The following is a 52,085-nucleotide window of genomic DNA, read 5'->3' as shown; positions in this document are numbered from 1 at the left end:
GAAAAATATAGTATTTATGCTATTATATATATTAATATTAAAAATCAAATTGTATATTAAGTTTAAATATATAAAAATATGAATGGAGATGATTATCTAAATGGGATTTTTTAAAAGATTAAAAAATGTTGTGGAAGCTAAGGCAAACAAAGCTATTGAGAAGCATGAAGATCCAATAGAAATGTTAGATTTATCAATAACTAAAAAAGAAAAATTACTTCAAGATGCAAAAACAATGCGCAAACTTTATAGCATCAGTAGATAATATAAGAAATGAGAAAAAATCATTAGAAGAGAAAATAGAAAAATACGAGCAAGCTACAAAGGCTGCATTATTAAAAGAAGATAATGAGAAAGCTCAAGGTTTTGTAAAACAAAAACTAGAAATGCAAGATAAATTAAATCTAACTATAGTTAGAATAGAAGGTCAAGATAAAAAAATACAAGAAATCAAATTTAAAATTGAAGAACTAGAGCTTGAAATATCTAAAATGAAATCTAAAAAACAAGAATTAGCTACTAGACTTGATGTAGCAGAAATAAACAATGAGATTAATGAAACTTTATCAGGATTAAGTGATGATCATGGTATAAATTTAGATGAACTTGAAAAGAAAGTTCAAGAAAAAGAAAGTTATGGTAAAGCACTAGAGACTATGAAAACAAAGAGTGAAGATGATATGCTTGATGAATATATAAATGATTCACCAGTGGTTGATTCTAAAGTTGAAGATGAGCTAGAAAGAATAAAAAGAGAAATGAATAAATAGATATACTACTAAAGGTAGATGGTTAAAAGCTATCTACCTTATTTTTACGCTTAAAGAAATTATATTTAGCTAATATTTGTGGATAACTTATATAATATAGTGATATAAATGTTTTGGTGAAAGTAAAAAATGATATTTTGAGCAACGGACGAAGTCGTCTGAGTAACGGGACACGAGTTTACCGAGTGGGCGTTGACGACATGAAGTGGTTCGCAGACGCAGTCGCTCAGGCGAAGCGAATTTTTATTATTTAATTTGTTAAGTTTTTTTAGGAGGTATAGTATGGACGAAAGAATTTTAAATGAAAAGAAAAAATACGATAAAATGTACACGGATTTAGTATTTGCAGCAAATGATTTAAAGCAAATGTTAAGTAGTGAAGAATTAAGAAAAAGAGTTTTTATAAGAAAGTTAGATGATTTGTCAGGGTATATAGCTTTTTTAAATGATCTAGAAAAGAAGAAAAATGAAGATAAGAATATATTTTCTAAACTATTTAAAAAGAAAAATAATATAGAAGATGAAATACAATCTTACTTAACTAGAGATAAAAGAGAGTCTATAAATAAGTTAGATAAATGTAAAACGTGTAAGTGTATTAATTGCGTAAAGGAGTGTAATTTTAATAGATGTATAAACTGTAGGGAATCAGAATACACGTATGATTGTGATAAGGAAAAATTTGTATTTACAAAATCTACAGATATAGTAACTTTATATAATGGAGATGAAGAATTCAAGTTTGATGTTAAGGGATACTTAATAGAAATACAAGATCAATCATTAAGTAGATATGTATATTTGGTAGATAGTAAAGATAAAGACAATCAACAACTATTAGAGTATTTTAAGTTTAAAGGGGAAGAAAGCTATGATTCAGTAATAGATGGAGAAGATACATCAAATTTAGATAGATTATATAATAAGTTCATAGAAATGGGGTTAAATGTATAATGAACAAATTAAAAAGGAATATAACTCTTTTTTTAACTGTATTTATATTTGCTATAACTTGTGCATTTACTTTTTCAATAGAAAAGTCATATGCAACTTCAAATAAAAATGAAACTTCAAATGTTGAATACCAAGTGGCGAAAGGAAGATCCTCACATAGCTCAAGTCGATCAAGTAGCAGTTTTAAATCGAGCTCAAGTAGCTTTAAGCCGAGTTCAAGTAGCTTTAAACCAAGTTCTAGCACTAGCAAACCAAGCAGTAGTTATACAAAGCCAAAATCAAGTACAACAAAACCAGATTCAGGAAGTTTTAGCACTAAACCAAAGCCTGATACAACAATAAATGAAGGAAGTACTGGAAATAATTCAAATAATAATACGACAAATCCAAAATCAAGCACAACAAAGCCTGATTCGGGAAGTTTTAGTACTAAACCAAATACAAATTCAAAATCAAATGCTAATGACAATACAAATTCTAAAAATAAAAAGAATGATTATGATGATGACTATGGAGGTAGCTCTAGTAGAAGAACATATATACCACAAGCATATGGGCGAGGCTTTTTTGGTTTTGGAGGATATAATCCATTTAGATATATGGGTTATAGAATGGGAATTAGCCCTATGATAATGGATATAGTTATGATTGTAACTGTATTAATTGTATTATACATTATAATAGACTTTATAAGAAGTAGAAAAAATAGATAGAAATTTTATTTTACCAAATTAGAAAATATATAATGAACATTGTTTTATATTGTTGTATAATGGATTATATAACAATTAAATAGTAAGTATTAGGTGTCAATAGACTTAATAGGGAATTAGATGAAAATTCTAAGCTACCCCAGTAACCGTAAAGCTGACGAAATCTAAGTATCCACTGAGAAATTGGGAAGGATTGAGAGTAGAATGAAGCTGAGCCGGGATACCTGCCAATGCTTAAAGGCTAATTATCTTCTGAGGGTTGGATAAAGGCGATTATACACGAATAGATTAAGGCATACTCTCTGAGTATGTCTTTTTAAATTGAAAAACTATGAGTGTAAAATTGTATAAGACGTATACTTTAATTAAGCTTTTATAATTAATTTATTGAAAATTATTTATTTTACAAATAAATCTCAATAAAAGGAATTAGATAAAAAAATAGAATTATATCATTGTTATGTAAAATCAACACGAAAGGAATGAAAAAATGTCAAAATATTTAGCGTATCCATTTTTATATGATAAATCAGATGATTTAAGATGCGATTATGAAATATTTACAGATGAGATATCAAGTACAATAGGACTATTAAGGGCTTTTGTTCAAGATGAAAATTTAAAAAAAGAATTAAGTAAGATAAATGAACTTGTATATCACATGAATGCATCGCTTAGAACATTTGTAAGCTTAACAAATGATGAGTTAAAATGGTTAGAATCTAGAACCGTATTCTATCAAGATGAAATAAAAGGTATTTTTGAGAAGTTTGTTTTGCCTCAAGGCGGAGTCTGTGGTAGTTATGCACATATTATAAGGACAAAATGCAAAGCATTAGTAAGATTATTACATAGATATAAAGAAAATGGAAATGATGTAGATGAATTATTATTTGATTTTGCGAATCTATTGTCTGGGTATTTTTTTGTTCTAGCTATAAAGCTTAATAAAGATGAAGGAATACAAGAAACTGAATTTATAAGTAAAAATTATAAGTAAGGAGAATGAAAATGAAAAAAAGAATTTTAACATTAATAACTACTATTTTAGTGGTTATGCTTGCAGTCGCTGGATGCGGTCAAAAAGAAACAGTAGTAAAAGATAGAGAAGGAAATGATTTTACAGTTCCTAAAAAATTAGAAAGAATAATATCAACAGCTCCATCTAATACAGAAGTGTTAGTTGAATTAGGACTTGCAGATAAATTAGTAGCTGTTGATAAATATTCAGCTGACATACCTGGATTACCTAAAGATATAAAATTAATAGATTTTGCAAATCCGGATGCAGAGGCTATAGTATCTTTAGAGCCAGATATGATTATAGCATCAGGACACAATAAAACTGGAAATAGTGAAGATCCATTTAAAGTAGCTAAAGAGTCTGGTATAAGTGTTGCATATATACCAAGTAGTGATAGTATACAAGGTATATACGATGATATCATGTTTATAGCTGATATAACTGGTACGAAAGAAAAAGGACAAGAGATTGTAGACAATATGAAATCTCAAGTTAATGAAATAGCTAAAATAGGAAAAACAATAAAGGATAAAAAGAAAGTTTACTTTGAAATTGGGCCAGCACCAAATCTATATAGCTTTGGAAATGGAACATTTTTAAATGAGATGATAGAGTTAGTAGGTGGAGAAAATATATTCGCTGATCAAAAAGCTTGGATATCACCTAGTGAGGAATCAGTTATAGAAAAAAATCCAGATGTAATATTAACTAATGTAAATTACGTTCAAGATGCAGTAAAAGATATAAAAGGACGCGAAGGTTGGAAAAATGTAAATGCAGTGAAAAACGGACAAGTATACTTAATTGATACAAACGCGTCATCAAGACCATCTCAAAATGTAGTAAAAGCGCTAAAACAAATGGCAGAGTATATAAATCCAGATGCGTACGCAAAACAAAAATAAAACTTTAGCGATTTTATCAATACCGCTAGTATTTTTTATAATTAGTATTGGAACTTCCATAGGAAGTTCCAATATTCATATATTGGATACTATGAATATAATTTTAAATAAGGTTATAAATTTACCATTAAGAGAAGGGATAGATCCAAAAGATATATCTATAATATGGGCCCTTAGGATACCGAGAGTATTATTAGCTTTTATGGTTGGAGGATGTTTGGCGGTTAGTGGATCGGTAGTCCAGTCAATACTTAAAAATGAATTGGCATCCCCGTACACGCTAGGAGTATCATCAGGAGCCTCTTTAGGAGCTGGATTAGTTATCGTTCTTGGAATATCTATACCATTTCTCGGGCAATTGACATTGCCATTAATAGGTTTTTTATTTGGGTTAATAACTGTATATGGAGTGATAGTTTTTTCTTCTAGAATAGATAAAACTATGGCGAATAATACAATTATACTAGCAGGTATGGTTTTTTCACTTTTTGTAAACGCACTACTTACAACACTTACAGCGCTTTTTAGTGAAGATATAAAAAGTATAAGTCTTTGGCAAATGGGTAGCTTCTCTATGAAGGGATGGTCATATGTGAGAGTTTTAATTCCATTTTTAATTATAGGTATTATTGGAGTTTTAAGATACACAAAAGAAATGGATATATTAACATTTGGAGAAGAACAGGCAAAGGCAGTAGGTGTAGATACAAATAGAGTTAAAAAACATTTATTTATACACTCAGCCATTTTAACTGGAAGTGCAGTAGCATTAAGTGGAACAATCGGTTTTGTAGATTTAATAGCGCCACATATGGTCAGAAGGGTATTTGGATCAAAACATAAATATGTAATACCTATGTCTTTTGTATTTGGAGGATCACTTATGGTAATAACAGACTTAATTGCCAGAACTATTGTATCTCCAGCAGAGCTTCCGGTAGGAGCTATTACAGCAATTATAGGGGCACCATTCTTTGCATATGTGTATTTTAGCAAAGGAAAGAAGTGATGACATGTTAGAAGTAAAAAATCTTTATTGTGGTTATGAAGATATTGATATTATAAAAAATGTTAATTTTAAAGTTGAAAGAGGAAAAAATCTTTGTATAGTAGGTCCAAATGGATGTGGGAAAAGTACGCTTTTGAAATCTATAGCTAATATAATAAATTACAAAGGAAGTATAACTATAGATGGTATGGAAGTTTGTAATTTTTCAAGAAAAAATCTAGCAAAAAAAGTAGGACTTATGAGCCAGATAACTCAAATATATTTCCCGTATACAATATATGAAACTGTAGCACTTGGAAGATATGCACATTCAACAGGAGTATTTAATTCTTTAAGTAAAGAAGATAAAAAAATAGTATTAGATTGTATTGAAAAGGTAGGATTAAGTGATATAAAAGATAAAAGCATAAATGAATTAAGTGGTGGACAGTTACAAAGAGTATTTTTAGCACGAACAATTGCTCAAGATCCAGAAGTTATATTATTAGATGAACCTACTAATCATCTAGACTTAAAATACCAAATTGAGTTGTTAGAACATTTATCTATATGGGCAAAAAATAATAATAAAATTGTTATTGGAGTTTACATGATTTAAATTTAGTTCACTATTTTAGTGATGCAGTTTGCTTATTAAATCATGGGGAGATAGTTTGTTATGGAAGCTCAAGAGAAGTTTTTAATGGAGATTATTTAAAGGAAGTTTATAATATAGACATAAAGGAATTTATGTTAGAGGTTTGGAAAAATGGAAATAAAAAAGCTTTAGCAATTTTTATAAATTGCTAAAGCTTTTTTATTGGTATAGATATTTTTGTTATATAATCTTTTGAACTATAAGATGTTAAGCTATCTAAAATACCATATTCAAAAGAAGGTCCTATCATTTCATAACCATTTTTATTTATAGTATCTATTAGTGTTTCGTAAGTTTTTCCTATATCTTTGTATTCTCCCTTATGAAGAGCTATAGCATAAAGTCCTTCAGATTTTTTTAAAACATTAGGAGCGCTTAATTTATTATGTAGAGGGAAAAATACAGAATGCGCAGTAGTATAGTTTTTACTAAGCAAATCTTCTAAAGATATTATTGTACCTACTTGATAATTGTATGGATATTTATTTTTATTAACAATAGTTAAAAGTTTTTTAAATGCTATATCAGTTTGTAAAAGTTGAAAAGGTTTTTCTACTTTTTGTGTAATAATAAATTCAGATGTTACTTCTTGAAAGTAGACTTTATCATCATATTCATTTAAACTTTCTATTGTTTCTATTTTATTCTCAAGTCTTGCTATACTTTTTTCAAATTTTTAAGTTGAGATTGCAACTTTATTTTTTGTTCTTTTAGAAGAATTAATGCTTTGTTATCATCTCTTTTAATTAAAAAATCTTTAATTTCTTTTATAGGAATTCCAAGTTCCCTTAAAACTAGTATACTATCCAACACTTCTAATTGGTCAGACGTGTAGTACCTATATCCGTTATTTTCATCAACAACTTTAGGTTTAAATAAATCTATATTATCATAATATATTAGTGTTTGTTTGCTCATTCCATTTAACTTTGCTAATTCACCTACAGTAAAGTTCAAACATATCACCTCAAATTTTATTTTAAAAATTTCATTGACAATATAGTTACTATATCCTTCACAATTAATAATGTCAAGTAATATCAATTATTTAAAAATTTAGAGGTGAAAAAATGGAAGAAGTATTTATGAAAAAACAAAATTACAAGGAGTTTTTAAGATATGTATTTCCATCTATCATAACAATGATATTTCTATCATTTTATACTACTATAGATGGATTTTTCGTATCGAGATATGTAAACTCAGATGCACTGGCATCAATAAATATTATAATACCTATAACTTGTGTAGTATTTGGTATTGCAGTTATGCTAGCTACGGGATCTGGAGCTTTAGTTGGTATAAAGCTTGGGGAAAAAAACATAAAAGGAGCTAATGAGTTATTTTCATTTGTAACAGTAGTTTTAATTTCTATAGGAGTAGTACTTACTATTTTGGGAGTAATATTTTTAGATCCTATACTTAGATTCTTAGGAACAACTGATATATTATATCCATATGCAAAATCATATGGGGTTGTAACTGTACTTATGACTATTCCGATGATGTTAAAGTTATACTTTGAATACTATGCTAGGGTAGATGGTAGCCCTAAAGTGTCTCTTTTAATGTCTTCACTAGGATTAGTTTTAAATATAGTTTTTGATTTTTTATTTATAGTAGTTTTTGATATGGGAATTTTAGGCGCTGGATTAGGAACATATATTGCTATAACTATTTCAGGAATAATAGGAATATTATATTTCAAAGGTGAAAATTCAAATTTAGAATTTACAAAACCAAAAGTTAATTTTAAAGAATTATTTAATTCTTGTTACAATGGTAGTTCAGAAATGTTTACAGAATTATCAACAGGAATAACTACTTTTTTATTTAACAAAAATATATTAACTTTTAGTGGAGAAAATGGAGTTGCTGCAATGTCGATAATAATATATATCTATTACTTTTTTATAGCTGTATATTTTGGAATTGCAGTTGGGATAGGACCTATGATTAGTTATAATTTTGGAGCTGAAAATAAAGAAAAAATAAAAGAAAGTTTAAAACATAGTTTTGTAACCATTGGATGGAGTTCTATAGTTATATTTTTAATTTCTATAATTGGAGGTAAGTATATAATATCTATATTTACTAATGATTTAGAAGTTTATACTATTGCTACATCAGGTATAAAATTATTTTCATATGGATTTTTAATAATAGGAACAAATATTTTTATGTCAGGTTACTTTACTGCTATAGGTGATGGTCAGATATCAGCAATAATATCTGTGCTTAGATCATTAGTATTTGTAGTGGTGACAATTACTATATTACCTAAATTTATAGGGTTAAATGGGATATGGTTAGCAATACCTATTGCTGAGTTATTAACTATATTTTTCTCTATTACTTTTTACTTTAGAAAAGGCACTAGGGCGTATAGAAATCAATAACTAAAATAAAATTACAATTTCGTTATTTGCTTAAATTTGAGTTTTTGTGTAAAATTTAGTTATATAAAAAAGACGCCAAGGAGAACTTATTATGAGTTTGAGAGAATTTGAATACATTGATGAAGCAGTAGAATTGTTAAATGATATAACACCGACGCTTAACATGTTATCAGAAGAACTAGTAAAATATTTTGAAGGCATATTAAATATTAACGAACAAGAATATTTAAATGTGAATTCAAGAGTAAAGAGTGAATATAGTTTAAGAGAGAAAATTATAAGAAATAAATATTTAAATAAATATAAAACACCTAAAATGTTAATACATAATTTATCAGATTTAATTGGAGTAAGATTAGAGTGTAGGTTCATAGAAGAAGAAAGAAATATATATAAACTTTTAAAATCATATTTCAATATAACTGAAGATCATATATATTACTATAACGAAGAAAATGAAAATATAAGAATTAGATTAGACAAAGACCAACCAAGAAAGCAAAAAAATGGGTTTGAAATATACAGAATAGATGGATTGTTTTTATATGGAGATAATAAAATAAATTTTGAAATCCAGATAAAATCTATGGTTAATATTTTTGGAGTGAAATAGAGCATAATGTTATTTATAAGAATAATGCATATGTTATGATGGATAAGTTTTTAAGTGATGTATTTGCATCTATAAAGACAAATTTAACACTTATAGATAACCAATTATTATCTGTTTATAAAAACTTCAGCGGAAATAATAAAGACAAAGATAGCAAAAGAAAGTCTATGGAAAAGTTTTTAGCGAAGATTGCTTACGATACATTTGCAGAAAAAATGGAAGCTGACATAGGTTTTATAGTAGATTTTAAAAAGCCATGTGAAACAATAATCAATTATTCTTTTAATAAAGAAAAAGATGGAATGGATATAAGTGAAGATACTACAATAAAAGGACTTAAAAGGATAAATGAAATTTCTAAAAAAGATATAGACTTCAATTCAAGAATTAGATTTGGAAAGCTACCAGAGTTTGAGGATGAGTTCTGTGAAAGACTAGGAAACTTCATTATATCAAAATTAAATTGCGAATTTATATGGAATTTATTCTTTAGAATTTTATTTGAAGTTGAGCCTCTTAACAATAAAAAGGATTTTGAAAACTTTATTTTATTTATAAAAGAAAAGGTAGTTCCTATAAAATATCAAGCAAAATTAGAATTAGCTTTTGAAAGTGACAGTAAACACGTATTAAAAGATATATATATGGAAGTTGTAGAAACTTTAATAGAAATAGATTCTATAGAAATTTTATATGAGGAAAATTTAGATAGTATAAATAATATAACTAAAAAAGTAATAAATGATATATGTAGAAATGTAGATTCATTTAAAGAGTATAAATATAAGAGTGGTAAGTATAGGGAAATTTTAAATAAAAAGATAAAAGATGTAATACGAGATTAAAACAATAAAACGGCTTGGTTTAACTACATAATTAGACCAAGTCGTTTTATTATAATAAACTATTGAAAGAATATTGAAAGAATATTGAAAAAATTTAAAAAAGAAATACACTTATAGTGAAAAGACAATAAGGTTATGAGAAGAGGGGATATAATGAAAAATAGTTGTAAGATAAAGCTAAGTAAGAATATAAAATTATTTCTTACTATAAATCTTATAGCTTCTTTTGCTATGGGAATTTTTAATATGTTTGTGGGTATATATTTAAAAGAAATTGGTTATAAAGAACAGTTTGTAGGAAGCGTACTTTCAATTAATACGTTTTCTATAGCGATAGGTTCTATTTTTAGTGCGTACTTAATTGAAAGAATAGGGAGGAAAAAAAGTTTTAATTTAGGTTTTATATGTATAGCAATAGGTTCTATTTTTATAGTTTTTTTTAATGATTCGAACTTAATATTAATTATGGCAATTATAAATGGTTTTGGGATGAGTATAAAAACTACTTCAGAAGGCATGTATATACTTGAAAATACATCTGAAGAAGAACGAGTATCAGTTTTTAGTACAAATTTTATAATGTCCAATATAGGCATGATGGGAGCTTCTTTTTTAGGAGGAATTATGTCATCTTATCTAGATAATTATTTTACATCAAGTGATTCTATAAAGTATATATTTATAATAACGTCTATATTGGTTATTTTGGCATTGATCCCTATATTTTTCATGAAAGAACCTGAATATGAAAAACATAGAAACTTAAAAGATTGTTTAAAAGGATATGCATCAATATTAAATAAAAAAGTTGTAAGTTTCATGGTTTATCAATTCCTAATAGGAATAGGGGCTGGAATAATTGTACCATTTTTCAGCGTATACTTAAAATATTCTATGGATATATCAGATAATATTGTTGGTACTATACTTTCAATATCACAATTTGGGTGTATAATAGGGGGAATGATTATACCGTTTATGTCAAATAAGTTTGGAAAAGTAAAATCAGTTATAATCTGTCAATTATTATCTATTCCATTTTTACTATCAATTGCTTTTCCACAAGGAATATTTATTATAACTATTGCATTTTTTATGAGAAATGGACTTATGAATATGGCTATGCCACTTATTCAAAATTTATCTATGGAAATTGTGCATGAAAGTGAAAGAACCAATATGAGTAGTTTAATAGCCTTATCTAGTAATATTAGTAGAGCTATAGGAATTGCAATTGGTGGTTTTCTGATGGAAACTATTTCTTACACGATTCCTTATTATTTTACAGTTGTATTTTATCTAGTAGCAGTCATTTTATTTAGCTATATATATAAGAATGAACTTAAAACAAAAAAGAATATACAATGCTTAAATATTACAAGTAATAAATAAAACTAGCTGGAAAGCTAGTTTTTTAAATTTTAAAAATTTAAAAATATTAAATAATGTAGAAAGATTTTAGAAAGGTTACAAGCTTAAGATTATATTATCAAATTAAATAAAGAGGTGATAAATATGAATGAAATTTTAAAAGTTGAAAACCTGACTAAAAAAAGAGGTGATAAGGTAGTTGTAGACAACTTAAGCTTTACTGTAAATCAAGGTGATATATTTGGATTTTTAGGTCCAAATGGAGCAGGTAAAAGCACTACAATGAAGATGATATTAAATTTAATTAAAAAAGATGGAGGAAAAGTTTATATTGATGGATATGATATAGATAAAAAGTTTAAAGATGCTATAAAAAATGTAGCTGCTATCATAGAAAGCCCAGCAATATACCTTGATTTAACTGCATATGAAAATTTAAAAATAGTAAAAAACTTTAGTGATACATACTCTGGTAGCTACGAAATTTATGAAGCATTAGAAATAGTAGGTCTTAAAGGCAGAGATAATGAAAAAGTTAAAAATTATTCTTTAGGAATGAAACAAAGGCTAGGTATTGCTATGGCACTTATAAAAAATCCTAAAATAATATTATTAGATGAGCCTACAAATGGATTGGATCCAAAAGGTGTTATAGAAATGAGAAAATTAATAAATGAGTTGGCGATTAAGCATAAAAAAACTATTATAATATCTTCACATGTTCTACATGAAATAGAGATGATTTGTAATAAAGTCATAATTATAAAAAATGGAAAGCAGATTTTAGAGTCTGATATAAAAAGTATAACTACTAAAAAAGATTTATTTTTCATAAAAACTACAGGTATAGGAGAAGCAGCTAAAGTTTTAAATGAAAAAAATATGTGAAAGTAAATAAAATAGAAAAAAATGGAATAATTGTTCAGGCGAATGAGTCTAGTATAGCATTAGTAATAAAAGAACTTGTAAACAAAAACATACCTATATATGAAGTATCAGTAAGCAATAAGTCTTTAGAGGATATATTTATAGAAGTGACAGGAGGGAATTAACGATGAGTAGTATAATAAAAAATGAATTTATAACTAATAAAAAATGGGCGTTGATATTGGCTAACATTTTAATACTAGCATCAACAGCAATTACTTATTTTGCAATTACAAAAATATATAAGGATGTATTTTTAAATGAATCAGAAATAATGTTAATGTTTTTTAAATCTACAATAAGCATAATACCTACATTTATTATAATTTTAATTTCTAAAATTATAACTGAAGAGTTTAACAATGGTGGAATGAAAATATATCTTATAAATCCTATAAGTAGAAATGAAGTTCTAATAAGTAAACTAATTTTTATATGTATAAACGTGTTGATTACTATAATAATTCAAATAATAATAAGTTTTATAGCTGCTTCGTTACTAACCCAAGTTCCAAAATTAGATATGATTATAGATATAATTTATAAATATTCAGTTACATTAATACCTATAATAGGATTAATTTCAATTTTATTTATACCAGCTCTTTTAATAAATAGTTCAAGACACACTATATCATTTGGTATTTTTATAATAATTGGATTTGATATATTATGTTCGTACTTTAGTAAATTGAAACCATACAGCATAACTTATATATTAAAAAATATTATAGATATGAATAGCAATATTGTTAATAATATTATAATAAGTTTAGTTTACTTTGTATTAGGAATGGTAATTTCAAGTTATATTTTCAAAATAAGGAGATAAGATAATCTATATATAAATTAAAAAATATAGTGTCATGACTTATATATTTCAGGAGGTCTTAATGTATAATATTTTAGTTGTGGATGATGAAAAAGAAATAGTAGAATTAATAGAACTTTATTTTAGAAATAATGATTACAAAATATTTAAGGCTTATGATGGCATTGAAGCTATTAATTTTATAGATAAAAATGATGTTAATTTAGCTATAGTGGATATAATGATGCCGAATTTAAATGGATATTCATTAATTCAAAATATAAGAACTAAGTTAAATATACCAATAATAGTTATTTCAGCAAAAGTTGAAGGATACGATAAAATATTAGCTTTAGATATGGGAGCGGACGATTATGTTACAAAACCATTTGATCCATTAGAATTATTAGCTAGAGTTAATGCACAAATAAGAAGAGTTTATGGATATTCGAATGCACCTGAAATTGAAGAAAAAGTAATAGAAATTGGAGATTTAAAATTAGATTTAGAAGCTTTCAAGTTAACAAAACATGATAAAGAAATACAACTTACATCAACAGAATTAAAAATAGTTGAATTATTCATGAAAAATCCAGGCAAAGTTTTTACAAAAAAAAATTTATTTGAATCTGTGTGGGATGAAGTTTACATAGCCGAGGATAATGCTATAATGGTTCAAATAAGTAAGATAAGGGATAAAATTGAAGATAGTAGCAAAGAACCTAAATATATAAAAACTATAAGAGGGATAGGATATAAATTTGAAAGTAAATAAAAATTAAAAATATTAACTGAAAATATGGAATTAGAATTGAAACCTTAGTAATAATAATTAAAAAACTTGAAAGGAAATATTGTTTTGAGAAAAGGAAAAAGTTTATATACTATATTTATAGTAAATTCAATATTAGCAACCTTTATATTTATAATTGGTATAATAATATTTCTTTATTTGCTTTTATTTGGAATAAGAACTGTTGCAAATAGTAAAGATTTAGAAGTTAAAAAAGTAATATAAACTATTTATTTAAGGAAAATTACAATGATATAAATATTAAAAAGGTATTGAATGAGGGGGGATGGATAGAAGAAGTTAAAAATGGGAAAGTAGTAAATGTAATAGGGGTAAAAAAAGATAAAACGAAGTTTTATTCAATTGAAGATTCTATAAACAAAAAAAATATAAACTATAAGTATGAAGCAAGAGCATATAAGCAAGACGATAAATTATATGTTGTAAAGATACCAGATTATAGTTATAAGCTTTTACATGAAATGTATGGAAGTAATAAAGCTAAAATATATATTTTTTTAAATTTGTTTTTAACAATACTTATAGTATTTTTAATGTTTGTAGTATTATCTATAATATCAATAAAAAAAATATCTAGACCACTTAAAATTTTGGAAAATGAAATAAAAAAAATGAGTGAAGGATATTCAAATGTAAGTGTTAAGTTCAATTCATATAGAGAATTTAATAAAATAAAAGAATCATTTAATAGCACTGTTGATAAGCTTGAAAAATCTGAGATAGAAAGAAAAATAGCTGAAGACAGTAAAAAGAAAATCATAAGGGATATATCTCATGATTTAAAAACACCTATAACTTCAATATTAGGATATTCTAAGGCAATATCAGAAGGATTAGTAATAAATGAAGATGAGAAAAATATATATCTAGATTATATTTACAATAAGACTAAAAGAATTAATTATTTAGTTGATGAATTGTTTATTTTTTCAAAATTAGATAGCCCAGGTTATAAGCTAAATTTAGAAAAACATGATATAAGTGAATTTTTAAGAGAATTGATAGCTTTATATTATATAGACATAGAAGAACAAGGTTTTTTAATTGAAGTAAATATACCTGAGGAAAGTATATATTCTATTATAGATACTAAAGCATTGGAAAGAGCTTTAGGAAATGTAATTATAAATGCAATAAAATATAATGAGTGTGGAACAACTATCACTGTAGATTTAATAAAGGGTGATAAATATGTAGATATAATTATAGCGGACAATGGATGTGGAATTTCAGAAGATGTCATAGAAAATATATTTGAAGAATTTGTAAGAGCTGACAAAGCGCGTAAAACAGATGGAGGAAGTGGATTGGGGCTTGCTATAACTAAAAAAATTATTGAACTTCATAATGGAGAATTAAAATTATATAGCGAGAAAGATATAGGAACAAAGTTTTCTATAAGGTTAGATAGAATATAAAAATATATTTATATATACCAAGATATTCTATTTTTTAGTGACGTATTAATATATAATATAATTAAATCAGTATAAAAAAAGGAGAGTTAATGATAGAAATTTGGAAAGTATTGGTAGGTTTAGTAGTTATATTGTTGGTTGGAATAACTTTTTCGATTGTTGAAAATAGAAAAAAATTAAAATATATAAAACTTAATATAATAAATAACTATGGAAAAACTATTAATTTAGACGAAGTTATGATAAAGATGAAAAATGTATCCAGTTACTTTAGAAACAAAAATGGAAAAAACGTAATTGATGATATAACTTGGAATGATTTAAATATGGATGATGTTTTTAAAAAAATAAATAATACACAATCTACAGCTGGACAAGAAGTATTATATGATATGTTAAGAACGCCATTATACAATCAAAAAATTCTAACAAAACGTGATAAAGTTATAGAATATTTCAAGAATAATGAAAAAGAAAGATACGAGATACAGTTTATTTTAGGAAAGCTAGGAAAAAGCAATGAAGTTTACATAACAAATTGCTTATTTAATAAAGAAGATAATAGTAAAAGCAAACTACTAAAATTTAGATTATTAGCATGGTTACCAGCAATTAGTTTATTACTATTATTTTTAAATCCAATATGTATAATACTAACTGTAGGCTTTGTAGTTTTAAATGTATTTATAAGTCAAAAAATAAGGTTAAAAACTACGATGCAGACGGATTTAAGTATATGATAAAATTGATTAATGCAGCAAATAAGATAAAAGAAAAAATATTTATGAAATAGATGAAAACATAAATTCTATAGACGCAAGTTTAAAGAAATTAAAAAATATTAAAAGAAAACGTGTAGGAATTCAAGAAAAAAGTATAATGAGTGATATGGATATATTTACAGAATACGCAAATTTAGTATTTTTAAGGGAATTAATAACTTATGAAAAAGTTAAAAATACAATAATAAAAAATAAAGAGGAATTAAAACATGTATATGAATATATAGGAACTATAGATGCATTGATTGCTACAGCTTCATTTAGGGAGAGTTTAGATTTCTATACAAAACCGTATTTAAAAATTTCAGAAAAAAAAGAAGATAATACTATAGAGTTTAAAGATATATATCATCCACTTGTAAAAAATCCAGTTTTGAACAATGGTAATTTTTCAAAAGGGGTACTAATCACTGGATCTAACGCTTCTGGAAAATCTACATTTATAAAAACTATAGCAATAAATGCTATAATGGCACAAACTATATATACTTGTTTTGCTAAAGAATATAAATCTTCATATTTTAATATATATACTTCTATGGCATTAAAAGATGATATACACAGTAGTGAAAGTTATTATATAGTGGAAATTAAATCTCTTAAGAGGATATTAGATCAAGTACATAATAGTATTCCATGCTTATGCTTTGTAGATGAGATTTTAAGGGGGACAAATACAGTTGAAAGAATAGCGTCTTCTTGTGAGGTTTTAAAAAACATAGGCAATGAAAATGCATTATGTTTTGCGGCTACACATGATGTAGAACTTACATATATGCTTGATGATATATTTGAAAACTATCATTTTGAAGAGTCTATAACTGATAATGATATAAAATTTGATTATAAGCTTCATGGTGGAAGGACACGAACTAGAAATGCTATAAAGTTATTAGAATTTATGGGTTACGATAAAAATTTAGTAGAAAACGCTAATTATAGAGCTAAAAAATTCTTGGATACTGGTAAATGGAAATAGCAAACACCTTATTAAATAATAAGGTGTTTTTTTTTATACAACAGATTAAATTTATATAAAAATTAAATTATATATTAGAATTGGGACGTTATATTCCATAGTATGTAGAAAATAATATTTAGGGGGAATTTTATGCACTCAAAGAGGGTAATATCTTTAGTTATGACATTAGGGTTATTAGCAGGTTCATTGACTTCAGTAAATGCATTAAATAATGAAAAACAAAATATACACATGTCACATAGAAGTATTAATGATAATAACGGAGGACCGGTAGATTTATCTATAGCTAATGAAGAAAAAATAATAGAAATGTTAAAAGAAGAAGGTAAAATAGATAAAAGTGCAAGCTTTGAAGAATCAAATAGAGCTTTTAGAACCTACATGAATGAATTAGCAAAAATAATAAAATTCAACATATAACTAAACAAGAAAATGAATTTAAATTAAAAGAAAAAAAGAATATAAAAAAACATAGCCAAAATCAGTACCAGGTAAAGAATAGTAATGAAGTTACAGAGGTAAATGTTTTGACTGTTTTGGTTGAATTCGATGATTATAAACATAGTGAGATAAAGCCAGATGAATCAAATATGTATTATGAAAACTATGGAAGAGATCATTTTGAAGATATGTTGTTTGGCGAAAATGGATATAAAGGACCTAATGGTGAAAATTTAGTGTCAATGAAGCAATATTATGAGCAACAATCAGGGGGGACTTTAAAAATAAATGGAGAAGTAACGGATTGGTATACTGTACCAGGAAGTGCAGCATCTTATGGAGCTCAGGAAGGTTCTAATAATGACATAAATGCAAGACAATTAATAAAAGATGGATTAATAGAGTTAGGTAAAGATAAAAACATAAATTTAAGTGATTTTGATAAAATAGATAGATATGATTTAGACGGAGATGGTAACTACAATGAACCAGATGGAATGATTGATTATTTGATGTTTATACATGCAGGTATGGGGCAAGAAGCTGGAGGAGGAAGTCTTGGAAGTGATGCAATATGGTCCCATAGATGGAATTTAGGAGGAATTTATCAAATAGAAGGAACACAAAGTGAAAATAGTTCAACAGGAAAATTTCTAGCGTATGACTATACTATAAATCCAGAAGATGGAGCTGGTGGAGTATTTTCTCATGAGTTTGGGCATGACTTAGGTATGCCAGATGAGTATGACACTCAGTATTCGAGTAGTTATAGTGAACCTATATCAAATTGGTCTTTGATGTCATCTGGAAGTTGGGCAGGAAAAGTACCAGGAACGGAGCCTACAGGGATAAGTCCATATAGCAAACAACTTATGCAAATTAAATACGGTGGAAATTGGCAAAAATCAACAGAGATAGATTATAAAGACTTAACACAAAAAGGTTTGACATTGGATTTGAAGCAAGCAAGTGAAACTGGTCAAACAGTAAAAGTAAATTTACCTGATTTAGAAACAGAAATAGTTAAACCATTTAGTGGTGAAAATGTGTATTGGGGTGGAAAAGGAAAAGATGGAGAGTCATTGAAAAGCTCCATGACAGCAGAAATTAATTTAAATAATACTAATAACCCACAGTTAAAATTTAAAACTTTATACGATATAGAAAAAGGATGGGATTTTGCAAGTATACAGGTTAGAGAAAAGGGCAGTCAAGATTGGAATTATATACAAGGTAATATAACTACTAAAGACCATGATCCAGGAGCGGAGATAGTCATTCCAAATGGAATAACAGGGAAATCTGATGGATGGGTAGATGCTATATTTGATTTAAGCCATTACAAAGGGAAAGATGTAGAAATAAAATTTGAATATCATACAGACAAATATACTTTTGGAAGTGGATTTTATGTAGATGATATAAGAATATTTGATGATAACAATGAATTATTCTTTGATAATGCAGAAGAAGTATCTAAATTCGAACTGAATGGATTTAACATTGATAAAGGTAAGATTTATTCTAAAAACTATTACTTAATAGAATGGAGAAATCATGAAGGCGTAGATAAAGGTTTAGCTGGAATAAACTCATTTGGGCAGATATATGGATATGACCCAGGTATGGTTGTATGGTATGTAAATGAATATTATACTGAAAACTGGACTGGAGTACATCCTGGAGGTGGATATTTATCAGTTGTAGATGCAGATCAAACAAATATACCTTGGCATTTTTATGATAAAGAAACTGAATCATCAATAGCTAGTAATAAATATCAAATGCATGATGCAGCATTTAGTTCTAAAAAAGGGAGTAAATTTTCTATAGATGCAGGAGCATCATATGGAAGAGTAGCTATAGACAAATATTCATCTTCAAATCCTAAGTTTAGCGATAATAAAGATTTTACTAATCAAGCAGCTCCAGAATTAGGTGTTAAGGTTCCGAAGTTAGGAATGGAGATAAAAATATTACATCAAGCAAAAGATAATAGTAGTGCTAAAATTAATATAAGTAAAAATAAAATAAATACCCCTTATATCAAGTACTGATATGCTCCCTTTATAGTAGACAGTTAAAATAATAAAAACTGTTTCTATGAGGGGGCATATTTTTATAGATAAAATTTAAAAATAAAGGTAAATTTATAAAGTTGAATTACTACATTTTGGGCAAATAAAGCAAGAAGTTTTATTTTTTCAACAGAATTATCACCTTCCGTTATAGCTCATCTGTGAAAATCATAGAAAAAATAAAAAAAATGAATGATTTTATAAAAACGTTGCGTGCGCAACTAATATATATTATAATGAGTTTAAAATAAATACATTGGCATATGGAGGAGTAGAAATGAAAAAATATGAACCTCTTGGAGATTTAATATATTTTATATCAAAAGAACTAAAATCAAGAATGGATGAATCTTTAAAAGATAGAAATTTAGGACAAGGACAGTTATTAACATTAATGACATTATTTAGACTAAAAGATAATGATGAAATTAATCAAGAAGAGCTAGCGAGGTTCATGGGAATCAACAAAGCTAATACAAGTAGAAATTTGAATAAATTAAAAGAAGGTGGATTTATAGTTATAAATCAAAGTAAAGAAGATCAAAGGAAAAAATATTGAACTTACAAACAAAGCTTTTGAAGAATTTTTATATTTAGAAATAATTATGAGAAAAATTCATAATGAAATGATATCTGGATTAGATTCATCTTCTTTGGATTGTACTCTATCTACATTGATGAAGATGAAAGAAAACTTATGCAATAAATAGGACTTAAATATTAGGAGGCAGATATGAAGATTAATATATTATATTTTCAGGAACAGGAAATACACAATATGTAGGAGAGTATTTAGCTAAAAACTAAAGAATGAAAAACATATAGTTAAAATTAATAGTATAGATGAAAACCCTACAGTTGATGCAGATGTAGATTTGCTTATAATTGGAGGACCAAATTATGCATCAAATGTACCTGAAAAACTTTTAAAATGGGTAGTTAAAAATGTACCTAAAAATAAATCTAATGCCATAGTTTACTGCACATCAGCAGGAACAGTTAATGCTCATGGAGTGGACTCATTAGAAATAAATTGAAAAAAAGGGATATAACATTGTTAGTAAAGAAACTTATACAATGCCTAGAAATTTTTATTTTGGAAAATATCCTCAAAATACAGACGATGAGATTCATCAAATATTAAATCAAACAAACTATCAGTTAGACCAGTTGTTAAATAATATAAAATTCAATAATTATAAGCATAAAAATAAACCAACAGATAGTATATTAAAACTAGATTTTTTTTGCTAAGTTATTCAACTTAATAGCAAAATTTATAGGTAAAAGTTTCTCAGTAGATGATAGTTGTATAAAATGTGGTAAATGCATAAATAATTGCCCTAAAGCAAATATAAGTTATGATAAAAATAAAAAAGTGAAATTTGGATATGATTGTATGGCTTGTATGAGGTGTATACACAACTGTCCTAAACACTCAATAAGTTATAATAATAAAAAGTACGACCAATATAATTTAAATCAATACATGAAAATTAAATAAAATTAAATAAAAATATATATAAATTATATAAATTTTATGTCGATAAATAAATTTAAGCATGTAATTAAACATATTTTCAAATAAAAAATCTATGTTGTTAATAATTACAGATAAGCTAAATTTATTACAATAGGGGTAATGTTTATGAAAAAAAAATTATTTTTAATTGGAATTATTACTGCTTTTATTATTTTGGGGATTGGGAACTCAAACATAGTTCAAGCAGCAACAAATGCAACAGGTATGTATGTCAATCCTGTAAATGAAAAGCCATCAGATATTATGACTAAGGATTGGAGTGCAATCAAAAATCCACCATATACATATTGGGCAGTTCATAATTGGAATTCAGGTGGAGAAGGAGGTGGATATGCTGGTTTCCAACAACAGGCTGATAGACGTACAGCCCATTTTGCAATTTGGGATCCAATATCTATTAGAAAACCAATCGAAGCAGAATATCTTTCTCCAAATTCGTCTGCATCACGTTTTGGTGGTGAAGGTGAAGGGATGAAAGTTGAAACAAGATATAATTGGCAACCAAATAGTTGGTATAAGATGACTATGCGTAATTGGCAAGAAGATGGACACACAAAATTTGGGCAATGGATAAGAGATGAATCTAGCAAACAATGGAAACAAATAGCTGTTTTAGATTTCCCAGTAGCAAATATTAACTTTAACTGGGGTACTGGAATGTTTCAAGAGGATTGGGCTGGAAATGGATATCAAGAAAGGGAAGCTAGATTAAAAATTTTTTAGTAGAAATATTTCGGATGGAGAATGGAACTCTTTAAATAAACAAAGAATAACTAGCCAGTATCCTAATATGAACTGGAATGGTGGGGGTAACTCTGATTACGTTTGGGTTAGTGCAGGGGGTAATGTGAAACCATCTATTAATAGTGGTCAAGTATTTACACTAAACCAGGCAAGCAAGCCGGATATTGGCGTTTTAGATTTTGATATTATAAACGGTAAATATGAAAATGGGAAATTAAATATTTCATGGAAACTAAAGAATGAAAGTACACCTCAATTTAAAGGCAAAATAGAAGTTTATAATAATTCTTATATGGAAGGCAAAGCAATAAAAACTATTGATAATATAAAATCATATAATTATGAAGTAAACGAATATATGTCACTAGATAGTTCAAATGGTCTTTATGCAAAATTAATAATAACAGATTTATTTGATAATATAGTTGTAAAGACAGTTAAGCTTAATAGTGATGATCAACCAGGTGAAGAAAAGGATACTGAAGCACCTACAGCACCTAAAAATGTTAAAGCTATTAATATAAAAGAGACATCAGCTCAAATACAATTTGAGCCATCAACTGACAATGTAGGAGTTTCTAAATACTGGGTTTGGGATGATATTAATAAAAAATATATAGGTTCTTCTTCTACAACAACAGTTGATTTAAATGATTTAATACCTAATACAAATTATTCTTTAATTGTTAGAGCATTTGATACATCAGGAAACTATTCATTACCATCGTATGTATCATTTAAGACAAAAGAGAAAAGTGAAGAAACAAAGGATACTTGGAATCAAAATATAAACTACTCGATTCCAGGAACAAAAGTAGTTTTTGAAGGAAACACTTATGAAAATAATTGGTGGATTAACGCTGGAGTTAAACCAGATCCAAAAGATCGACAAGGGCAATCTACAGGATGGAAATTAATCTCTGGTCCAGCTTTAAATGATAATAAATGGTATCCAGATGTAATTTATATTGAAGGTGATGAAGTGATTTATAATGGGAAATCATATATTGCAAACTATTGGACAAAAGGTGATAATCCTGAAAACTCACACGGGACAGGAAAACCATGGAGATTAAAATAATAAATATTTTATTAATATTTTTAAAAATAAAAAATAATATAACTGAGCTAAAACTTATCAATAATATTTAATACCAAAAATATAAAACAAGTAGCTCAGTTATATTATGATTAGTAGTAAAATATTAACTTTTTATGTTATTTTCATTATTATCTTGTTTAATTTCCCATTCTATAACAAAGGTCATAAGAACTCTAAGTAAAAATACAGCACCTAAAATAACAAGTTCATCTAATGTTTTAACCAAAACGGTTTTTAAAATTTCAGCGGCTAATTTAAATTCAAGACCTGTGGCCATAGCCGTAGCAAATTGGTGTTTTACACTAACCTCTATTTTAAATAAAACTTTCCTAATATAGTAATAGAATGCTGTAAATGCTCCTATAGATATAACTACAACGCCCATAAACTCAAAAACACTTACTAAAATAGGAATGTATTTATTCATAAGTTCTTCTAGCATAAAAATCCTCCTAAATTGAAGAAAATATCGTTATTAATAGTATTAGTGAGATTAAGATAATTATTAAAAATATTTATTAAAGAAGCCTTTTCTATCAAGTACGAGAATAGCAACTATACCTATTATCAATATAAGCGTAGATGCAATACCAGCTTCAGGTCCAAAAACACCACCAGATAGAAGCTCATTTTCAGTTAAATTAAAATCAAATAAGCTTCCAATAGAAACATTTAACCCACTAACTTCAAATCCAAATAAATTACCTTGAGCAAAATTCCAAGCACTATGCATACCACAAGCACCCCAAAGGTCATTCGTTTTTATTACATATAAACCAAATAAATATCCAACTAGTATTATATTTAAAATGGCTATTATGTTAACATTGGGGTTAGATAGGTGAAGTAGACTAAAAAGAACAGATGAAATAAATAAACCAATATTTACATTGTAGCGTGCACTTAAAATATTCATAAGCCATCCTCTAGTTAAAATCTCCTCTGTTCCACCTTGAATTATCCAACCTATTAAAACAATAAATATGTTTAATAAAGCAAATTTACCTACAGGCTGAGAAGGAGATTGTTCTAAAGATACAAATCCAAATAAATATAGAACAAGTACGACTAAACTCATTAAAATTAGTCCTATTAAAAATCCTATCGAATATTTTCTAAACCAATTGTATTTAGAAAAACCAATTGAGCTAATACTTCTTTTTCAATTTTTGAAACTCTAAAAAATACTAGTAAAGATATACCTAAAAAGCTTAGCAATGATGATAGTAGCATTAAAAAATCAGGGTTAGATGAAAATAGAGGAATACTACTTATTAACGAAATTAAGGGAATAATAACTATAGACCCTAAAATTGAACCTATATTTAGAAATAATAAAGCTAAAATTATTGCCCAAATAAAATTGGGTAGTTTTTTAGAACTTTTAGCTTTGTCTACTAAAGTTTCGTTTCTTATAAAGATAAAAAACACCTCCTAAATAGCTATATAATAATACTATCATAAATTATTGAATAAAGCTTTCTTATTAATGGTGATTTTAAAATTAGAAAAAAAGAATAATTGAAAAAATACTGGAAATAATAACTAAAAGAAAAAATTAAAGGAGTGTATAAATATGTTATTAAAACAAATCTCATTAGTATTAGTTATTATAGGAGCTTTAAACTGGGGTTCCATAGGATTATTTGAGCTTGATCTTGTAGGATATTTATTTGGAGGAACATATTCAATGATAAGTAGAAGCATATTTACATTAGTTGGGGTAGCTGGATTATACTCTTTATATACTTTAGCTACATTAAAGGATGACAAAAACAGATAGAATTTATAATAAATAAAATTCACACTAGAAGGTGTGAATTTTTTATTTTATTAGAAAACTTAAAATGTTTGATGAATGATATTGACTCTATACCTACTATAGACTTTATAATGTGTTTTAGGAAAAATAAATAGGAGGGAAATTATGGTTAGTGAATTTTTAAGATATGCAGTACCATCATCATTGGCAATGTTTATATCGTCATTATATACCGTTATCGATGGAATCTTTGTTGGCCAAGGTGTTGGAGACTCTGCATTAGCAGCTGTAAATATAGTTCTTCCATTTACTGTAGTTTTATTTGGGATTGCAAGTATGCTAGCAGTTGGAGGAGGCGCTTTAGTATCTAAGAATGTAGGTGCTGAAGATATAGACAAAGCAGTTGATATATTTAGACAAGTATTTAAGTTATTATTAATTATAAGTATAGTAACAAGTATAGTTTGTATTGTATTTACAGGGCCAATTGTAAGAATGTTAGGAGCAACGGATAATCTAGAACCTTTGGCAGTTGAGTACCTTAAGTATTATGCTATTTTTTGTACGCCTAACTTAGTAGGTATAGTATTAAATAGTTTTGTAAGAAATGACAATAGACCTAAACTTGCGATGGTTTCAACTATTGCAGGAGCTATAACTAATGTAATATTAGATTATGTATTTATATTTACTTTCGATATGGGAATTAAAGGAGCTGCAATAGCTACAGGCTTAGGACAAATAGTTACAGTAGCTATACTTCTTCCGCATTTCTTAAAGAAAAGAGGATATTTAAGCTTTGGAAATACATCTTTAAATAAAGACACAATAAAAGAAGTTTTAAACATTGGATTTCCATCGTTTTTTGGGCAAGCAAGTTTTTCAATCATAGTATTCTTACACAATATAGCGTTATCAAACTTTATGGGTGAAATAGGGATATCTACATATAGTATAATAAACTATATAACTACAAACATTTACATGGTTTTACTAGGATTAACATTTGGAGCACAACCTCTGATAAGTTATAATTTTGGAAGAAGAGATTCTAAAAAAATGCTAAAATTCTATGAAATTAATTGCAAGTGTTCATTAGTTGTTAGTATAACTGCTTCATTGATATGCTATGTATTTGGAAGAAGCATTGTTGGTATATTTACAACTGATCCAAATATAGCAAAACTTGGGTATCATGGTATAAAAATAGCATGTTTAGCCTATATAATAGGAAGTATAAATTTAAACACATTAGTTTATTATCAAGCTATTGAAATACCTAAATTTTCAAACTTAATTTGTTTATTTAGATCAATTATATTTTTACCTATCTGTTTAATTGTATTACCAAAGTTATTTGGTTTAAATGGAATATGGTCAAGTGTATTAGTTTCAGAATCTATAACATTTATAGTTATGTATATAATGGCTAGTGTAAGAAGATATACGGCTAAAGTAATAAATGAATCGGATCAAAGTCAAAACATAGTTTTAGGTGATGCATCTAATATATAAATAAAAAACTGGACTCTATTTATAGGGTTCGGTTTTATTTTTTAAAAAGGTAAAACAATTATATTATTAAAAATTAAATGGAGGATTAAATTGACATATATATAATTTTAGAAAAGCTACATTTGAAAACTTTAAAGCAGATTCAACGAATGGAATTTACGAGAAGTAATAAGCTTTTTGGAAAATAATAAAATAGAGATATTTTAATTAATAAAGTTGTTATGAAATATAAATTCAATATATTTCATAGATTTAAGCTAACAGTATGCTAAAATATAGCAGAGGTGATTTAATGGTAAAATATTTATCTATTGGGCAAATGGCTAAACTAAACAATATATCGGTTCAGACTCTTAGACATTATGAAAAAGTTGAATTGTTAAAACCTTCATACATAAATGAAACTACAGGATACAGGTATTACTCTATGAAAGATTTTAGTACTATAGATTTAATAAAACAATGCAAAGCTATGGGTATGCCATTAGAAGAAATAAAGGAAGTAACACATAATTATACATCTTTAGAATCAATTTTTAATATACTTGGAAATCAAAAACAAATAATTTATGAAAAAATGAGAGAATTAGAAAATATAAAAAATAAAATTGAGTCTCTTGAAAACAAGATAAAAATTTCACTTGATCAGGGGCTTAACACTGTATTTATAAAATATAATGAAGAAAGAACTTTTAAAACATATCATTACAAAGATAGATATACGGATGAATTTGAAATTATTTTGAGAAAAGTATTATTAGAAGTAGAAAGAGACTATGAAAATGTAAATGCTGAAATTGCATTCACAACTTCATATAGTGATATGAAGTTAAATCATAATGTAGTTTATAAAAATGTAATGATAAATTTAGGTGAGAATAAAAATTTTATAGATGAAAAATAATAAAAATACCTAAAGGCAAATACTTAACTATGTACTTTGATGATGCATATAGAGATTCAGGTAAATACTATGATGTAATTATGAGATATATAAAAGATAATGATATTGAAACTATAGGTGATTTTCACGAAATATATATAATGACTAGAGTTGGTATAGATGGAAAAGAAAAGTCACTTGGACAAATCGAAATATTAATGAAATAAAAAAGCTGGTATCTAGTAGGTTACCAGCTTTTTTATGCTTAATAAAATTATGATTACTAAAAAATTTGAATATCCTATAAAATTTAGTTAAATATATATAAAATTAAATTTTATTAAAAAAGTGTTTCAAAATACCCATAGGGGGTATATAATATTATTATAAACTATTAAATTTAAGGATGGTGAAAACCGATGAGTATAAATACAAACAAAAGTACTTATAAAATAACTGGGATGACTTGAGCAGCTTGTGCAAAAGCTGTTGAGAAAGCAGTTAAAAAATTAGATGGGGTAGAAAATCAGAGTGTAAACATAGCAACAGAAAAACTAGAGATAGAGTATGACCCGAATAAAGTTAAATTCGAGGATTTAAAGGATGCTATAGAAAAAGCTGGTTATGGTATAAAAGAAGAGGTGAAAAAAACGGAATTGTTTGAAAAAATTGATATAAAAATAGAGGGAATGACATGCCAATCTTGCGCAAAGGCAGTTGAAAGAGGTATAAAAAAATTAGATGGAGTAGAAAGTGTAAATGTAAATATAGCGACAGATAAAGCAACAATAACGTATGATGGGTCTAAAGTTAAATTAACACAAATTAAAGGTGTAATAGAAAAAGCAGGGTATAAAGTTGTAGATGAAGCTAAGCAAATTGATATAAAAATAGAAGGAATGACATGTCAATCTTGTGCAAAAGCAGTTGAAAGAGGTATAAAAAAACTAGAGGGTATTAAATCTGTAAATGTAAATATAGCAACAGATAAAGCAACAATACAGTATGATGGATCAAAAGTAAAGTTATCACAAATTAAGAGCGCAATAGAAAAAGCAGGGTATAAAGTTGTAGAAAAAATTAAAGATAATAATATAGATGAAGATAAAATAAGAAAAGAAAAAGAAATAAAGGTTCTTAAAAATAAGCTTATAATATCCATGGTATTTGCAATTCCATTATTATATATAGCTATGGGACCAATGATGCCTAAACCATTTGGACCATTACCTATACCAGAGGTTATAAACCCTATGCATAATTCACTAAACTATGCATTAGTTCAATTATTATTAGTAATACCTATAATCGGAGCGGGATATAAGTTTTATATAAATGGAACAAAAGCATTAATAACTAAAAGTCCAAACATGGATTCTTTAGTTGCAATAGGTACAGCTTCAGCGCTTATATACAGTATATATACCACTATACAAATTGCTACGGGAAAAATTGGTAATGTAGGTGGGCATGATCATCAATTATATTACGAAAGTGCTGGTATAATAATAGCACTAATATTACTTGGGAAATATCTGGAAACTAGATCTAAAGGAAAAACTTCTGAAGCTATAAAAACTCTTATGGGATTACAGCCAAAGACTGCAATAATAATAAAAAATTCACAGGAGTTAGAAATACCAATTGATGAAGTTGAAGAAGATGATATTATAGTAGTAAAACCAGGAAGTAAGATACCTGTAGATGGTATGGTAATTGAGGGACATACTTTAGTAGATGAATCTATGCTTACAGGAGAAAGTATGCCTGTTGAGAAAAAAGTTGGAGATAAGGTAACTGGAGCTAGTATAAATAAAAATGGCAATATAAAATTTAAAGCAGAAAAAGTAGGAAGTGATACTGCTCTTGCTCAGATTATAAAATTAGTTGAAGATGCACAAGGAAGCAAAGCGCCTATAGCAAAATTAGCTGATACTGTATCGGGTTATTTTGTGCCAACAGTTCTAGCAATAGCTACAATAAGTGCATTACTTTGGTTCTTTGTAGGTGGAAAAGATTTAGTATTTTCTCTAACTATTTTTATATCTATATTAGTTATAGCTTGTCCATGTGCATTAGGACTTGCAACACCGACAGCTATAATGGTTGGAACAGGTAAAGGCGCAGAAAATGGTATATTAATAAAAGGTGGAGAAGCACTAGAGTCTGCACATAAAATAAATACTATAATATTTGATAAAACAGGAACTATAACAGAAGGAAAACCTGTTGTAACGGATATTGTAACTACTAATATAGTTAGTGAAAAAGAACTTCTTCAATTTGCAGCAAGTGCAGAAAAAGGGTCAGAACATCCGCTTGGAGAAGCTATAGTAAAAAAAGGCGAGGAAGAAAAATTAGAAATTTTAAATGTAACTAATTTTAACTCTATAACAGGTCATGGTATAGAAGTAACAATAGATAAAAAGAATATATTATTAGGAAATAAGAAACTTATGGATGATAAAAATATAAGTACAAGTGAGTTAGAGACAATTTCGGATAAATTAGCAAGTGAAGGTAAAACTCCAATGTATATATCTATTGATAATAAACTAGCAGGTATAATAGCTGTTGCTGATATAGTTAAAGAAAACAGTAAAAAAGCAGTAGAAAGATTACATGAAATGGGAATTCAAGTTGCCATGGTTACTGGAGATAATAAAAAACAGCAAATGCAATAGCAAATGAAGTTGGTATAGATATTGTTTTAGCTGAAGTATTGCCAGAAGATAAAGCAAATGAAGTTAAAAAACTTCAAGAAAAAGGTAATTTTGTAGCAATGGTAGGTGATGGAATTAATGACGCTCCTGCATTAGCTAAGGCTGATATAGGTATTGCCATAGGAAGTGGAACTGATGTTGCAATTGAATCTGCAAACATTGTATTAATGAAAAGTGATCTTATGGATGTCCCTACAGCTATCAAATTAAGTAAAGAAACAATTAAAAATATTAAGCAAAATTTATTCTGGGCATTTGGATATAATACAATAGGTATACCTGTCGCAGCAGGGATTTTATATTTATTTGGAGGACCTTTATTAAATCCTATGATAGCAGCAGCTGCTATGAGTTTAAGTTCAGTATCTGTAGTTAGTAATGCATTAAGATTAAAAAACTTTAAAGCATATAAGTAATAAAAAAGAATAGCCAAATTAGGCTATTTTTTACGCTTAGGTAAATTAAAATTTAATTATGAAAATTTAGGGTAAAAATTATATATGTATATGATGATCATTGTATCCATACAATCAAAATAATAATTGTATGGGTACAATAATTATTGTATGTTTGAATACGTTTCTTTATAATAAAAGCATAAGGAATTGATCGTGGAGGGATATAATATGCATGAGGATACAAGGAAAACAGTGATTAAGGGTCTGATGATAGCTTTAGTTTGTATTGCTACTATGGCCATACAAATACCAATACCTGGAACTGATGGATATGTTAATATTGGAGATAGTGTGATTTTTATTTCATCAATATTATTTGGACCTATAACAGGTATGATAGCAGGAGGAATCGGTTCTGCTTTTGCTGACATATTAAGTGGATATGCTCATTGGGCAATATTTACTCTGATAATAAAAGGATTAGAAGGATATTTAGTTGGAATTATAATGAAAAATAATAATACAATTATAAAAAGTGTACTTTCAACAGGAATAGGAACTTTAACAATGGTAATAGGATATTTTATAGCTGGAATATTATTAAAAGGTAGTGCTATAATTTCAGCAGCTTCTATACCTGCAAACTTAATACAAGGGATAATAAGTATGGTAATAGCTATTCCGCTTTCATATTCTCTAAGTAAAGTAAAATATGTTAAAATGTTTAAAGCTCATTCTTAGAATAAAAAATATACAAATTAAATAAAAAAGCAAGTGAATAAATATTAATATTCACTTGCTTTTTTACACTTAATGAAATTATAATTATTGAAAAAAGTGTTTAAAATTTAACATAATTGATTTTCTCTATATTTACAAATTAGTACATAGATATTTGCAATTTTACATATTTATACAATTTTCATACAATAGATGTTGGGTTAAGAAGCTTATTCATAATGTAAAGGGAGGAAAAAATTATGGAAAATATAGACGATAATAGTCTGAATCAAAAAAAGGGAAGTGCGATAGCATTACTTCCTATAGGTGTATTTTTAATATTATTTTTAGGTAGTGGGATTTTAACTGGAGACTTTTATAAAATGCCAGCATTGACAGCATTTGTAATTGCAGCCGTAGTGGCATTTATAATTAATCCAAAAGAATCTTTAGATAATAAAATGGAAGTTTTTTTAAAGAGTGCGGGAGATAGTAACATACTAATAATGATTGTTATATTTTTATTAGCAGGAGCTTTTGGTAGTGTAGCTAAATCAATGGGAGGGGTAGACTCTACAGTAAACTTAAGCTTAGCGATTTTACCACCAAATTTATTAGTACCAGGTTTATTTTTAATGGTATGTTTTATATCTACATCAATGGGAACATCTGTTGGAACGATTTCTGCACTAACACCTATTGCTATAGGAGTATCGCAAAAAACTGGAATACAATTAGAATTACTAGTAGCAATAATAGTTGGTGGATCTATGGTTGGAGATAGTTTATCTATGATATCAGATACAACTATAGCAGCGGCAAGTACACAAGGTTGTAAGATGAAAGATAAGGTAAAAATGAACTTCTTTATTATACTTCCAGCAGCATTACTAAGTTTTATAATAATAGCTGTAATGACAGCAGGGACAGCAGCTTCAGCTGAAGCTGGACCTTATGAAGTTATAAAAGTTGTACCGTATGTTGCAGTATTAGTTGGAGCTCTAGCTGGAGCAAATGTTTTTGTACTTCTTGCAGGAGGGGTTGTATTTGCAGGAGCTATAGGAATTTTTACAGGAACATTAGATATGTGGCAATTTATAGATGCTGTATCTAAAGGTATGGCTGGAATGCAAGAGTTATGTATATTAGTAGTTATAGTAGGTGGGGTAATAGGACTAATAAAACACAATGGTGGTATAGATTTCATATTAAATTTTGTAACAAGCAAGATAAAAAGCCCAACTGGAGCTAAGTTTGGAATAGCTTTAATTGCTAGTATAATAGATTTATGTACAGCAAATAACACTATAACTATAATAACAGCAGGACCATTAGCTAAGGACATTGGGAAAAAGTATGGTCTTGATCCAAGAAAACTTGCAAGTATATTAGATTTATTTTCATCATGTTGGCAAGGTATGATTCCTTATGGAGCTCAAATATTAACGGCTGTAGGAATTGCTGGAGTTTCATCTATAGGAGTTATTAAATTTTTATATTATCCAATACTTCTATTAATATTTGCAAGTATCTCTTTAGTAATAGAGTTTCCTAAATTAAGCTTTAAAAAAGAAGCTAACAAAGAAAGCAAAGCAAGTTAATAAATAAATTAAAAATAAAAAAGGATTTTTTAATCCTTTTTTATTTTTTTACTAAAAATTGCTTTAAATACCTTATTTAATGTGATTGTTTTATCTATATATGAATAGCAAGAAATAGAAAATAACAATTTTACATATTTATACAATTTTCATACAATAGACCTGGGACTAATATCTAATATTTATACAATTTCAAGGGGGATTAAAATGAAAATTGCAAAACGATTAATATCGCTAGGTCTGATTAGTACGATGTTGTTTACTGTAGGATGTTCATCTAAAGGTTCAGAAAGTAAAGACTCAGGGAAAACAAATAGTGCTTCAAGTGGGAAATCCATAACTTTAGTAGCCGGTGGAAATCCACAAACAACAAATCCATTATATGCTAACGATAGAGCATCAATGACGCTTATGAATGCTATTTATTCACCTCTATATGTTATAGAAGGTGAAGAGAAAACGTTATACTTAGCTGAAAAAGTTGATATATCAGATGATTACTTAACTTATAAGGTTAAATTAAGAGATAATTTAAAGTGGCATGATGGAAAGCCTATAACTACAGACGATATTATATATACATACAATGCTATTATGGATAAAAATCAAAATTCAATAAGAAGAGCAGATTTTTTAGTAAATGGAGAACCTGTTGAATTCAAAAATAGATGATCAAAATTTTGAAGTTAAATTGCCATCAGTTTTAATGTCATTTGAAGATACACTAAGTTCTTTAAGACCTATACCAAAGCATATATTTGAAGGGGAGAAAGATATAGCTAAGAGTGAAAAAAATAATTCACCTATAGGTTCTGGACCATATAAAATAAAAGAAGTAAAATCTGGAGAAAGTATACTACTAGATAAGAATACAGATTATTTCTTGGGAGATCCCAATTTAGATACCGTAGCGTATAGAATAATTCCAGATAGAAATTCAGCTACTATGGCGCTTCAAAATGGAGAAGTTCAAGCGAATTATGTTAAACCAGATCAAGTTGAAACTGTATCTAAGAATAAAAATTTAGATGTAAAAATGTTTGATGAGGGAATGGTAGACAATTTAGTTTTATGTGAAGAAAATAAAGATTTAGCTAAAAAAGAAGTGAGACAAGCTATAGCTTATGCAATAAATAAAGATCAAATAATGACATCAGCTTATGGATCAGATAAATATGCTAAAAAAGCATACTCATTATTTGCACCAAATACATTATATTACACAGATGATGTTGAAAAATATGACTATAACAAAGATAAAGCTAAAGAATTATTAAAATCTGCAGGAACTGAAAATTTAAAATTAAGATTAGGATATACTAATGGAGATAAAACTTTAGAATCAATAGCATTAGTGATACAAAATAACTTAAAAGAAATAGGAATAACAGTTGATTTAGTGCCTCTAGAAAGAAGTGCATTTTTAGGCCAATTATTTACAGAAGATTTATCTACTAGAACATTTGATATGGCTATAAATGGTTATGTTATGGGGAATGAACCAGCAGGCTATGCATCTATATTTACAAATGAAGAGTCAAATAATGTACAAGGTTATTCAAATGAAGAAGTAAATAAACTATTTAAGGAAGCATCTGTAGAGACAGATAGTGCTAAAAGAGGAGAATTATATCAAGAAATTCAACAAAAAATAGTTGAAGACGTTTCATTATATCCGATAGCATACCCTAAATCTATGGTTGCTATAGATAAACAATACACAGGAATAGATGAAGCTAAATTAGTTCCGATATATATGTTCCAAGATTTATCTAAACTAAATAAGAAGTAGTGAAAATGATATATAAATTTTAGAGCTGTTTCATAATAGAAACAGCTCTTTTCAAGTAAGCTTAGATTGGGGTGACAGTATGAAAGAAAAAATTATAAAAAGACTTTTAAATATGATACCAATGTTGTTTTTTATAACTATAATATCATTTATATTAATGCACTTAGCACCAGGAGACCCACTACAGGCATACATATCACCGGATATGAATGTAGAAGATATAGAAAGAATTAGAGAAAGTTTGGGACTTAACGACCCAATAATAGTTCAATATTTTAAATGGCTATTTAACACTATACAAGGTAACTTAGGATACTCAATGGTTAATAGTAAGCCTGTGCTAGATCTTATATTGGAAAGGTTAGGGCCAACTATTTTACTTTCTGGAAGTGCATTAGTAATATCTATTATGATATCAATACCAGTAGGACTTATATCAGGGTATAAGAAAAATTCAATAATAGACAAAGTCTTAAACGTAATTTCATATATTGGAATTTCTATACCTAGTTTTTGGTTTGCAATGATGCTAATATATGTTTTTTCAATAAAATTAAATATATTCCCTAGTGTAGGGATGAGAACTATTGGAGTAGATACAACTTTAGATTTAATAAATCATTTAATATTACCCGTTACGGTTTTAAGTTTTTACAATTTATCAGTGTATATAAGATACATTCGTTCAAGTACTATAGAACAATTAAAACAAGATTATGTCACTACTCAATATGCATATGGAGCTAGCACGAAAGATATACTTTTTAAACATGTACTAAAAAATACTTTATTGCCTGTGATAACTATATTTGGAATGTCACTTCCTAGTATTTTTACAGGGGCATTTATAACAGAAACTATATTTGGATGGCCAGGAATGGGACAACTAGGAGTAAATGCAATTTTTGGATATGACTACCCAGTAGTTATGGGGATAACTTTATTTTCATCGGCGATGCTGATAATCGGGAATTTGATAGCTGACATACTATATGCAATGGTAGATCCTAGAATTAAATCATAAGAGAGGGTAGTAAAATGAATGATAGAGTAATTAAAAATTTAAAGATAAATTTAAAACAAAATAAGCTAGCAATACTAGCCATTGCAATTATTGTGATTTTTACAATCGCTTCAGTTTTTGCATTTTTATCACCTTATGACCCTAATCAGATAGATCCGATTAATAGGCTTTTAAGACCGAGCCTAACACATTTATTTGGAACAGATGATGTAGGTAGAGACTATTTTACTAGATCCCTTTATGGTGGAAGAATATCACTTATGGTAGGATTTATGGCAATGATAATATCTACATTGGTAGGAACTATTATAGGGGCTATAAGTGGATATTTTGGAGGTAAAATAGATGGTTTTATAATGAGAAGTATAGATATTCTTATGTGTATTCCAACATTTTTCTTAATTTTGGTTATAAATTCTTATTTAGGGGCATCAGTTAAAAACTTAATACTTATAATTGGATTTCTAGGATGGATGTCAATTGCTAGAATTGTAAGGGGAGAGACGCTATCGGTAAAAGAAAGAGAGTATGTATTATACGCAAAAGCGTCGGGACAAAGTTCTTTTAAAATAATAACTAAGCATATAATTCCAAGTATACTACCAACTATAATTGTTTCAGCTACTATAAATATAGCAACCGCAATACTATTAGAATCATCATTAAGTTTTTTAGGTGTTGGAGTAACTCAGCCAAATGCATCGTGGGGAAGTATGTTGAAAGATGCTCAAAGTTATTTGATGGATGCGCCTTACTTAGCATTTTTCCCAGGTATGTTTATATTATTGACCGTACTTAGTTTTAATTTAATTGGAGATGTGTTAAGAAATGTATTTGATCCAAAAGCAAATGACAGGTAGGTGAGAAATGTGGGAAAAATATTAGAAGTTAAAAACTTGAAAACTTCTTTCTTTACACAAGAAGGAGAAGTTGAAGCAGTTAGGGATGTTAGTTTTGATGTATTTAAAGGAGAAACTGTTGGAATTGTTGGTGAAAGTGGAAGTGGAAAAAGTATAACATCTAAATCAATAATGAGAATTATAGAGAAACCAGGAAAAATAAAAGATGGTGAAATACTTTTTGAAGAAATAGATTTATTAAAATTAAGTACTAAAGATATGAGGGAAATAAGAGGAAATAAAATATCTATGATATTTCAAGATTCTATGACTGCCCTAAATCCCCTTATAACAGTTGGAAATCAGATACAAGAAATTATAATTAGGCATCAACATTTAGATAAAAAAGAAGCTAGAGAAAAATCTATTGAAATTTTAAGAAAAGTAGGAATACCTTCACCTGAAGATAGAGTAAATAGGTATCCTCATGAGTTTAGTGGTGGAATGAGACAAAGGGTGTGTATAGCAATGGCTATAAGTTCTAATCCTAAACTTTTAATAGCTGATGAGCCAACAACAGCATTAGATGTTACTATACAAGCTCAAATACTAAATCTTTTAAAAGATTTAAATAGAGATAAAGATAGCTCTATAATGCTAATAACACATGATTTGGGCGTAGTTTACAATACTTGTGATAGAGTAGTTGTTATGTATGGCGGTAGAATAATGGAGATAGGAACGGTAGATGAGATTTTTGAAAATCCAAAGCACCCATATACCATAGGATTGTTAAAATCAATTCCAAGAGGGGTGAACACTAAAAAAGAAAAATTAACATCTATAGAGGGTACACCTCCAAATTTACTAAAACCTCCTAAGGGATGTCCGTTTTATGATAGATGTAATGAAAAATGGATATGTGCATTGAAAGACCTGCAACAAAACTAATTAATGAAAATCATAAAGTAGACTGTTGGAAATATTCAGGAGGAAAATGAATTTAATAGAAGTTAAAAATTTAAAAAATATTTTATTCAAAAAGTGGTTTAATAAAAAAGATGTAAAGGAAGTTAAGGCTGTAGATGATGTTAGTTTTTATATAAAAAAGGGTGAAACGTTAGGATTGGTTGGAGAAAGTGGTTGTGGAAAATCTACATTAGGAAGAACTTTAATAAGACTATATGATGTTACAGATGGTGAAATTTTATTTGATGGAGAAAATATATCTAAAAAAAATGAAAAGCATTTAAAAGAATTTAGAAAACGAACACAAACAATTTTTCAGGATCCATATGCATCTTTAAATCCTAACATGACTGTAATGGAAATCATTTGTGAACCATTAGATATACACACGAATTATTCTAAGATTGAGAAAAAAGATATTGTATATAACCTGCTTGAAAAAGTTGGATTAAAAAAAGAGCATGCAAACAGATATCCACATGAGTTTAGTGGAGGACAAAGGCAGCGTATTGGAATTGCTAGAGCACTTTCAGTAAAGCCGGATTTTATATTTTGTGATGAACCTATATCAGCTTTAGATGTTTCAGTACAAGCTCAAGTTATCAATTTACTCGAAGATTTGCAAGAAGAGTTAGGGATAACCTACTTATTTATAGCACATGATTTATCTATGGTAAAACATATATCTGATAGAGTTGGAGTTATGTATCTAGGAAAGATAGTAGAAATCGGAAGTAGCGAAGATATATACAGCAACCCTAGACACCCATACACAAAGGCTTTATTAAGTAGTATTCCAATCATAGGAGAAAAAACAAAAAAAGAAGTTTTAGATGGAGATGTACCGAGCCCTATAAATCCACCATCTGGTTGTAGGTTCAGAACTAGATGTAAACATAAAACTTTGATTTGTGAACAAAAGGAACCTGTTATGATTAAAACAGATAGCGAGCATTTTGTTGCATGTCATAACTTAAAATAAACATAAAAACAGAGTATATTATATACCTGTTTTTTTATGCTTATTTTAAATTTCAAATTCTTTATGTCTTATAAATTTTAAAACAAAGTTTTTACTATGACCAACTATCCATATACATAACAATGTTATAAAAAGGCTAAACCTAACTCAAATATATCTATCATAGAAAAACTCATTCTCATAAATATCATATAAGAAGTAATCATAAAAACTATGTAATTTATACTAAATAGTAAATCTACTAATTTTTCAGACCAACCGTCTAAATATGATTTTCTCGATTTAAAAAGCTTACAGCCCATATTTTTCATTTCTGAGAAAATAGAATAAAATGAATAAATTATTACTGAAACTAAAAAACACTTATACTATATGGAATTTTGTATATAAAGCTTATTCCCCCTGAACAAGCTAAAATGAACAAACATAGCATAACTTTTTTAAATAAATATTTAATAAACATAAATCCTAATAAACATGCTATTAAAATCAATATTAATTCCAATATATCAACCCTTTCTAAACTTTAAAATACGAAATATCATTATATATTATTTTCTATATTATAACAATTAATCACCTTTTTATTCTTATGGAAATTATAAACTTGAGCAACGGACCTGCTTTTTAAGGTCGTTGGCATCATGAACAAAGTGAATTTTTTATAATATTTATTAAAAATGATACAAAAAGTGTTAATAATGAAAAAATTAAACCCACAGTTAAAAATAAAAAACATAAACATTAAATTTAAATATCAAATATTATTAAATAAATTAGCTTGATTTAATAAATTGATAAAAAGCGTAACTATAAAAACAATAATAAAACACACTATAAAACCTTTAAAACTTCCTTTTAAATCAGCGAGACTTAAGCTCATATGTGTGGCTATAGAATATATGAAAAATAGCATAATTAAGTGTTTAAAATCAGCTAAATATTTTAGGGAGAACATGCTTTTTAATATTAATAAAGTATCATTAATTAAAAGACTAAAAACTTTTAAATAGTCAGTTGACTCAAGGTATTTAATATACAAATCAATATGTATATTATTTGTAAGTACTTTGTATGTATCATTAGAAAATAAAATTAAAAGTATCCATATGAATAAAGTACCAAAATCATAGGGGCAATACCTATAAAAAAATTGCCAATTTGCTGATATAGATTACTTGAATTATAAGTATGTTTTACATATCCTAAGACTCCATCTTCTTTATATTTAAAAGGTCTAAATAATTCAACTTTAACTATTTTATGGTTAAATATAAACGCCATTAGCATATGGCTTAACTCATGAACTACAGTTCCTATAAAACCAGTAAATACTATAAAGTTTATTCCAAGTGAATTTTGTATGAGTTCATTATTTTTAGATTCAATTAAGTTTAATAAAATACCAAAAACTATAAAAACTCCTAAAACACTAGCTAAATTTAAAAAGCTTTCTATAAACGTATTAAAAATAATCATATTACTACCTCATTTTATTTTAAGTAAATTTTATTACAATATATTATCATAACTATGAATATTATATCAAATTATGAAATTTTAAAGTGTGCTATAATATATAATTGGCAAAATATATATTATGTTTTAAAGGGAGGGTATTATGATAGACGTTTTTTTAGTAGAAGATGACAAAGCATTAAGTAGAGAAATTCATATGTGTTTAAGTAAATGGGGATATAGGACACATGAAGCAAAAAATTTGGATAATATAGCAGAAGAAGTTATAGCAATTAATCCTAAGTTGGTATTGATGGATATAAATTTACCATTTTATGATGGATTTTACTGGTGCAATAAAATAAGAAATATATTAAAAGTACCTATAATATTTATTTCATCTAGGGATAACGATATGGATATTGTTATGTCTATAAATATGGGAGCCGATGACTATATAATAAAACCTTTTCAACTCAAGTATTAGTTGCAAAAGTACAAGCTATATTAAGAAGAACATACTCATACAACAATTCATTAAAAGTTGATATTGTAAAATATAAAGATGTAATTTTAAATATTTTAGAAAGTAAGATTTATTTCAATGATCAGTTTGTTGAACTGAGTAAAAATGAGTTTAAAATAATTAATATATTAATGAACAATCAAGGAAGTATAGTTAGTAGAGATACAATAATAGAAGAATTATGGGATAGCGAAGAGTTTATAAGTGAAAATACTTTAACTGTAAATATAAATAGGCTGAGAAAAACTTTAGAAAATATAGGTTTGAGCGATTTTATAGTTACTAAAAAAGGTCAGGGGTATTATATACAATGAATTTAAAAAATTATATAAAACAATTTAAATTATCTATATATTTAGTTATATTTATAGTAGTTATAGTTAATATAAATATAATTGCAGATCTTAGATTAGAAAAGGTTTTGAATAGTTTAATATATATAGATACAATGATTTTAGTTGTATGTATTGCTTTCTTTATACTTGGATATAGTTCATACATAAAAAACTATAAAAGCTTATTTGAATATATAAATAATAATAAAACATATGAATTTAAAAATAATAAGCTAAAAGAAGTTATAGATAATAAATTATTAGAAAATGAAAATACAGTAGAAAGTTTAAAAAAAGAAATTGAAGAGATAAATGACTATATGACTAAATGGATACATGAGATTAAAATTCCTATTGCGGTTTTAGAAATTATTAGTCAAAGAGTAAAAGAGCTAGAAAATAAATATTTTGGGAATTATGAGTTACACAAACAAATAAATATTGAACTTAAACGAATTGATAGTTTAGTTCAACAAGCTTTATATATCAGTAAAAGTGGAGATTATAGTTCTAACTTTTTAATAGAAGAAATAAATTTAGAAAAAATAGTAAAAGAAATTATAAAAAAGAATAAATATTTATTTATATACAACAAGATAGAGTTAAAAATAGGGAATTTAAATTATAACGTGTTAAGTGATAAAAAATGGTTAATGCACATAATTGAACAAATAATAAATAATTCATGTAAATATATTAAAGAAGATGGTGTTGTAGAAATTTACTTGAAAAATTCGGAAATTGGAATAGAACTTCACATTAAGGATAATGGAATTGGTATAAAAACAGAGGATATAAATAGAGTATTTGATAAAGGGTATGTAGGAAAACATAACGAAATAACCAAATCTACAGGAATGGGGTTATATATATCAAAAAATATTAAATAAATTAAGTCATGATATAAGTATAGAATCAAAGGAAAATGAGTTTTGTAATGTATGTATAACATTCTATAAATTATCAGATTACTTTAATGTTACATAAGTGTAATATTAAGCCTCTGAACTGTAATGTAGATGGATAGATTACAAGGTAATTAGCTTATACAATATAAGTATAAAATAATTACAATTTGGAGGGTAAGGTATGTTAAAAGTAATAAATTTAAATAAAAGTATTAAAAATAATAAAAATACATTTAAAATTCTAGAAAATATAAACTTAGAGGTTAAAGATGGAGAGTTTATAAGTATTATGGGGCCTTCTGGGGCAGGGAAAACTACGCTTTTAAATATAATGTCTACTATTGATAGACCTAGTGAAGGAAAAGTTTACTATGATAATGAAGATGTCCATTCTTTAAAAAATAAAGAATTATCTAGGTTTAGACGTGATAATATAGGTTTTATATTTCAAGACTATAATTTATTAGATAACATGAGTATAGAAGACAATATAGCACTACCTCTTGTTATAGCAAACGAAAAACCTGATAAAATACAAAAAGAGGTTGAAAAATTAGCTAGTTTTTGGAATAAAAAAAACATTTGAAAAGCTATCCATATGAATTATCAGGGGGACAAAAACAAAGAGTTGCAGCAGCAAGAGCCATAATAACTTCACCATCTATTATATTTGCGGATGAACCTACAGGAGCATTAGATTCAAAATCTGCATCAGAACTTTTAAGTTGTTTAAAAGAGATGAATAAAAAATTTAATGTAACTATAATAATGGTTACACACGATGCATTTACAGCAAGTTACTCAGATAAAATTATTTTCATAAAAGATGGTAGGCTAAACACTAGGATAGATAGTAATGGAAATAGAAAAGATTTCTTTAAGCAAATAATGAACTTATTAACTTCTATGGGAGGTGAAGTAAGTGAATTTATTTAAGCTAAGTTTAATGAATATAAGACAAAGTATAAAAAACTATGGAGTTTATATTTTCTCTATGGTTTTCTCAATTGCTGTATTTTACAATTTCACAACTTTAATTTTCAGTAAACAATTCATTGAAATAAAAGACTTAAATGCAGTATCTATGGCAGGAGGAATGTGCGCTTTTGTTCTAATATTTTTCTTTATATTTTTTATCTCTTACTCAAGTAAATTTTTTATAGAACAAAGAAAAAAAGAGTTTGGAATATACACATTTATGGGTGTTGAAAATAAGCAGATCGCACTGATGTTTTCATTAGAAGCACTTATAATTGGGCTAATATCAATGATAATTGGTATGGGTATTGGAATACTTTTGAATAAGATATTTTTAATGATTTTAGTTAAACTATCTTATGTAAATAAAGTAATAAATTTTGAGATAAACTTTATTTCAGTAATTCAGACTTTACTAATATTTTTGATTATATTGATTGGTGTTTTTATAAAAGAATATATTTGTTTAATAAAAACAGATATAAGTAAACTTATAAATGCAAAAAAAATATACCAATTAGAAAATAACAAATTAAACAATACTAAAGGGGTCATAGGATTTATAATAATTATTCTAGGGTACTTGCTAATATTAAAATATAAAGAAGCTAATGTGGCATTTCCGATAGCTATAATGGCAACGGTAATTATGACTATTATAGGAACTCATTTTTTATTCAGAGGATTTTTCTCGATTTTTATAAGAAATATTATAAAAAATAAAAAGAGGTTATACTCAAAAACAAACATTGTAAGTTATAATAATATTATTTTTAGGATAAAAGATAATAATAAAACCTTAGCTCAAGCTGCAATATTAATAGCTTGTAGTTTGACTTGCATAATGGTTGCATTTTGTATGAGTTCTTGTTTTGCAACAGGATTTGAAAATGAATACCCATATAGTATATATTATACAAGTGAAAATAAAAATGATGATAAGTCTTTAGATATGGCTGTAAATTTAAGTAACGAAGATGTTAAGTATAAAACTACTGTAGATTTAATTCCATACAAATCAAATTTAAGTATGTATATAAATGATGTGTATTTAGTTAAATATTCAGATGTAGAAAATTTGTTAAAACATGGAAAAGTAAAACATGAGAAAGATATAGAAAAAATAAACCACAAAAAGGTGAGGCAATTTTATTAATAGATGCAAGGGTTATGAATGCATTTAAAATAAATGATAATTTAAAAATAAGTAATGAATCAATAAAAATTAATAAAAATATACCTTCTAATATAATGGGACAATCAACTAATGGTACACTAGTCTTAAATGATAGCGATTATGAAAAATTAAAAACTAAGTTAAATAAAAAAGAAGTATATTTTAAAGCTATCACACTTAATAACTTTGAAAACACTAACTCGATAGCTCAATACATGAGAGAAAATTCAAAAAGTGAAATTTATAGTGCTGATCAATTTGATAAAACTATATATTATGCAATAAATGGTGTATACTTTGTAGGATGTTTTTTAGCACTTGTATTTACAGTATCACTAGGTAGCATCATGTATTTTAAATGTATCCAAGATGCTAGTGTTGATAAAGAAAGATTTAATACTTTAAGAAAAATTGGAGTAAGTCAAGCATATATAAATAAAGCGGTGTTTAAACAATTAGGAATATTTTTTATACTTCCTGTTATTGTTGGATCTGTACATGGTATTGTTGCAGGCTATGCTGTTAATTCCATGTTTAACTCAGACCGTTTAGAGCTTATCGGAGTATCATTAATTATATTTAGTTTTATATACTTAATTTTTTTATATAATAAGTACTAAAAATATATAAGTATAACTAAGTAAATAAAGTAAAATATGTAGTAAGAAAATTAATTTGAATTATTTTCTACTCATATTTTTTATGATAATATCTATATATAGACTGATTTTGTATAATGTAAAATTATATTCATAGAAAATTCATATGCAAATTATAATATATATATTAAGCAATTTTGAAATTTAGAGGAGAATTATTATGAAAAATAAAAATATATTAGTAATAGAAGATGATAGTAATATACAAGAATTGATAGTAGAATTTTTAAGTGCAGAAGGATATAGCGTGGAATCGGCAAATGATGGAATAGAGGGTATACAAGCTTTTAAAAAAGGTGAATTTGATTTGGTTATATTAGATGTAATGATGCCTAATTTAGATGGACATGCTGTATGTAAGATGATAAGACAGAGTTCAGATATACCTATAATATTTTTAACGGCATTAAATCAAGAGAGTGATCAAGTTAAAGGATTTGAACTAATGTGCGATGATTATATAACAAAACCTTTTTCATTTACCTTGTTGATGAAAAGAGTAGAGGCTGTTTTAAGAAGAAGTGGCAAATATAATGAGTCTAATACATTAAGTTTTGAGAAGCTAAGTTTAGATTTAAACACATATCAAGCATTTTTAGATAATGAAGTAATAGAATTGACATTAAAAGAATTTAACATATTAAAGACTTTAATAGAGAATTATCCCCACGTAGTTACTAGAGAGAATTTACTAGATAGTGTATGGGGCTATGATTACTATGGAGATACTAGAGTTGTAGATGCCCATATAAAAAATATAAGAAAATTGGAATTCCATATATAAAAACAGTGAAAGGAATAGGATACAGTCTTGATAAGAATTAGAAAAAATGGAAAGAATTAGCTATAAGTACAAAAATATTTTTAATAATAACTACATTATCTATAGGGCTTATAATAACTATATATCTGATTTTGTACTTCTTATTACCTCCATACTATGAAAAATATAAGGTAGAGTCTATAAATAATAGATTGACAGTTTTAGCAGCAAGGTCAAGGAGAGATGATTTAGAGGAATTGAAACAACATTTATATAAAATTTCACAGCATGAAAATGTAGGTGTGTTATTAAGAGACTCAAATGGAAAAGTTGAATATGGGAATAAGGAACTTTCATTTTTGCCATATTCTAATAATATTAGTGACTCTTATGAAAACTATCAAAAAACTGTAGCTTTGTATATAAGAGACAGTAATGCTCCATATTATCTGGATATAAGTATGCCGCTTCAACCAGTAGATGAAGCAACTACTGTAATACTAGATTTAATGCCTATAATAATAGGTGTTGCAATAGTATTGTCTATAATAACTTCATATGCATTCTCAAAATGGGTGACAAAACCTCTTATTGATATAATTGAAAGTGAAAGAATGCAAGAAGCTAAAAGAAAGGAGTTTATAGCAACTATATCTCATGAATTAAAAACCCCGATAACCATTATAAGTGGACAATTAGAAGGTATGATTTATAATATTGGGAAATATAAAGATCGTGATACATACTTGCAAAAATCATATGATTCTACTCAAGAATTAAAAACTCTAGTAGAAGAAATGATTCAGGTATCTAAATTTGAAATTTTGGAAAAAAATCTGAAAGCAAAGAATTTGATTTAAATAGTTTAATAAACAAGCTTATAAAAAGACAAATGTATTTAATTGAAGAGAAAGAATTGAAATTAGATGTAAAATATCAAGGTGAAATATTTATAAATGCGGATGAAGAGAGAATAGCAAAAGCTATAAATAATTTAATAAACAATGCTATTAAGTATTCACCGGAAAATGCGGACTTACTAATACGTTTATACAAGAAAGAAAATGCAATTTTAGAGATAGAAAATACAGGTATTACAATAGATGAAAAGCATAAAGATAAATTATTTAAACCATTTTATAGAGTGGAAAAATCAAGAAATAGGAAAACTGGAGGAAGTGGACTAGGGCTTTATATAGTAAGTCAAATACTTAAAGAGCATGGGTTTAAATATAATATAAAAAACGGAAAAAACTCTGTTATATTTATAATAGAATTTAATGAAAATTAGAAAAAATGAAAGATGCTGTTTTGAATTTATTTTAAAATGACATCTTTTTATTTTTTGAAAATGTATATATCAATATTAAAAAGTCGTTCAAGCAAATCAAATTTTTTGTAGTATAATATAAATGAAATATTTAAATATAAGGAGATATTGAATTGTTTAATAATATAACTAATGAAAAGATATATCAACAAGTTATAAATCAGATACAAAATATGATATTAGAAGGAAAGCTTAAAAATGGAGATAAGTTAATGTCAGAACGTGAATTATCTCAAAAAATGGGAGTAAGTAGAACATCGATAAGAGAAGCACTTAGGGTTTTAGAAACTATGGGGATAATAGAAAGTAGACAAGGCGAAGGAAATTTTATTTGTAATAAAATTGAAACATCATTAATACAACCTTTATCTATGATGTTTACTTTAAACAATGGCGACTATAAAGATATAATAGAATTAAGACGAATGATAGAATTAGAAGCAGTTAAATTAGCAGCTATAAGAGGAACAGACGAAGAACTTGAAGAGTTGAAAATGATTTCACAAAGATTGACAAAAAAAGATGAAATTTATAATAAAGGCGAAATTGATAAAGAAATCCATTATAAAATTACTTGCATGAGTAAGAACTTTTTGATAAAAAGTTTATATACAATATCATTAAATTTATTAGAAAATTTTATTATAAATTCAAGACAAAAGATAGTAGAATTTTACCATGAAGAAGAAACTTTAAATTTACAACACAAAAAAATCTGTGAGGCTATCATAGACAGAAATCCTGAAAGTGCATACAAATACATGAAAGAGCACTTAGACTTAATAAAATTTACTATGGAAAAAATATAGATTTCTAAATTTAGAAATCTATATTTTTTATTTGAAAATATTTATCAATTTTAAAATCAATAAAAAAGTAAATTGAAAATCAAATAATAATATATATTTTGTTAAAATAAAAACAATGCTTGTAAATCTTTAGAAAATTTACTATCATGAAATTACAAACTGGTATGACCATAATACCAATATTAATAAAAACAGTAAAATGATTAAACAAACCTAAAACTATACGCTACTAAGTAGTGCTGCATTTCAAGAGGAGGGGCATAAATGGAGTTAAAAGTACCTTATTCAAAAGCTGGTATGAACATAAATATACCAGATGAAAACATGATAAAAGTTTTGCAATCCAAAGCTCATGATTTTAAATCTCGATTAAGTGAAGGTGAGATAGTAAAACAAGCTTTAGATAATCCTATAGGAAGTGAAAAATTAGAAGATCTAGTTAAAGGGAAAAAAAGCATGGTTATAATAACTAGCGATCACACTAGACCTGTACCAAGTAGGATAACGTTACCTATAATGCTTAAGAAAATAAGAAATTCAAATCCTGATATAGATATAAAAATAATAATATCAACAGGGTTTCATAGACCGAGTACAAGAGAAGAACTTGTATATAAAATGGGAGAAGAAATAGTGGATAATGAGCAAATAATTATGCACTTTTCAACAGATGAACAAGCTATGGTCAAAGTTGGAACGCTTCCATCTGGAGGAGATTTAATTGTAAATAAAGCAATTATAGAAACTGATTTATTAATAGCTGAAGGATTCATAGAACCACACTTCTTTGCAGGTTTTTCAGGTGGAAGAAAAAGTGTACTTCCAGGAGTTGCATCTGCTAAAACCATAATGTATAATCACTGTTCTGAATTTATAGATAGTCCTTACGCTAGAACAGGAAATCTAAAAAATAATCCAATTCATAGAGATATGTTGTATGCAGCGCAAAGCGTTAATTTAGACTTTATTTTAAATGTAGTTATAGATAAAGATAAAAAAGTTATAGGTGCCTTTGCAGGCGATGTTAAAGAAGCTCATGAGGTAGGCTGTGAATTTGTAACTAAACTATCTAAAGTTGATAAAGTTGATGCTGATATTGTAGTTAGTACAAATGGAGGTTATCCACTAGATCAAAATATATATCAAACAGTAAAAGGAATGACTGCAGCAGAAGCTACATGTAAAGAAGGTGGAGTAATAATAATGATATCTGCATGTAATGATGGCCATGGAGGCCAATCTTTTTATGATAGTGTAGCAAAAGCATCCTCACCTAGTGAAATATTAGAAAGAGTAAGAAAAATTCCAAAAGATAAAACTATTCCAGACCAATGGGAGTTTCAGATATTAGCAAGAATTCTAGAAAAATTTACAGTAATTATGGTTACAAACTTATGTGATCCTAATATGATTAAAAACATGCATATGAAACATGCAAATAGTTTTGAGGAAGCTTTAAAAATAGCTTTTGACATAAAAGGCAACAACTCAAAAATAGCTGTTATACCTGATGGAGTATCAGTTATAGTAAAGTAAAGGGGGAAGCAACATGGAAATATTAGTATGTATAAAACAAGTTCCAGGAACATCTGAAGTAGAAGTAGATGAAAAGACAGGGGTTTTAAAAAGAGATGGAGTAGATTCTAAAATGAATCCATATGATTTATATGCTCTTGAAACGGCATTAAAAATTAAAAAAGAAAATAATGCTAAAGTAAAGGTTTTAAGTATGGGACCACCACAAGCAAAACAAGTAATTCAAGAAGCGTTCATGATGGGTGCTGATGAGGGTTCATTAGTAAGTGATAGAAAGTTTGCAGGAGCTGATGTACTTGCAACTTCATATACAATTTCACAAGGAATTAAAAAGGTAGGTAAAACTGATTTAATAATTTGTGGTAAGCAAACAACTGATGGAGATACTGCACAAGTTGGACCAGAAATAGCTGAGTTTTTAAATATACCTCATGTTACTAATGTAACAAAATTAATTGAAACTAAAGAAAAAAGTATAGTAGTAGAAGTAGATATGCCTAATACTCGTGAAATTTGTGAAATTAAATTTCCTTGTTTGATAACAGTTGAAAAAGAGATATTCCAACCAAGATTACCTTCTTTTAAATTAAAACTTGAAACTAAAGATAGAGAAATACCAATGATTAGCCTTAATGATTTTGAAGACAAAGATGAAAAAATTATGGATTAAATGGATCTCCAACTCAAGTTTTAAAAATTTTCCCACCTACTTCAAATGTAGAAAAAGAAACTTGGAAGGGTGAAGAAGTATCATCTTTATTATTAAATAAAATAAAAGAGCTAAAATTAATATAAGGGGGAATTTAAAGTGGCTAAAATAGTTATAAATCAAGAAAAAGTTACAGAAATGAAAAAAGTATTAGACATATGTCCTTTTGGTGCTATAGAGCTAAATGATGGAAAATTAGAAATTGGTGCAGGGTGTAAAATGTGTAAGATATGTGTAAAAACTGGACCAAAGGGTGTATTTGAATTCGTAGAAGATGAAGTTATAAAAATAGATAAAGATAAATGGAAAGGTATAGCAGTATATGTTGATCATCATGAGGGAGACATCCATCCTGTAACATTTGAATTAATAGGAAAAGCTAAAGAAATGGCAAAAAAAATAAATCAACCAGTTTACTGTATATTTGTTGGAAGTAATTTAGAAGACAAAACAGATGTATTACTTTCTTATGGTGTAGATAATGTATTTGTATATGATTACAAAGATTTAAAAGAATTTAAGATTGAACCATATACTGCATGTGTAGAGAATTTTATAAAAGAAGTAAAACCAACTATATTACTGTTTGGGGGAACTACAATTGGTAGAAGTTTAGCTCCAAGGCTTGCAGCTAGATTTAAAACTGGATTAACAGCAGATTGTACAATACTGGATGTTCAAGAAAATACTGACTTAGACCAAATAAGACCTGCTTTTGGAGGTAATATAATGGCACATATACATACACCAAACCATAGACCGCAGTTTGCTACAGTTAGATATAAAATATTTTCAGCTCCAGAAAAAGTTGACCATCCAACAGGTAAGGTTACTTTATGCAATATAGATGAAAATAAATTAAAATCTGATATAGATGTTTTAGAAATTAACAATAAAACTAAAGAAGTAGGAATAGAAGATGCAGAAGTTATAATAGTTGGAAGTAGAGCTATTAAGAAAAAAGAAGACATGGAAATGCTATATAAATTAGCTGATTTACTAGGCGGGCAAGTTGCAGGAACAAGACCTTTAGTAGAATCTGGATGGATAGATGCTAAAAAACAAATTGGGTTAAGTGGTAGAACTGTAAAGCCTAAGTTAATAATAACTTGTGGGGTATCAGGAGCTATACAATTTGTTGCAGGGATGAATGGATCAGAGTGCATAATATCTATAGATAAAGATGAAAAAGCTCCTATTTTTGATACTGCTCATTATGCAATTGTAGGAGATGTTTATGATGTAATACCTAAACTTATTAAAGACTTAGAGCTTGAAAAATCAAATGACTATGAAGCAATAGACGAAGTTTTAGCTATATTAGAATAAGGATCGGGGGAAAATACAATGTATAAAAAATAGATCAAAAAGATATTGAATTTTTAAAAAGCGTATGTGGAGTTGAAAATATTTTAGTAGGAGAGGAAATAAATGAAGATTACTCTCATGATGAGTTGGGGGGAGTTGAAAAATACCCTGAAGTTTTAGTAAATGTTCATAGTACAGAAGAAGTTTCTAAAATAATGAAATATGCATATGAAAATAACATACCTGTAACACCGAGAGGGCAAGGTACTGGATTAGTTGGGGCCGCTGTAGCTATTTATGGTGGAATAATGATAAACTTAAGTCAAATGAATAAAATAATAGAGTTAGATGAAGAAAACTTAACATTAACAGTAGAACCTGGAGTATTACTTATGACAATAGGTCAATATGTAAGTGAAAGAGATTTATTTTATCCTCCAGATCCAGGAGAAAAAAGTGCAACAATTGGTGGAAATATAAATACCAATGCAGGTGGAATGAGAGCTGTCAAATATGGGGTTACAAGAGACTATGTAAGAGGATTAGAAGTTGTACTTGCAAATGGAGAAGTAATCAATGTTGGAGGAAAAGTTGTAAAAAACAGTTCAGGTTATAGTATAAAAGATTTATTAGTTGGATCAGAAGGTACTTTAGGAATCGTAACTAAAGCTATACTTAAATTATTGCCATTACCTAAAAAAGATATAAGTTTACTTATTCCATTCTCAGATTTAGGAACAGCAATAGAAACAGTTCCAAAGATAATAAAATCTAAGTGTATTCCAACTGCGATTGAATTTATGGAAAGAGATGTAATCCTTGCAGCAGAAGAATTTTTAGGTAAAAAATTCCCAGATAATACATCAGATGCGTACTTATTATTAAAATTTGATGGAAACAGCAAAGAAGAAATTGAAAAGGCATATGATCAAGTGGCAAAACTTTGTTTAGAGTGTGGAGCTTATGATGTATTTATCTCAGATACTCAAGAAAGAAATGAATCTATATGGTCAGCTAGAGGTGCATTTTTAGAAGCTATAAAAGCAACTACAACTGAAATGGATGAATGTGACGTTGTTGTACCAAGAGATAAAGTTGCAGAATTTATAAAGTTTACAAATGAACTTCAAGAGACACTGAATGTAAGAATTAAAAGCTTTGGACATGCAGGAGATGGGAATTTACACATATATATATTAAGAGATGAATTAAATAAATCTGAATGGAATACAAAGCTAAAAGAAACTTTTGAAAAGATGTATGAAAAATCTAGAGAACTTAATGGGCAAGTTTCTGGAGAGCATGGAATTGGATATGCGAAAAAGAATATTTAAATGAATCTCAAAGTGAATCATATATGGAAATAATAAAAAATATAAAATTAGCGTTTGATTCTAAGAACATATTAAATCCAGGGAAATATATTAAAACTTATATATAAAAAGTCGATTTTAAAAAATCGACTTTTTTTTGTGCAACAAATAATAAAATAAAATTAA

58 protein-coding genes, 3 pseudogenes and 1 riboswitch are annotated in these 52,085 nt (G+C 27.2%); of the genes and pseudogenes, 55 read left to right on the top strand and 6 right to left on the bottom strand.

Translation table 11 applies throughout. The features are described 5' to 3' along the window. The first annotated feature begins 100 nt into the window (after positions 1-100). The 8 genes from LEQ07_RS12825 to LEQ07_RS12790 all read left to right on the top strand — a co-directional run bounded on the left by LEQ07_RS12825 (position 101) and on the right by LEQ07_RS12790 (position 5,973). Positions 101-265: a PspA/IM30 family protein gene (locus LEQ07_RS12825; RefSeq protein WP_263330940.1), complete on the top strand. Its 165-nt coding sequence runs from the start codon at positions 101-103 to the stop codon at positions 263-265. Continuing rightward, positions 225-770: a PspA/IM30 family protein gene (locus tag LEQ07_RS12820; RefSeq protein ID WP_263330939.1), complete on the top strand. Its 546-nt coding sequence runs from the start codon at positions 225-227 to the stop codon at positions 768-770. The genes LEQ07_RS12825 and LEQ07_RS12820 overlap by 41 nt, the downstream gene beginning before the upstream one ends. 282 nt (positions 771-1,052) lie before the next feature. Next, a complete protein-coding gene (locus LEQ07_RS12815) occupies positions 1,053-1,724 on the top strand; it encodes a hypothetical protein (protein WP_263330938.1) in 672 nt (223 codons plus the stop codon). After that, positions 1,724-2,437: a hypothetical protein gene (locus LEQ07_RS12810; RefSeq protein WP_263330937.1), complete on the top strand. Its 714-nt coding sequence runs from the start codon at positions 1,724-1,726 to the stop codon at positions 2,435-2,437. The genes LEQ07_RS12815 and LEQ07_RS12810 overlap by 1 nt, the downstream gene beginning before the upstream one ends. 73 nt (positions 2,438-2,510) lie before the next feature. Further along, positions 2,511-2,683, top strand: a riboswitch (cobalamin riboswitch). A 244-nt stretch (positions 2,684-2,927) separates the two neighbouring features. After that, positions 2,928-3,437, top strand: a complete 510-nt coding sequence (locus LEQ07_RS12805) for an ATP:cob(I)alamin adenosyltransferase (RefSeq protein ID WP_046823378.1) — start codon at positions 2,928-2,930, stop codon at positions 3,435-3,437. Between the two features lie 11 nt (positions 3,438-3,448). Beyond that, the gene (locus tag LEQ07_RS12800) at positions 3,449-4,366 is read left to right on the top strand and encodes an ABC transporter substrate-binding protein (RefSeq protein ID WP_332840876.1); all 918 of its coding nucleotides are present in this window, start codon (positions 3,449-3,451) and stop codon (positions 4,364-4,366) included. After that, the gene (locus LEQ07_RS12795) at positions 4,344-5,375 is read left to right on the top strand and encodes a FecCD family ABC transporter permease (RefSeq protein ID WP_046823376.1); all 1,032 of its coding nucleotides are present in this window, start codon (positions 4,344-4,346) and stop codon (positions 5,373-5,375) included. Before LEQ07_RS12800 ends, LEQ07_RS12795 begins: the two co-directional genes overlap by 23 nt. Next, a complete protein-coding gene (locus LEQ07_RS12790; RefSeq protein WP_332843176.1) occupies positions 5,347-5,973 on the top strand; it encodes an ABC transporter ATP-binding protein in 627 nt (208 codons plus the stop codon). The genes LEQ07_RS12795 and LEQ07_RS12790 overlap by 29 nt, the downstream gene beginning before the upstream one ends. A gap of 187 nt (positions 5,974-6,160) precedes the next feature. On the opposite strand, the gene LEQ07_RS12785 is transcribed toward LEQ07_RS12790, so the two are convergent. Together LEQ07_RS12785 and LEQ07_RS12780 are read right to left on the bottom strand one after the other, a co-directional pair. Next, on the bottom strand, positions 6,161-6,448 hold the full coding sequence (locus tag LEQ07_RS12785) for a GyrI-like domain-containing protein (protein ID WP_263330936.1): 288 nt from the start codon (positions 6,446-6,448) through the stop codon (positions 6,161-6,163). Positions 6,449-6,669: 221 nt separating this feature from the next. Continuing rightward, positions 6,670-6,969, bottom strand: coding sequence for a MerR family transcriptional regulator (locus tag LEQ07_RS12780; protein ID WP_263330935.1), 300 nt, complete (start codon positions 6,967-6,969; stop codon positions 6,670-6,672). A gap of 113 nt (positions 6,970-7,082) precedes the next feature. Here LEQ07_RS12780 and LEQ07_RS12775 point away from each other — a divergent pair, with 113 nt between their 5' ends. The 19 genes from LEQ07_RS12775 to LEQ07_RS12690 all read left to right on the top strand — a co-directional run bounded on the left by LEQ07_RS12775 (position 7,083) and on the right by LEQ07_RS12690 (position 22,861). Then, positions 7,083-8,411, top strand: coding sequence for an MATE family efflux transporter (locus tag LEQ07_RS12775; RefSeq protein WP_046823374.1), 1,329 nt, complete (start codon positions 7,083-7,085; stop codon positions 8,409-8,411). A 91-nt stretch (positions 8,412-8,502) separates the two neighbouring features. Beyond that, complete coding sequence (locus LEQ07_RS12770) at positions 8,503-9,024, top strand: hypothetical protein (protein WP_263330934.1); 522 nt, start codon at positions 8,503-8,505, stop codon at positions 9,022-9,024. Positions 9,025-9,059: 35 nt separating this feature from the next. Next, positions 9,060-9,869: a hypothetical protein gene (locus tag LEQ07_RS12765; RefSeq protein ID WP_263330933.1), complete on the top strand. Its 810-nt coding sequence runs from the start codon at positions 9,060-9,062 to the stop codon at positions 9,867-9,869. A 153-nt stretch (positions 9,870-10,022) separates the two neighbouring features. Then, entirely contained in the window at positions 10,023-11,261 is a 1,239-nt protein-coding gene (locus tag LEQ07_RS12760; RefSeq protein ID WP_263330932.1) for an MFS transporter, read from the top strand. A 123-nt stretch (positions 11,262-11,384) separates the two neighbouring features. Next, the gene (locus LEQ07_RS12755; RefSeq protein ID WP_263330931.1) at positions 11,385-12,128 is read left to right on the top strand and encodes an ABC transporter ATP-binding protein; all 744 of its coding nucleotides are present in this window, start codon (positions 11,385-11,387) and stop codon (positions 12,126-12,128) included. After that, a complete protein-coding gene (locus LEQ07_RS12750) occupies positions 12,125-12,292 on the top strand; it encodes a hypothetical protein (RefSeq protein ID WP_263330930.1) in 168 nt (55 codons plus the stop codon). Before LEQ07_RS12755 ends, LEQ07_RS12750 begins: the two co-directional genes overlap by 4 nt. 2 nt (positions 12,293-12,294) lie before the next feature. Then, on the top strand, positions 12,295-12,999 hold the full coding sequence (locus LEQ07_RS12745; RefSeq protein ID WP_263330929.1) for an ABC transporter permease: 705 nt from the start codon (positions 12,295-12,297) through the stop codon (positions 12,997-12,999). Positions 13,000-13,060: 61 nt separating this feature from the next. Continuing rightward, complete coding sequence (locus tag LEQ07_RS12740) at positions 13,061-13,753, top strand: response regulator transcription factor (RefSeq protein WP_263330928.1); 693 nt, start codon at positions 13,061-13,063, stop codon at positions 13,751-13,753. Between the two features lie 84 nt (positions 13,754-13,837). Continuing rightward, positions 13,838-13,996, top strand: a complete 159-nt coding sequence (locus LEQ07_RS12735; RefSeq protein ID WP_263330927.1) for a hypothetical protein — start codon at positions 13,838-13,840, stop codon at positions 13,994-13,996. Positions 13,997-14,043: 47 nt separating this feature from the next. Further along, a complete protein-coding gene (locus LEQ07_RS12730; RefSeq protein ID WP_263330926.1) occupies positions 14,044-15,210 on the top strand; it encodes a HAMP domain-containing sensor histidine kinase in 1,167 nt (388 codons plus the stop codon). An 89-nt stretch (positions 15,211-15,299) separates the two neighbouring features. Continuing rightward, complete coding sequence (locus tag LEQ07_RS12725; RefSeq protein ID WP_263330925.1) at positions 15,300-15,950, top strand: hypothetical protein; 651 nt, start codon at positions 15,300-15,302, stop codon at positions 15,948-15,950. Positions 15,951-16,089: 139 nt separating this feature from the next. After that, a complete protein-coding gene (locus LEQ07_RS12720; protein WP_263330924.1) occupies positions 16,090-16,971 on the top strand; it encodes a MutS-related protein in 882 nt (293 codons plus the stop codon). Between the two features lie 132 nt (positions 16,972-17,103). Beyond that, entirely contained in the window at positions 17,104-17,394 is a 291-nt protein-coding gene (locus tag LEQ07_RS12715) for a hypothetical protein (protein WP_263330923.1), read from the top strand. Beyond that, positions 17,364-19,472, top strand: a complete 2,109-nt coding sequence (locus tag LEQ07_RS12710) for an immune inhibitor A domain-containing protein (RefSeq protein WP_332843175.1) — start codon at positions 17,364-17,366, stop codon at positions 19,470-19,472. Before LEQ07_RS12715 ends, LEQ07_RS12710 begins: the two co-directional genes overlap by 31 nt. A gap of 298 nt (positions 19,473-19,770) precedes the next feature. After that, positions 19,771-20,052, top strand: a complete 282-nt coding sequence (locus LEQ07_RS12705; RefSeq protein WP_263330921.1) for a MarR family winged helix-turn-helix transcriptional regulator — start codon at positions 19,771-19,773, stop codon at positions 20,050-20,052. A 316-nt stretch (positions 20,053-20,368) separates the two neighbouring features. Continuing rightward, positions 20,369-20,530, top strand: coding sequence for a hypothetical protein (locus LEQ07_RS12700; protein WP_263330920.1), 162 nt, complete (start codon positions 20,369-20,371; stop codon positions 20,528-20,530). Between the two features lie 203 nt (positions 20,531-20,733). Beyond that, a complete protein-coding gene (locus tag LEQ07_RS23070) occupies positions 20,734-20,997 on the top strand; it encodes an EFR1 family ferrodoxin (protein ID WP_442952425.1) in 264 nt (87 codons plus the stop codon). 192 nt (positions 20,998-21,189) lie between these two features. Then, entirely contained in the window at positions 21,190-21,759 is a 570-nt protein-coding gene (locus tag LEQ07_RS12695; protein ID WP_263330919.1) for a DUF3472 domain-containing protein, read from the top strand. A 124-nt stretch (positions 21,760-21,883) separates the two neighbouring features. Beyond that, a complete protein-coding gene (locus LEQ07_RS12690) occupies positions 21,884-22,861 on the top strand; it encodes a fibronectin type III domain-containing protein (protein WP_263330918.1) in 978 nt (325 codons plus the stop codon). Between the two features lie 124 nt (positions 22,862-22,985). On the opposite strand, the gene LEQ07_RS12685 is transcribed toward LEQ07_RS12690, so the two are convergent. Both LEQ07_RS12685 and LEQ07_RS12680 read right to left on the bottom strand, forming a co-directional pair. Next, the gene (locus LEQ07_RS12685; protein ID WP_046822108.1) at positions 22,986-23,324 is read right to left on the bottom strand and encodes a DUF1622 domain-containing protein; all 339 of its coding nucleotides are present in this window, start codon (positions 23,322-23,324) and stop codon (positions 22,986-22,988) included. Between the two features lie 63 nt (positions 23,325-23,387). Next, positions 23,388-23,960, bottom strand: coding sequence for a CPBP family intramembrane glutamic endopeptidase (locus LEQ07_RS12680; protein WP_263330917.1), 573 nt, complete (start codon positions 23,958-23,960; stop codon positions 23,388-23,390). Positions 23,961-24,458: 498 nt separating this feature from the next. Here LEQ07_RS12680 and LEQ07_RS12675 point away from each other — a divergent pair, with 498 nt between their 5' ends. The 13 genes and pseudogenes from LEQ07_RS12675 to LEQ07_RS12615 all read left to right on the top strand — a co-directional run bounded on the left by LEQ07_RS12675 (position 24,459) and on the right by LEQ07_RS12615 (position 38,090). Then, a complete protein-coding gene (locus tag LEQ07_RS12675; RefSeq protein WP_021431189.1) occupies positions 24,459-24,665 on the top strand; it encodes a DUF378 domain-containing protein in 207 nt (68 codons plus the stop codon). Positions 24,666-24,809: 144 nt separating this feature from the next. Continuing rightward, entirely contained in the window at positions 24,810-26,159 is a 1,350-nt protein-coding gene (locus LEQ07_RS12670; protein WP_263330915.1) for an MATE family efflux transporter, read from the top strand. A gap of 265 nt (positions 26,160-26,424) precedes the next feature. Next, positions 26,425-27,063: a MerR family transcriptional regulator gene (locus tag LEQ07_RS12665; protein ID WP_263330914.1), complete on the top strand. Its 639-nt coding sequence runs from the start codon at positions 26,425-26,427 to the stop codon at positions 27,061-27,063. A gap of 29 nt (positions 27,064-27,092) precedes the next feature. Beyond that, positions 27,093-27,269, top strand: a complete 177-nt coding sequence (locus LEQ07_RS12660) for a hypothetical protein (protein WP_263330913.1) — start codon at positions 27,093-27,095, stop codon at positions 27,267-27,269. A 192-nt stretch (positions 27,270-27,461) separates the two neighbouring features. Then, positions 27,462-30,181: pseudogene (locus tag LEQ07_RS12655) on the top strand (heavy metal translocating P-type ATPase). Positions 30,182-30,391: 210 nt separating this feature from the next. Continuing rightward, entirely contained in the window at positions 30,392-30,904 is a 513-nt protein-coding gene (locus LEQ07_RS12650) for an ECF transporter S component (RefSeq protein ID WP_046823790.1), read from the top strand. A gap of 239 nt (positions 30,905-31,143) precedes the next feature. Then, entirely contained in the window at positions 31,144-32,484 is a 1,341-nt protein-coding gene (locus LEQ07_RS12645; RefSeq protein WP_263330912.1) for a Na+/H+ antiporter NhaC family protein, read from the top strand. 207 nt (positions 32,485-32,691) lie between these two features. Further along, positions 32,692-33,156, top strand: a complete 465-nt coding sequence (locus LEQ07_RS12640) for an ABC transporter substrate-binding protein (protein WP_263330911.1) — start codon at positions 32,692-32,694, stop codon at positions 33,154-33,156. Then, entirely contained in the window at positions 33,137-34,276 is a 1,140-nt protein-coding gene (locus LEQ07_RS12635) for an ABC transporter substrate-binding protein (RefSeq protein ID WP_263330910.1), read from the top strand. The genes LEQ07_RS12640 and LEQ07_RS12635 overlap by 20 nt, the downstream gene beginning before the upstream one ends. A 79-nt stretch (positions 34,277-34,355) precedes the next feature. Further along, positions 34,356-35,300, top strand: coding sequence for an ABC transporter permease (locus LEQ07_RS12630; protein ID WP_263330909.1), 945 nt, complete (start codon positions 34,356-34,358; stop codon positions 35,298-35,300). A 14-nt stretch (positions 35,301-35,314) separates the two neighbouring features. Next, on the top strand, positions 35,315-36,160 hold the full coding sequence (locus tag LEQ07_RS12625; protein ID WP_263330908.1) for an ABC transporter permease: 846 nt from the start codon (positions 35,315-35,317) through the stop codon (positions 36,158-36,160). A gap of 9 nt (positions 36,161-36,169) precedes the next feature. Beyond that, a complete protein-coding gene (locus tag LEQ07_RS12620; protein WP_317852081.1) occupies positions 36,170-37,090 on the top strand; it encodes an ABC transporter ATP-binding protein in 921 nt (306 codons plus the stop codon). A gap of 46 nt (positions 37,091-37,136) precedes the next feature. Beyond that, positions 37,137-38,090 carry an ABC transporter ATP-binding protein gene (locus tag LEQ07_RS12615; RefSeq protein ID WP_263330907.1) on the top strand — a complete coding sequence of 318 codons (954 nt, stop codon included), beginning with the start codon at positions 37,137-37,139 and terminating at the stop codon, positions 38,088-38,090. Positions 38,091-38,215: 125 nt separating this feature from the next. Here the strand turns inward: LEQ07_RS12615 and LEQ07_RS12610 are convergent, their stop codons facing one another. Together LEQ07_RS12610 and LEQ07_RS12605 are read right to left on the bottom strand one after the other, a co-directional pair. Continuing rightward, positions 38,216-38,401, bottom strand: coding sequence for a hypothetical protein (locus LEQ07_RS12610; protein WP_263330905.1), 186 nt, complete (start codon positions 38,399-38,401; stop codon positions 38,216-38,218). A gap of 784 nt (positions 38,402-39,185) precedes the next feature. Next, on the bottom strand, positions 39,186-39,569 hold the full coding sequence (locus LEQ07_RS12605; protein WP_263330903.1) for a hypothetical protein: 384 nt from the start codon (positions 39,567-39,569) through the stop codon (positions 39,186-39,188). A 142-nt stretch (positions 39,570-39,711) separates the two neighbouring features. Here LEQ07_RS12605 and LEQ07_RS21610 point away from each other — a divergent pair, with 142 nt between their 5' ends. The 15 genes and pseudogenes from LEQ07_RS21610 to LEQ07_RS12540 all read left to right on the top strand — a co-directional run bounded on the left by LEQ07_RS21610 (position 39,712) and on the right by LEQ07_RS12540 (position 52,027). Next, positions 39,712-40,035, top strand: a complete 324-nt coding sequence (locus LEQ07_RS21610; protein ID WP_332843173.1) for a response regulator — start codon at positions 39,712-39,714, stop codon at positions 40,033-40,035. Positions 40,036-40,205: 170 nt separating this feature from the next. Next, entirely contained in the window at positions 40,206-40,388 is a 183-nt protein-coding gene (locus tag LEQ07_RS22615) for a winged helix-turn-helix domain-containing protein (protein WP_334307510.1), read from the top strand. Continuing rightward, the gene (locus LEQ07_RS12595) at positions 40,385-41,299 is read left to right on the top strand and encodes a sensor histidine kinase (RefSeq protein ID WP_263330902.1); all 915 of its coding nucleotides are present in this window, start codon (positions 40,385-40,387) and stop codon (positions 41,297-41,299) included. The genes LEQ07_RS22615 and LEQ07_RS12595 overlap by 4 nt, the downstream gene beginning before the upstream one ends. Before the next feature lie 199 nt (positions 41,300-41,498). Then, positions 41,499-41,903: an ABC transporter ATP-binding protein gene (locus LEQ07_RS21600; RefSeq protein ID WP_332843172.1), complete on the top strand. Its 405-nt coding sequence runs from the start codon at positions 41,499-41,501 to the stop codon at positions 41,901-41,903. After that, a complete protein-coding gene (locus tag LEQ07_RS21595) occupies positions 41,900-42,253 on the top strand; it encodes an ATP-binding cassette domain-containing protein (RefSeq protein ID WP_332843171.1) in 354 nt (117 codons plus the stop codon). The genes LEQ07_RS21600 and LEQ07_RS21595 overlap by 4 nt, the downstream gene beginning before the upstream one ends. Beyond that, positions 42,240-43,451, top strand: coding sequence for an FtsX-like permease family protein (locus LEQ07_RS12585; RefSeq protein ID WP_263330900.1), 1,212 nt, complete (start codon positions 42,240-42,242; stop codon positions 43,449-43,451). Before LEQ07_RS21595 ends, LEQ07_RS12585 begins: the two co-directional genes overlap by 14 nt. Positions 43,452-43,465: 14 nt before the next feature. After that, on the top strand, positions 43,466-44,092 hold the full coding sequence (locus LEQ07_RS12580; RefSeq protein WP_263330898.1) for a hypothetical protein: 627 nt from the start codon (positions 43,466-43,468) through the stop codon (positions 44,090-44,092). A 199-nt stretch (positions 44,093-44,291) separates the two neighbouring features. Next, a pseudogene (locus tag LEQ07_RS12575) lies at positions 44,292-44,956 on the top strand (response regulator transcription factor). A gap of 90 nt (positions 44,957-45,046) precedes the next feature. Beyond that, positions 45,047-45,754 (top strand): histidine kinase dimerization/phospho-acceptor domain-containing protein, encoded by a 708-nt coding sequence (locus tag LEQ07_RS12570; protein ID WP_263330896.1) that lies wholly within the window; start codon positions 45,047-45,049, stop codon positions 45,752-45,754. Positions 45,755-45,786: 32 nt separating this feature from the next. Beyond that, positions 45,787-46,185: a sensor histidine kinase gene (locus LEQ07_RS12565; RefSeq protein WP_263330895.1), complete on the top strand. Its 399-nt coding sequence runs from the start codon at positions 45,787-45,789 to the stop codon at positions 46,183-46,185. Between the two features lie 152 nt (positions 46,186-46,337). Further along, entirely contained in the window at positions 46,338-47,033 is a 696-nt protein-coding gene (locus LEQ07_RS12560) for a FadR/GntR family transcriptional regulator (protein ID WP_263330894.1), read from the top strand. A 264-nt stretch (positions 47,034-47,297) separates the two neighbouring features. After that, positions 47,298-48,569 carry a nickel-dependent lactate racemase gene (gene larA, locus LEQ07_RS12555; RefSeq protein WP_046821983.1) on the top strand — a complete coding sequence of 424 codons (1,272 nt, stop codon included), beginning with the start codon at positions 47,298-47,300 and terminating at the stop codon, positions 48,567-48,569. Positions 48,570-48,582: 13 nt separating this feature from the next. Further along, positions 48,583-49,239, top strand: a complete 657-nt coding sequence (locus tag LEQ07_RS12550) for an electron transfer flavoprotein subunit beta/FixA family protein (protein WP_332843169.1) — start codon at positions 48,583-48,585, stop codon at positions 49,237-49,239. 138 nt (positions 49,240-49,377) lie between these two features. Next, positions 49,378-50,607, top strand: a complete 1,230-nt coding sequence (locus tag LEQ07_RS12545; protein ID WP_263330893.1) for an FAD-binding protein — start codon at positions 49,378-49,380, stop codon at positions 50,605-50,607. A gap of 29 nt (positions 50,608-50,636) precedes the next feature. Next, positions 50,637-52,027 (top strand): annotated as a pseudogene (locus LEQ07_RS12540) (FAD-binding oxidoreductase). Positions 52,028-52,085 lie beyond the last annotated feature (58 nt).

Origin of the sequence: Paraclostridium sp. AKS73 (assembly GCF_025671395.1) — a bacterium.
Taxonomy (GTDB): domain Bacteria; phylum Bacillota; class Clostridia; order Peptostreptococcales; family Peptostreptococcaceae; genus Paraclostridium; species Paraclostridium benzoelyticum.
Note: the sequence above shows the minus strand (reverse complement) of the source record. Positions and strands in the feature narration are given on the sequence as shown.

What these genes read in the sequence shown, in the direction of transcription:
- LEQ07_RS12755 (WP_263330931.1), top strand. Translation starts at nt 11,385, where the DNA reads ATGAATGAAATTTTAAAAGTTGAAAACCTGACTAAAAAAAGAGGTGAT.
- LEQ07_RS12640 (WP_263330911.1), top strand. Translation starts at nt 32,692, where the DNA reads ATGAAAATTGCAAAACGATTAATATCGCTAGGTCTGATTAGTACGATG.
- LEQ07_RS12740 (WP_263330928.1), top strand. Translation starts at nt 13,061, where the DNA reads ATGTATAATATTTTAGTTGTGGATGATGAAAAAGAAATAGTAGAATTA.
- LEQ07_RS22615 (WP_334307510.1), top strand. Translation starts at nt 40,206, where the DNA reads ATGAACAATCAAGGAAGTATAGTTAGTAGAGATACAATAATAGAAGAA.
- LEQ07_RS12660 (WP_263330913.1), top strand. Translation starts at nt 27,093, where the DNA reads ATGTACTTTGATGATGCATATAGAGATTCAGGTAAATACTATGATGTA.
- LEQ07_RS12625 (WP_263330908.1), top strand. Translation starts at nt 35,315, where the DNA reads ATGAATGATAGAGTAATTAAAAATTTAAAGATAAATTTAAAACAAAAT.
- LEQ07_RS12685 (WP_046822108.1), bottom strand. Translation starts at nt 23,324, where the DNA reads ATGCTAGAAGAACTTATGAATAAATACATTCCTATTTTAGTAAGTGTT.
- LEQ07_RS12795 (WP_046823376.1), top strand. Translation starts at nt 4,344, where the DNA reads ATGCGTACGCAAAACAAAAATAAAACTTTAGCGATTTTATCAATACCG.
- LEQ07_RS12615 (WP_263330907.1), top strand. Translation starts at nt 37,137, where the DNA reads ATGAATTTAATAGAAGTTAAAAATTTAAAAAATATTTTATTCAAAAAG.
- LEQ07_RS12720 (WP_263330924.1), top strand. Translation starts at nt 16,090, where the DNA reads ATGAGTGATATGGATATATTTACAGAATACGCAAATTTAGTATTTTTA.
- LEQ07_RS12815 (WP_263330938.1), top strand. Translation starts at nt 1,053, where the DNA reads ATGGACGAAAGAATTTTAAATGAAAAGAAAAAATACGATAAAATGTAC.
- LEQ07_RS12565 (WP_263330895.1), top strand. Translation starts at nt 45,787, where the DNA reads ATGTATTTAATTGAAGAGAAAGAATTGAAATTAGATGTAAAATATCAA.
- LEQ07_RS12680 (WP_263330917.1), bottom strand. Translation starts at nt 23,960, where the DNA reads ATGAGTTTAGTCGTACTTGTTCTATATTTATTTGGATTTGTATCTTTA.
- LEQ07_RS12675 (WP_021431189.1), top strand. Translation starts at nt 24,459, where the DNA reads ATGTTATTAAAACAAATCTCATTAGTATTAGTTATTATAGGAGCTTTA.
- LEQ07_RS12820 (WP_263330939.1), top strand. Translation starts at nt 225, where the DNA reads ATGCAAAAACAATGCGCAAACTTTATAGCATCAGTAGATAATATAAGA.
- LEQ07_RS12550 (WP_332843169.1), top strand. Translation starts at nt 48,583, where the DNA reads ATGGAAATATTAGTATGTATAAAACAAGTTCCAGGAACATCTGAAGTA.
- LEQ07_RS12595 (WP_263330902.1), top strand. Translation starts at nt 40,385, where the DNA reads ATGAATTTAAAAAATTATATAAAACAATTTAAATTATCTATATATTTA.
- LEQ07_RS12800 (WP_332840876.1), top strand. Translation starts at nt 3,449, where the DNA reads ATGAAAAAAAGAATTTTAACATTAATAACTACTATTTTAGTGGTTATG.
- LEQ07_RS21600 (WP_332843172.1), top strand. Translation starts at nt 41,499, where the DNA reads ATGTTAAAAGTAATAAATTTAAATAAAAGTATTAAAAATAATAAAAAT.
- LEQ07_RS21610 (WP_332843173.1), top strand. Translation starts at nt 39,712, where the DNA reads ATGATAGACGTTTTTTTAGTAGAAGATGACAAAGCATTAAGTAGAGAA.
- LEQ07_RS12825 (WP_263330940.1), top strand. Translation starts at nt 101, where the DNA reads ATGGGATTTTTTAAAAGATTAAAAAATGTTGTGGAAGCTAAGGCAAAC.
- LEQ07_RS12765 (WP_263330933.1), top strand. Translation starts at nt 9,060, where the DNA reads ATGATGGATAAGTTTTTAAGTGATGTATTTGCATCTATAAAGACAAAT.
- LEQ07_RS12725 (WP_263330925.1), top strand. Translation starts at nt 15,300, where the DNA reads ATGATAGAAATTTGGAAAGTATTGGTAGGTTTAGTAGTTATATTGTTG.
- LEQ07_RS12630 (WP_263330909.1), top strand. Translation starts at nt 34,356, where the DNA reads ATGAAAGAAAAAATTATAAAAAGACTTTTAAATATGATACCAATGTTG.
- LEQ07_RS12810 (WP_263330937.1), top strand. Translation starts at nt 1,724, where the DNA reads ATGAACAAATTAAAAAGGAATATAACTCTTTTTTTAACTGTATTTATA.
- larA (WP_046821983.1), top strand. Translation starts at nt 47,298, where the DNA reads ATGGAGTTAAAAGTACCTTATTCAAAAGCTGGTATGAACATAAATATA.
- LEQ07_RS12665 (WP_263330914.1), top strand. Translation starts at nt 26,425, where the DNA reads ATGCTAAAATATAGCAGAGGTGATTTAATGGTAAAATATTTATCTATT.
- LEQ07_RS12670 (WP_263330915.1), top strand. Translation starts at nt 24,810, where the DNA reads ATGGTTAGTGAATTTTTAAGATATGCAGTACCATCATCATTGGCAATG.
- LEQ07_RS12645 (WP_263330912.1), top strand. Translation starts at nt 31,144, where the DNA reads ATGGAAAATATAGACGATAATAGTCTGAATCAAAAAAAGGGAAGTGCG.
- LEQ07_RS12715 (WP_263330923.1), top strand. Translation starts at nt 17,104, where the DNA reads ATGCACTCAAAGAGGGTAATATCTTTAGTTATGACATTAGGGTTATTA.
- LEQ07_RS12805 (WP_046823378.1), top strand. Translation starts at nt 2,928, where the DNA reads ATGTCAAAATATTTAGCGTATCCATTTTTATATGATAAATCAGATGAT.
- LEQ07_RS12775 (WP_046823374.1), top strand. Translation starts at nt 7,083, where the DNA reads ATGGAAGAAGTATTTATGAAAAAACAAAATTACAAGGAGTTTTTAAGA.
- LEQ07_RS12760 (WP_263330932.1), top strand. Translation starts at nt 10,023, where the DNA reads ATGAAAAATAGTTGTAAGATAAAGCTAAGTAAGAATATAAAATTATTT.
- LEQ07_RS12610 (WP_263330905.1), bottom strand. Translation starts at nt 38,401, where the DNA reads ATGAAAAATATGGGCTGTAAGCTTTTTAAATCGAGAAAATCATATTTA.
- LEQ07_RS12790 (WP_332843176.1), top strand. Translation starts at nt 5,347, where the DNA reads ATGTGTATTTTAGCAAAGGAAAGAAGTGATGACATGTTAGAAGTAAAA.
- LEQ07_RS12605 (WP_263330903.1), bottom strand. Translation starts at nt 39,569, where the DNA reads ATGATTATTTTTAATACGTTTATAGAAAGCTTTTTAAATTTAGCTAGT.
- LEQ07_RS12770 (WP_263330934.1), top strand. Translation starts at nt 8,503, where the DNA reads ATGAGTTTGAGAGAATTTGAATACATTGATGAAGCAGTAGAATTGTTA.
- LEQ07_RS12650 (WP_046823790.1), top strand. Translation starts at nt 30,392, where the DNA reads ATGCATGAGGATACAAGGAAAACAGTGATTAAGGGTCTGATGATAGCT.
- LEQ07_RS12705 (WP_263330921.1), top strand. Translation starts at nt 19,771, where the DNA reads ATGAAAAAATATGAACCTCTTGGAGATTTAATATATTTTATATCAAAA.
- LEQ07_RS12745 (WP_263330929.1), top strand. Translation starts at nt 12,295, where the DNA reads ATGAGTAGTATAATAAAAAATGAATTTATAACTAATAAAAAATGGGCG.
- LEQ07_RS12580 (WP_263330898.1), top strand. Translation starts at nt 43,466, where the DNA reads ATGAATGCATTTAAAATAAATGATAATTTAAAAATAAGTAATGAATCA.